The organism is Ruegeria sp. YTSC192 (assembly GCF_059609705.1).
Window position 1 is genome coordinate 56,943 of the sequence record NZ_JBXWMG010000012.1, and the last position, 56,282, is coordinate 113,224.

The following is a 56,282-nucleotide window of genomic DNA, read 5'->3' on the forward strand; positions in this document are numbered from 1 at the left end:
CACGCCGATCGGGCACAAGAACAACACGCTGGTTCTGGGCCCCGGAGGGTACCGGTTCGGTGACTATTGGCGCATGGGTCTGCCGCTTGAAATCCTGATCATAGCGGTCTCAATCCCCTCTATCCTTGTCTTCTGGCCGCTTTGACAGGTAAAGCCCGACTATGAAACGCTTTCTGATCCTTCAATTGCGCCCCGAAGCTGATGCATCGGACGCCGAATATGCCTCGATTTTGGACAAAACCGGCCTGACCCCCGAGCAAACCCACCGCATCCGACTGGATTGCGAGGATCTGCCCGAAGGCTTGAATGTCGCCGACTACGCGGGCGTGATCGTTGGCGGAGGCCCTGGCTGCGTCAGCGACGATCCAGCAACGAAATCCGATTTGGACGCAAAGATCGAAAACGCGGTTATGGGGCTGATGCCTCAGATCACCGCACAGGATCATCCCTTCATGGGTTGCTGCTATGGCCTAGGCGTTCTGGCCGCGCATTTGGGTGGCGACGTCAGCAAAGCCAAGTTCGGCGAACCGGTTGGCCCCTCGGCCTGCCGCCTGACTGAGGACGGCACATCAGACCCTTTGACTGCTGGTCTCACACCCAAGTTCGACGCGTTTGTGGGTCACAAAGAGGCAGTCCAGACCCTGCCCGATGGATGCGTGCATCTTGTCGCCTCGGACCCCTGCCCGTTTCAGATGATCCGCTGGGGACAAAACGTATATGCCACCCAGTTTCATCCGGAAGCCGACGCCAAAGATTTTGAACAGCGCATCAACATCTACAAGCATCACGGCTATTTCCCGCCCGAGGACGCGCAACGCCTGATCGATATCTGCAATGCTGCTGACGTCACACAGCCGGGCGAAATCCTACGCCGGTTCGTCGAACGCTACAAATGACCTAACGACGTGGTTGCCTGTGGGTTTCCCCCTCGCTTAGTCTGCACTCAAACGACTTTGGGAGGAGTTGTTCTTGGATTTTCTAATCAATGTCGGCTTGCCTGTTTCGCTGGCCATCATCATGCTGTCTTTGGGTATCGGGCTTGAGATCGCTGATTTCCGGCGTGTCCTGACCCGCAAATACCCGTTTGCAATCGGCGCGCTTTGTCAGGTCGTTCTGTTGCCAATCGCCGCGTTTGCAACGGTCAAATTCCTTGACCTGCCGCCAGAGATTGCCGTCGGTTTCATGCTGCTCAGCTTTTGTCCGGGTGGTGTTACCAGCAACATCCTAACAAAATTTGCCAAGGGCGATGTGGCGCTTTCGGTTAGCCTGACGGCGGTGATCAGCATCCTGTCGATCCTGACTGTGCCGATCCTGGCCGCCTGGACCATCGCGCATTTCATGGGCGAGGACGCGCCCGAAGTGTCGATCACCGGGCTGGCGGTTGCAATGTTCCTGATCACGACCCTGCCCGTCGCCATCGGCATCACGGTTCGCAGGTTTGCAACGGGATTTGCGAACCGCATCGAGGGCGGGTTGTCCAAACTGGCTGGCGCTCTGTTCCTGTTGATCGTCATCGCCGCCGTGGCCGGGAACTGGCAGCTCTTTGTCGAGAATCTCGGCATCATGGGCACCGGGTTGGTGTCTCTGAATATCGCCCTGCTTCTGATCGGTCTGGGCGTCTCGCGCGCCGCGAACCTGTCCTGGGCCGAGTGCAAAAGCATCTCGATTGACACCGGCATCCAGAACTCGACCCTCGGGCTGACCTTGGCGGCATTGATCACGGGAACCGAGACCGGGTTCAGCACTCTGGCTTTGCCCTCGGCGGTCTATGGGGTCACTATGTATGTCGTTGTATTCCCCTTCCTCATTTGGTTTCGCAACCGCTGAAAGGACCTGACATGGCCAACAACACGGCAGATGCGATCGTCGTCGGAGGCGGACTGGCCGGGCTGGCGGCTGCGGCCGAGCTGGGCGACCGGGGCAAGACGGTGATCGTTGTGGATCAGGAGCCCCAGAGCTTTCTGGGCGGACAAGCGTTCTGGAGCCTCGGCGGCCTGTTCATGGTCGACACGCCCGAGCAGCGCCGGATGGGCATCAAGGACAGCCATGACCTGGCCTTGCGGGATTGGATGGGCAGCGCGCAGTTTGATCGCGACGACGATCTGTGGCCCCGGAAATGGGCCGAAGCCTATGTCGAGTTCGCCGCAGGGGAAATGCGTCCTTGGCTGCATGACATGGGTCTGCGCTGGTTCCCGGTGGTTGGTTGGGCCGAGCGCGGAGGCTCCTACGCGGACGGGCATGGCAACTCGGTCCCGCGGTTTCACATCACTTGGGGCACCGGTCCAGGCGTGCTGGAACATTTCATCCGCCGCGTGAAAGAGCATGTAAGTGCTGGGCTGATCCAGCTGAAATTCCGCCATCAGGTCAGCCACATCATCATGCAAAACGGCTGCGCCAAAGGTGTCTCGGGCGAAGTTTTGGCCGAGGATACGGCCCAACGCGGCGCCAAAACCAACCGCGAAGAGCTGGGCGAGTTTGAATATTATGCCCCTTCGGTCATCGTCACCTCGGGCGGGATCGGCGGGAATTTTGAGATGGTCCGCAAGAACTGGCCCCGCGACCGTCTGGGCGAGCCTCCGCAAGACATGGTTGCGGGTGTTCCGTTTCACGTTGACGGGCGCATGATCCCGATCAGCGAAAAGGCGGGCGGCCATGTGATCAATGGAGACCGCATGTGGCACTACACCGAAGGCGTGCGAAACTGGGATCCGATCTGGCCCTCGCACGGGATTCGTATCCTGCCCGGTCCAAGCTCGATGTGGTTCGATGCCAAGGGTAATCGGCTGCAACCGCCCTGCCTGCCGGGGTTCGACACGCTGGGGACGCTGCACGAAATTCTGAAAACAGGACACGAGTACAGCTGGTTCGTTCTGACCCAGAAGATCATCAAAAAGGAATTCGCCCTTTCGGGGTCGGAACAGAACCCCGATTTCACCTCGGGCAGTTGGAAAGAAGTGATCCGCCAGCGCATCCTTTCGGGCAGCAAGGCCACCGCCCCCGTTGAGGCATTCAAGGAAAAGGGCGAGGATTTCATCGTCGCCAACACTCTGACCGAGCTGGTCAGTGGGATGAACCAGTTGGGCGGGGGTCTGATTGATGAAGCTCATCTGAGGGCGCAGATCGAGGCACGGGATTCTCAGGTCGACAATCCGTTCTCGAAAGACGCCCAGATGATGGCAATTCTGGCGGCACGCAACTATCGCGGAGACAAGCTGATCCGGACGGCCAAGCCGCACAGGTTCCTCGACCCCTCAAACGGCCCGTTGATTGCGGTCAAGCTGCACGTGCTGACCCGCAAGACACTTGGCGGGTTGCAGACCAATCTGGACAGTCAGATGATCGGAGCGGACGGGCAAGTGGTGCCCGGCCTGTTTGCCGCCGGCGAGGTTGCTGGTTTCGGCGGCGGGGGGTATCATGGCTACAACGCGCTTGAGGGCACCTTTCTTGGCGGTTGCATCTTCTCGGGCCGCAACGCAGGGCGATCCCGCGCTGTGGCCTGACGCACTATTGCTTGCGTACCAGTTTGATGACGGGTTCGCCTGCGGCATCCAATAGGGCCAGCGCGTCGCCTTGTATGGCGAAGGTGGTGACGCTTTGCAGTGTTTTCAGGAAGGCGCGTTCGATCTCGTCCAAAGGTGGCGGGCAAGCCATGAGGGTCGCCGCCATATTGTCAGGCAATTCGATCCGATTGCCTGAGATCTCGGCCTGACCAGTAAACCGGTTGCATCCGCCTGTGCCCGAGAACGCACCGCCTTGGCCAAAGATCAGTTCCGGCCGCCTTTCCGTTTCGATCGGCTCACCGTTTAGCGATGCGGCGATCCATTCCGAATTCTCAAGCATGGCCGTCCCCTGTGCCTGAACTTGCACGAGCATCAGATCGACGGAATTCCCGGCCTCATCCGAGATTACCGGATAGGCCGTATCCGTTGTGAACAGCAGCTTTTGCCCCTGAGTAATCGCCGCCCTCACGGAGTAGCGGTGCCCGTCCTTGATCAGGGCGTCATCATAGCCAAGCTTGAAGGGTGCAGGAACGGCTGTCAGAGCGTAGCGCTGCGCCGCCAGCGTCACGGCTGGCGCATCGGCAAGCGAAACATCCTGAAGCTCAACAAACAGGGTTGCATCGGGCGGAACGGCGATCCTTTCGCGATAGCTGGCCGTGCCGTTTACTGTTCCAGCAGTGCCAGTACTCGCCAGCATCGCGCAGGCGATTGTGGCAACTGCGGTTCCTTTTGCAGGCATGATCCAATCCTCTTTTCGCAAAATACATTCATAAAGCTTTGTGTATCGGCCAGGATTTGCAAGAGGCCCCGCGAAATGACGGCGGGTCCGTGCCGATCTTACAGCGGCCAGAACAGCGGAATAAGGAGTGACGCCAACAGCCCAACTGTCAGGTTCAGCGGAATACCCACCTTCATGAAATCCGTGAACCGATAGCCGCCGGGGCCATATACCATCATGTTGGTCTGATACCCGATCGGCGTTGCGAACGAGGCTGAAGCCGCGACCATGACGGCAACCACAAGGGGACGCGGGTCGATCCCCACCGCCTGCGCCAGACCGATCGCAATCGGCGTGACAACCACGGCGACCGCGTTGTTTGAGACCAGCTCGGTCAGAACCGAGGTCAGCAGATACATCGCCCAGATGATCAGGAACGGTGGCAAAACACTCAGCGACGGTGCGACGGCTTCGACAATCAGGGACACTGCACCAGACGCGTCCAAGGCGGCCCCGATGGCCAACATGGCAAAGATCAGAGCCAGCAGCCGGCCCTCGACAAAAGAAAACGCCTCATCCGCGTCGATGCAGCGCGTCAGAAGGACAGCAGCGACGGCTAGGATGGACAGCAGCAGGATCGGTGCAACCCCCAGCGCCGCCAGAACCACGATCCCGACCAGAGAGCCTATCGCAATCGGTGCGTGACTTCGGCGGAAGGCCCGCGCAGACGGTTGCGTGACATCAACCATATCCATATCAGCCGCCAGCTTCTGAATGTCAGCCGGAGACCCTTCGAGCAGCAGAGTATCCCCCACCCGCACGACAAGTTCATCGAGCTGCAAACCGATATTCTGGTTCCGCCGATGCACGGCCAGCACGTAAACGCCATAGCGGCGGCGTAGACGCATCGTGCCCAGCGCCCGCCCCACCATACGACAGCCCGGAGTGATCAGCACCTCGACCGTTTTGGTCTCGACAGCCGAGACCTGATCGACCCGCTTGAGTTCCTTGTTGCTCTGCAAGCTAAGAAGTTCTGCCATTTCGGTGCGCAGAACCACCCGGTCGCCGACATTCAGCGTCACCCCCTTGAGGTTGCGCCGCAAGGAATCGTCGCCGCGCAGAACGTCGATCAGACGCACGCCGGGACGCTTGAACAGCTGCACGCCGGTAACCTCACGCCCGATCAAGTTGCTTTCCGGGGGAATGACGGCCTCAGTAAAGAACTTCATCTTGGACCGGTCGCTCAGCATCGAGGCCATGCTGTCCCGTTCCGGCAACAGGCGCGGCGCGATAAAGCGCAAGTAGACCATGCCATAGATCACCAGCACGATGCCCAGAGGCGTGACTTCGAAAATCGTGAACGCCTGCATGCCCTGCGCCCGCGCCACACCATCCACCAGCAGGTTGGTCGAGGTCCCGATCAGGGTCAGCGTACCGCCCAGAATGGCGGCATAGCTGAGCGGGATCAGCAGCTTCGACGCAGGCACATTCAGCGTGCGGGCGATCTGAACAAAAACCGGGATCATCACAACAACCACCGGCGTGTTCGACACAACGGCCGAGGCCACCACCACAAATCCCATCAGCAAGGCAATCGCTATGCGCGGGTTCACTTGTGCCTGCTTTTGGGCCGTTGAAGTGAACGCATCCAGCGCTCCGGTCCGCACCAAGGCCCCCATGATGATGAACATCGCGGCAATCGTCCAAGGTGCGGGGTTCGACAACACGGCCAGCGCGCTTTGATACGGCAAAATGCCCGTCACCAGCATCAGTGCGACGCCGCCGATGGCCACGACCTCGGTCGGGTAGACCTCACGCAGGAACATCACGAACATGCCTGCGACCACCAAAAGCGCCAGTATCGCGCTACCTGTGTCTGTCAGTGAGAGGAATTGCATTCGTGGTTTTCAGTCCGAACCCCAGGCCCAAGCGCCTGTCACTCAGTGTCCCGCATTGCGCGGGTCAGGGCAAGCATTTACGGCCCGGCCTGCTCCAACCGTCCGCCCACGCGCACCATACGCACTGATTTTGCGCTGCCATCCTGATCATTGGTCTCAACGAACACTCCGCTCAGGGTTGCCTCGCCATTGGCCGGGGTAAAACGCGCCTTCGGCATACCGGTGATAAACCGGCGCATCGGCTCAACCTTGTCCATGCCGATGACCGAGTCATAGTCGCCGCACATCCCCGCATCCGTCAGATAAGCGGTGCCGCCGGGCAGGATCTGAGAATCCGCCGTAGGTACATGCGTATGCGTGCCGACCACAAGGCTGGCGCGCTTGTCGCAATAGTGGCCCATCGCCATTTTCTCGGATGTCGCCTCACAATGCATATCAACGATGATGGCATTGGCCTGTCCGCCACGTGGGTGGGATTTCAGGATCGGTTCAACCGCCGAGAACGGATCATCAAAGGGTCGTTTCATGAAAACCTGGCCCAGGACCTGAACCACCAGAACCTTTCGCCCTCCGGGTGCGTTGAAAAGGCGATGGCCCCGCCCCGGTGCGCCTTTGGCAAAGTTCACCGGGCGCACGATGCGCGACTCCTTCTCGATGTATTGCAGCATGTCTTTCTGGTCGAAAGCGTGGTCGCCCAGCGTCACGCAATCCGCGCCCGAATCCAGAAGCAGCTTGGCATGATCGCCAGAAAGCCCCATCCCGTTCGAGGCGTTCTCGCCATTGACCACAACAAAATCCAACCGCCATTCATCGCGCAGACGCGGCAGATGCTGTTGGATGGCCGTGCGTCCCGCGCGGCCCATGACGTCACCCAGAAAAAGTATCCTCATCCTATTGGTCGTAAGTCTGGTCAACGCCAAGCACAAGTGGTTATGCTGCCGTAGTAAACCGTCAAACCCCTTTAGATCGGAGAAACTTGATGTCGCGTATTCTATTGTCTGCCCTTGGCCTCGCTGCGCTTGCCGCTTGCGATCAGGCAACAACGAGCGATTCCAGCACGCAAATTGCCAACCCTGCGGCCACGTTTTGCGTGGAAAGCGGTGGCAAATATGAAATCCGCGACGGTGCTGACGGGCAGACAGGTATTTGCACATTGCCCAGCGGGCGCGAGGTGGATGCCTGGGAGTATTTCCGCGAGAATCACTCGATCTAGCGAAGCAGCCTTAGAACGTCAGAACACGGCTTTCCGTGACAACCATATCCAGAGGCTGGTCGGTGGGTTCCAAAGGCAGCCCGTCGGCCTCTTGCGCGTCGAACGCAAAGCCAATGGCCAGAGTTGGGCGTTTGGCGCGTAGCCCTTCCAAGGTGCGGTCGTAGAACCCGCCGCCATATCCCAGACGACCGCCCTTGGCGTCAAACGCCACCAGAGGAACAATCAGGATTTCAGGGTCGAAGTAGTTGTCAACTTCGGGCACTTTTGCCCCGAACGGCCCGTCCTTCAAACTGCCCTCAGGCGTCCAGTGCGAGAATTTCAGCGGCTGACCCGCCGCTTGAATCACCGGCACGCCGACGGGGCCATGGGCTGCGGCCTCGGCCATTGCGGGCAGCGGGTCGATCTCGGTCCGGATTGGCATATAGCCTGACATGGGCACGCCACGGTGGCCTGCCAAAATCTCGGACAAACGGCCCGCAGCCCCCGGCACAGTTGCGTCAAACGCCGCTTTGCGACGGGCGAACGCGGCCTTGCGCGCCATCGCTTTGATTTCAGTCAGATCGGTCACAGAAGCACCACGCTGGCAAGTCCCAAGAAGATGAAGAAGCCCATGACATCCGTTGTGGTGGTCACAAACGTCCCCGACGCCAGCGCCGGGTCGATGCCCATTCGGTCCAGCACAACCGGTACTACCGTACCTGCAAAGCCCGCGATGATCATGTTCACGACCAAAGCCGCCCCAATCACGACCCCAAGCAGAGGTGAATCGAACCAAAGCATCCCGACCGCCCCCAGAACGATCGCAAAACAAAACCCGTTCAGCATGCCGACCAACAGCTCTCGTCGGATCACGCGCATGACGTTCGATGCGGTCAGGTCGCGCGTTGCCAATGCCCGCACCGCAACTGTCAGCGATTGCGTCCCCGCATTGCCGCCCATCGAAGCCACAATCGGCATCAGGATCGCAAGCGCCACCAGCTGGTCAATCGCGGCCTCGAATTGCGAAATCACCAGCGAGGCACAGATTGCCGTACACAGGTTCACCGCAAGCCACGGCAAACGGCGGCGACTGGTCGCGGCGACACTGTCCGAGATCGAGCTTTCGTCACTCACCCCCGCCAGACGCAGAATGTCTTCCTCATGTTCTTCGTCCAGCACCACCATGGCGTCGTCGATCGTGATGACACCGACCAGGCGGCCATCCGCGTCGACGACGGGGGCCGAGATCAGGTGGTACTGGTTGAAGGCATAGGCCACATCCTCTTCGTCCTGATCGACGGGGATGATGTGGAATTCCTCTTCCGCCAGATCCTGCAGCGGCACCTCGCGCCGGGCGGCCATCAACTTGCCCAAAGTGACCTGCGTCACCGGCTTCAGACGGGGATCAACCAGCACGACATGATAGAACTGTTCCGGCAGGTCATCATTGGCGCGCATGAAATCAATGGCCTGCCCCACGGTCCAATGCTCGGGCGCCATCACGACCTCACGCTGCATCAAACGACCGGCCGAGTTCTCGGGATACGCGAGGGCCTGCTCTGCCGCGACACGCTCGGAATCCTCGAGCGCGTCCAGAATCGTTTCCTGTTGCGGCTCTTCAAGATCCTCCAGCAGGTCAACGACATCGTCGCTGTCCATGTCCCGTACCGCTTCGGCCAGAACGTCCGGGTTCAGAACGCCGATGATCTCTTCCCGGACGGCCTCATCCAGTTCCGACAGGATGTCGCCGTCGAATTCCTTGTCATAGAGACGGATCAGGCGGGCACGGTCATAGGGATTTATCTGCTCAAGAAGGTCGGCGATGTCGGCTGCGTGCAGCGGCTCCATCAACTCGACCAGCTTGGCGCGATCATCCACGTCAACGGCAAACAGGATTGCCGCAACCATGCGACGGTCCAGCGCGTAAACGTCTTCGTCAGCAGAGTCGGCTACGGGATCATCAATGCCTGTGGTCATGTGCTGCTCCCGTTCTTGTTCATGCCATTGGCCCCTAATTAGAAGAAGCAGCTACCGGAAAACAATGACAATGCGCCGATTTACCCTCATCTTTCGCACGCATATGCTGTTGAACGGGCTCAAACAGCTAGGGAACAGGGCGAATGGCGCAAAAGACGCTTTTGAAAGGGCGCGTTCTGAGTTTTGACGGCTCACCCTTTGAGGGTGAACCAACGGATGCAACCAAGCTCGACGAGGCGGTCGTGATCGAGGATGGGCGCGTTCAGGCCGTCGGCGCGCTGGATCGCTTGCGTGCTGCGCATCCGGATGCCGGGGTTGCAGACTACGGCAAGCACCTGATCATGGCCGGGTTCGTCGACCCGCATGTGCATTTTCCGCAGACCGCCATGATCGCGAGCTGGGGCAAACGGCTGATCGACTGGCTGAACACCTATACCTTCCCCGAAGAGATGAAGTTCAGCGATATCGACTACGCCACCGAAATCGCCAACCGTTACCTTGACCTGACAACCGCGCATGGAACGACGACCATGTGCAGTTTCTGCACGATTCACCCTGAAAGCGTCGATGCCTTTTTCTCGGTCGCCCAACAGCGCGGCCAACGGGTTGTTGCAGGCAAAACCTGCATGGACCGCAACGCACCCGAAGGGCTGCGGGACACGGCGCAAACGGCCTATGATCAGTCTCAGGCCCTGTTGGAGAAATGGCACCGTGTGGATCGTCTGTCATATGCGATCACGCCCCGGTTTTCCCCGACCTCAACACCGGAACAGCTTGAGGCGATGGGCGCGCTCTGGGCCGAGCATCCGCATTGCCTGATGCAAACCCATCTGAGCGAGCAAACCGATGAGATCGAATGGGTCCGGTCCCTGTTCCCGGATGCGCGCGACTATCTGGATACCTATGAAAAATTCGGCCTGCTGGGTCAGAACGGCCTTTATGGTCACGTCATCCATTTGGAAGACCGCGAGCGGGATCGGCTGCGCGAGGTGGACGCCGGCCTGGTACATTGCCCGACCTCGAACACTTTCATTGGATCAGGCCTGTTCGATATGAATGGGTTGATCCGAGACGGCCACCGCGTTGGTCTGGCTACCGATACCGGTGGCGGGTCCAGCTTTTCGATGCTGCGCACCATGGCCGCCGCTTATGAGATCGGCCAGCTTCGCGGTCGCCCGCTGCACCCGGCGCAATTGCTGTGGCTCGGTACAATCGGATCGGCGCAAACGCTGCGGATGGACGACTGTATCGGGAATGTTGCCCCCGGGATGGAGGCCGATCTTGTGGTGATCGACCTCGCCTCGACCCCGGCTATCTCTCAGCGCGAGGCTCATGCGGATGATCTGTGGGAGGCGGTGTTCCCAACCATCATGATGGGAGACGACCGCGCCATTGCCGATGTCTGGATCGGAGGGGCGCAGGTCGCGCGTTGAATACGCCTTCGGCGTATGCCTCCGGCGGAGGTACTTTTAGCCAGATGAAGAGCGGATCCCGCTATTGGGCAAGCGCGTGGGCCAGACGGTTTTGGGTCTCGATGACGCGCGGCAGGTCAATTGTCGTGATTTGCCTGTCGCGCACGATCTGGCGGCCTTCGACGAACAGATGTTTGACCTGCATTGGTCCCGCTAGAAGCAAGGCCGCCGGGTCCCAGCTGCCCGCACTTTCGAGGCTTGTGCTTGTATCCCAGACGGCAATATCGGCCCGTTTACCCGGCATCAGCCGCCCGCAATCGGGCCGTCCAAGCACGTCGGCTCCACCCCGTGTTGCGATCTCAAGCGCTTCGCGGGCGGACATGGCATCTGCGCCATTCACGACGCGTTGCAGCAACATGGCTTGCCGCGCCTCGAGCATCAGGTTGCCGTTGTCATTGCTGGCCGATCCGTCCGCGCCCAGACCGACCTTTACCCCCTGATCCCGCATGGCCCTCACTGGCGCAATGCCAGACCCGAGGCGACAATTTGAGCAAGGACAATGGGCCACGCCGGTTCCTGTTTTGGCGAACAGGTCAATCTCTGCCCCGTCCAGTTTGACGCAATGGGCATGCCAGACATCTGCTCCGGTCCAGCCCAGTTCTTCGGCATATTGGCCAGGGCGACAGCCGAATTGGGCTTCGGAATAGGCGATATCTTCATCATTCTCGGCCAGATGGGTATGCAGCATCACCCCCTTGTCGCGCGCCAAAAGTGCTGCGTCTCGCATCAGGTCACGGCTTACGGAAAAGGGCGAACAGGGGGCCAGACCCACCCGGCACATTGAGCCATCAGAAGGATCGTGAAACGCATCCACCACGCGGATCATATCGTTGAGAATGTCCTGCTCACGCTCAACCAGACTGTCGGGCGGCAGGCCTCCGTCACTTTCGCCGATACTCATCGCGCCGCGTGTGGGGTGAAAGCGCATCCCCAATTCCGAGGCGGCGGCAATCGTGTCTTCAAGCCGCGCTCCGTTCGGGTAGAGGTACAGGTGATCGGAACTGAGTGTGCAGCCCGACAAGGCAAGCTCGGCCAGCCCAATCTGCGCCGAAGTGAACATCTCATCCGGTCCGAACCCTGCCCAGATCGGGTAGAGCGTCTGCAACCAGCCGAACAGCAAAGCGTCCTGCCCGCCCGGAACCGCCCGTGTCAGCGTTTGGTAGAGGTGGTGATGCGTATTCACCAACCCCGGTGTCACAACACAGCCGGAGGCATCGTGGAGTTCTCCGGTTGTCGTCAGACCCTGGCCGACATTGGCGATCTGGCCGTCCCGGATCAGGATATCCGCGCCGTGCAGTTCCTGGCGATCATCATCCATTGTCAGGATGATGTCGGCATTTTTGATCAGTATCTCGGGCATTTCACGCTCCTGCTTCTGCCCGTCTCAAGCAAGGAGTGCACTAGCCAGCGGAAAACGGGCGCAAGAACCGGCTCGGGCCAGTTTACCCATGCGCGGCCAATGCGGCAATGACATTCAATAGTTTCGCAGGATCTCCAAAGCCGCGGCGTGGATTTCCGCGTTGGCGGCGGCCAAGGCCCTTCCGCCGTTGTGGGCCGGGCCACCCTGCCAATCGGTGACGATACCGCCTGCGGCTTCTATCACGGCAATCGGCGCCTGAATGTCATAGGAGTTCAACCCGGCCTCGATCACCAGATCGGCCTGACCTGCCGCAAGTAAAGCGTAGGCATAGCAGTCCATGCCATAGCGCGTCAGTTGTACCTGCTCGGCGACAGCCTGAAAGCCTGCGCGATCCTCAAGTGTGCCGACCTCAGGGAAGGTGGTGAATAGGGTCGCCTGCTCTAGTGCCTGTGTTCCACGTGTTTTCAGCGAAGTCTTACCCAAGGGGCCGGTCAACTGCGCAATACCTGGCCCGCCCACAAAACGTTCACCAATATAGGGCTGATCGACCACGCCCATGATCGGGCCATCTTGAGTGGACAGGGCGATCAGAACACCCCAGGTTGGTGTACCGCTGACGAACCCTCGGGTGCCGTCGATCGGATCAAGCACCCAGGTCCGGCCCGAAGACCCCTCAACCTGACCGTATTCTTCACCAAGAATTCCATCTTCTGGCCGACGCTGCGCCAAAACCGACCGCATAGCTTGTTCCGCCGCGCGATCAGCCACAGTAACGGGATCATACCCGCCTGCCAGCTTGTTATCGGTTTCGAGATCAGTTTGCCTGAAATACGGAAGAATGGCTGCGCGCGCGGCGTCAGCCATTTCTTCGGCAACTTCAAGGTCGGTCAGGTCGGTCTGGCTCATGCAGCACAGGTGCTGCGAACACAGACCGATGTCAAGCCGTGGTGATCAGGCAACGTCGCTAAGAACGCGTGCCAGTTCAAACAGGCGGCGGCGTTGGTTTTCCGGAATCGCGTAGTAAGAGCGGACCAAATCCAAGGCTTCCTTGTCCCCCATCAGATCAGCGGGAACCCCATTCTTTTCGGATTTTTCTTTCTGGCCATCTTCAAGACCTTCAAAGAAAAAGCTGACCGGTACGTCCAGCGCATCAGCGATATCCCATAGGCGGGAAGCACTGATTCGGTTCGCCCCGGTTTCATATTTCTGGATTTGTTGAAACTTGATACCAACTTGCTGCGCCAACTGCTGTTGGGTCATGCCAATCAGCCAGCGGCGATGTCGGACACGCTTGCCCACATGGACATCCACGTGATGAGTCATTGGTATTCTCCTCTACTACACACACTTCTGTCGCGGGATGTCGCGCCGTCCACATAAACGAAAGCTAGAGGACTCCCCCTTAAGAATCCCCTAACCAGACATGTGCGATCCCCCGATACAGCACTAGCGGTCACTATTGCCGCTTTTGAATTCTATTTCAAGCAGGTTGAATTGGGAACTTTGTACGTTGGTTTACGGTTGTGCAGAATCGTGCATCTGGCCAAAGCTCCCCAAAAGGCTGCGACCCATCGCCCAAATACCACAGCAAAGCGATTGACAATTTTGTGGATAGGTCGACCTATTCCCCTCAACAACCAGAGGTCAGGCGAAATGCTCGCATATCGTATCGAGTCGAATGGCTCAAAAGCGCGTCTAGTCGATATTGTCGCGCCGGCCCCCGCCGAGGGACAAATCAGGATCGCGATCAAAGCATGCGGCCTGAACTTCGCCGATTTATTGATGCAAAAGGGCACGTATCAGGATACGCCTAACCCTCCGTTCACATTGGGCATGGAAATCGCCGGGGTTGTCGATGAACTGGGGCCCGCAGTCTCTGGCTTGAAGGTGGGTGATCGTGTCGCTGTCTACTCTGGCAAGGACGGGTTGGCCGAGTTCGGAGTGTTCGACGCGGATCGGGCCATTCCCATCCCGGATGGAACCAGCTTTGAAGAGGCCGCAGCGATCCAGATCGCCTATGGCACCAGCCACCTGGCACTGGATCATCGCGCCCGGTTGCAGCCGGGTGAAACCCTGCTTGTGACCGGAGCCGCCGGTGGCGTCGGATTGACAGCAGTTGAAATCGGCAAACTGATGGGCGCGACGGTGATTGCCCAAGCGCGCGGCGCAGAGAAGCTTGAGGTTGCCCAAACCGCCGGGGCAGATCACCTGATAGACGCCTCCGAAGACCTGCGCACCCGTGTCAAGGATCTAGGGGGCGCTGATGTGGTCTATGACGCGATCGGTGGCGACGTGTTCAAAGCCGCTTTCCGCGCCACCAACCCCGAAGGCCGTCTGTTGCCAATCGGCTTCGCCGGCGGAGAAGTCCCTCAAATCCCGGCCAACCACCTGCTGGTCAAGAACCTGACGGTGATCGGATTCTATATCGGCGGCTACCTGAATTTCCGCCCCGACATCGTGCGCAACAGCTTTCAGACGTTGTTCCGGTGGCATGCCGAAGGGAAGATTGCCCCCCATATCAGCCACTCCCTGCCCTTGAACGAGGTTGAACACGGTCTGCGCCTGTTGAAAGAGCGCAAATCCACCGGCAAGATCGTGATTACGCCCTAGCCTGCCACGGCGCGCAACGGCGCACTGCCCAGCATTCGGAAATTCCTGCGCACCAGTTGCGCCAATGCCTCGATGATCGCATCGCGCCCCGGCTCTCCACCATAAAGGTTGATCATATGTGCGGGCAGATCGGGCAGCGCACCACCCGAGTCAATCTTTTCAAGATGCGCGGCCTCGGTGCCGTCCAGCATCGCGTGAATCGCCAGATCGGCGCTGACGGTGGCTTCGATGGTGCGATCGTTCTCGGTTTCGACTGAAAGCTCCCACGGGATACCTGCGGCATCCAGTGCGGCGATAACCTGCGGGCGGAACATGCAGCGCCGCCCCAATGCAATCGGCACGGGGTTCTTGCGCCATGCCGATCCACCCGGCGCGCCGATCCAGCGCAGCGGCAGTTCGGCAATGGTTTCCGATCCGTCAGCCGACGAAGGCTCGGTCGTCAGGATCAGATCACATTCCCCGCGCTTGAACATATCCTTGAGCTGTAGCGAATAAGACGAGATCAACTGCACCCGCACGCGCGGGAAATCGGCGTTGAACCGTTGTAGAACACGCGGGATCGCCGGATAGACAATATCATGAGGGACACCCAGAACCACCTCACCCTCAAAGGCTTGATCCGTGAGTTTCGAGATCACCTCATCATTCAAAGCGATCATCCGGCGCGCATAGGCCAGCAACTGCTCGCCCGAGGCCGTCAGTGCGATGGTCCGCCCGCTTCTGTCCAGCAATTCAAGGCCCAAAAGCTCTTCCAAACGCTTCAGCTGCATGGAAACCGCCGATTGCGTCAGGTGAAGAAACCCCGCCGCCCGCGTCACGCCGCCCTGATCGGCCACTGCCACAAAGGACCGCAATGTGGTGATATCCAGATTTCTCATGTTCACAAATCCTTATGCATCCAATCAAAAATATTCGTTTTTAAAATGTGCCCTATTCCACCATATAAATCAAGGAAGTTGATGAGACCGATTTAAACCATCTGAAACACGAAAGGATAGACCATGAACTCGATCGCTCTGAACCGCCCCTGCCCCCAACATAAACAATCCCTTTTTCCACGGTTTCTGTCCGCCATGTCCATACGACGCCAACGCCAACAGCTGGCCCGGCTGGACGCCCGCGCCCTGAACGACATCGGTGTCACCCGTTCTGAGGCCGAAGCCGAGGCTCGCCGCCCGATCTGGGATGCCCCTCAATTCTGGAAAAGATGCTCCTGACACTCAGGTTTATTGATCAAGGTGCGATCTGCGGCAGCAGGTCGCCTTTTTTCTTGCGTATTTTGGCCGGTTTTGCAGTAGAAACCCTTGAAACACACGCTGCAGTTGCCGATATTCAGCAGGAAAGTAGGCCTTATCCGTAGGTCGCACACAAATACGTTCAGGGAGACCTTGTATATGGCACAATTCGATACGATTCGGACGGCCGCAGGCGCACGCGCCGCCGAGATTGATGAGGGCCTGCGCGCCCACATGAACAAAGTCTACGGCACGATGTCCGTGGGCATGCTCATCACCTTCCTCGCGGCCTGGGCGATCTCGGGTCTGTCGATCACTACCGATCCTTCGGCCGCTGTCGCGCAGCTGAACGCGAACACCTACCTGACCGCGCTGGGTCACTCGATCTATGTCTCGCCGCTGAAATGGGTGATCATGTTCGCACCGCTGGCCTTTGTGTTTGGCTTCAGCGCCATGATCAACCGCATGTCGGCCGCGACTGCACAACTGGTTTTTTACTCGTTCGCCGCCGTAATGGGCCTGTCGATCAGCTGGATCTTCATCGCTTTCACCGGTCAGTCGATCATTCAGGTCTTCCTGATCACCTCGATCGCTTTCGCAGGCCTGTCGATCTACGGCTACACGACCAAGAAAGACCTGTCGGGCATGGGCACCTTCCTGATCATGGGCGTTATCGGCCTGATCGCGGCATCGGTGATCAACATCTTCCTGGCCTCGTCCGCCATGGCCTTTGCGATCTCGGTCATCGGCGTTCTGATTTTCGCTGGCCTGACCGCCTATGACACACAGCAGATCAAGAACACTTACCTGCAGATGGCACATGCCGGCGATCAGGAGTGGTTGGGCAAAGCCGCAATCATGGGCGCGCTGAGCCTGTATCTGGACTTCATCAACATGTTCATGTTCTTGCTGCAACTGCTGGGGAACCGAGAGTAACCCTCTCACCCACCACAGAAACCATTCAAACCTGCCAGGATCCGATCTTGGCAGGTTTTTTTGTGCCCGGTCGCACCGCAGGCGGTATGGTTCGCAGGCGATGGCGGAGCGTCACCCCTCCAGCTTGCGCGCCACCAGATACGAGGCCGGAAAGGCCGCCACAAACCCCACCACCGCCGCCAGCACGATTGGAAGGGCCGTGGTGTATCCCATCACCAGAACAGCAATCACGGCTGTGCCTGCGAGGGTAGAGCCAAGGAAGATATGAACGATCAACATCAGGGGGAGCATTGCGACCTCATTCAGATATTCAACTGTGCGCAATCACTAGCGCGTTGATCGAATTCGGTCCTTGATCTGGGTCAGAGGTTTGGGGGTCGCAGGCCACTTGCGACGGCCAGTGAGTATCCGTTTGAGGAAACGCGTGGAGCGGCTGAATGGAAGCGGTAAGAACCGCGACCAATCCAAGCGGATGAGCGGCATCCCGGAAGCCGTCCAGTGGACGAACTCAGCCGCAAACGCGGAGCCCCGGAGCGCCAAAGCGTTCGAAACGGTTGATCAGTAGAACGGAGGGCAGCGCCGACCCGAGGGGTGGCGCAAACGCGCCGCCACATGGGGGCGGGTCGGCTCGGCCCGGCGGTGCCGCCGGGCGAGACAAACCCTTGTGAAACCCAGACACTTGTGAAGGTTGAAAGATACAACTTAGTACTACTGCTGTCTCGCTGAGCAAGAGACCTTAACCGTCAAAACACGAGCTAATTTATGAAGAACTCATTTCCAAATAAAGGTACAGCAGTAGAACAACTCATTCGACGAGAGTTTGCATACGAATTGGGGCTCTACCTTCAAACGTGCGCGCACATTGAAATGATGGCCAGCGCCTTAATTGTTTGCTTGAGAGGGCTGGAACCAGAAAGCGAGGATTGGTTTCATGAGTACTGTAAAGTTAGAAAGCTCCGCACTGGTGACTTCCTCAAACAGCTCGGTAAATGCAGTGAGCCAGCAAAAACATTTGGGTTCTCGGATGAGCTATCCAAGCTATCTGACTGGATTAAACGATTTGTACAGAATCGGCATATGGCCGCACACGGCGCATTCTTTGACAGTCCCCAAGGTTTCATGCGTGTCGACTATGTAACCAAAACCGGTACGAAAAAGGAACCCAAGTTTCAGCGCGAAAATACCGCTGTGACGCGGGAGCAAATTGACGTCGTACTAAAAGATGCTGACAGGATCTATCTCACTGTTTTGAGCATGATTGCCCTTATTCACGAAGACCTTCCATCCAGAATACATCAAAGAGTTGTGCCGATAGTAGAGCACCCAACCTAAGAAAACCAAACTTCTTCATCGATCTAATCGCGTGGGCACGTAGTTGGCTGCGCCAACGGCTTTCGCCTACCCACCGAAAAAATGGGCAGACTCAGCTGTCCATTTTTAAGGCGCTAATAAACGCCTCCTGCGGGATATCCACTTTCCCGAACTGGCGCATCTTCTTCTTACCCGCCTTCTGCTTGTCCAGCAGCTTGCGTTTCCGCGTGGCGTCGCCCCCATAACACTTCGCGGTCACGTCCTTGCGCAGCGCTGAGAGGGTCTCGCGGGCGATGACCTTGCCTCCGATGGCGGCCTGGATCGGGATTTTGAACATGTGGCGCGGGATCAGGTCTTTGAGCTTTTCGCACATCGCCCGGCCCCGCATCTCGGCCCGGTCGCGGTGAACCATGGTCGACAGCGCATCAACCGGTTCGTCATTCACCAGCACCGACATCTTGACCAGATTATCCTCGGTATAGCCGGTCATCTGGTAGTCAAAGCTGGCGTAACCTTTTGTTACCGATTTCAGGCGATCATAGAAATCAAACACAACTTCGTTGAGGGGAAGGTCATAGACAACCATCGCACGTGAACCGGCATAGGTCAGGTCCAGCTGGATGCCGCGGCGGTCCTGACACAGTTTCAGCACGTCGCCGAGGTATTCATCCGGCACCAGAATGGTCGCCTTGATACGCGGTTCCTCGATATGGTCGACCTTCGACGGATCGGGCATGTCGGCGGGGTTGTGCAGCTCGATCATCTCACCGTCTTTCATGTAGACGTGATAGATCACCGACGGCGCAGTGGTGATAAGCTCGATATCATATTCGCGCTCAATCCGGTCGCGGATGACCTCAAGGTGCAGCAGCCCAAGGAAGCCGCAGCGGAAGCCAAAGCCCAGCGCGGCCGAGGTTTCCATTTCAAAGCTGAACGAGGCGTCGTTCAGCGCCAGTTTGTCGATCGCGTCGCGCAGGTCTTCGAATTCGGAGCTGTCAACGGGGAAGAGACCACAGAACACCACCGGCTGCGCGGGTTTGAAGCCATCCAGAGCGACCTCGGTGCCGTTGCGGTCGTTGGTGATGGTATCCCCAACGCGAGTGTCGCGGACCTGTTTGATCGATGCGGTGAGAAAGCCGATCTCACCGGGGCCGAGGCTGTCGACCATCTCCATCTCGGGCCGGAAGACACCGACGCGGTCGACATGGTGCAGGGTGTTGTTCGACATGAACTTGACCCGCATGCCTTTTTTCAACGTGCCGTCCATGATGCGGACCAGAACGATAACGCCGAGATAGGCGTCGTACCACGAATCCACCAGCATCGCCTTGAGCGGCGCGTCCAGATTGCCCTGCGGTGCGGGCAGTTGCTGCACGATGGCCTCAAGCGTTTCGTGGATGCCCTGCCCCGTCTTGGCGCTGACCTGAATGGCGTCGGTCGCGTCAATGCCGATCACATCCTCGATCTGTTCCGCCACGCGGTCGCAGTCGGACGCGGGCAGGTCAATCTTGTTCAGCACCGGCACGATCTCATGATCAGCGTCGATGGCTTGGTACACGTTCGCCAGCGTCTGCGCCTCGACCCCTTGGGTCGAGTCCACGACCAGCAGAGAGCCTTCGACCGCGCGCATTGAGCGGCTGACCTCATAGGCAAAGTCCACGTGGCCGGGGGTGTCGATCAGGTTCAGCACATAATGCTCGCCATTGTCGGCGGTATAGTCGATGCGAACCGTGTTGGCCTTGATGGTGATCCCGCGCTCGCGCTCGATATCCATGCTGTCGAGCAGCTGTTCCTTCATGTCGCGATCCTTGACTGTCCCGGTCTCTTGGATGAGCCGGTCAGCAAGGGTGGATTTGCCATGGTCGATATGCGCGACGATGGAGAAATTGCGGATATGAGCGAGGTCTGTCATGGGTTGGGATATGTCCGGAGTTTGTGGTCTCGTCAAGCGCTGAAGCGTTGCAAAAAAGGCCATTCCCGCAGCTTTCTGACCAGTAGCATTTACCGGATTCTAGCCAATGGGTAGAATACCTACAGCGACTGATCCGAATAAGAACCAGAAAGCAGCTGTCAGGTGGCCGACTATTCTATCTTCGTTTTGGGCGAAAGCCAGCTAACGATTTCGGTCGCGCAAGGGCTGGACGGCCTAACTCAGGGCACTGGCATCCATCTGATTGGCGAAACAATCACAATCGACTCGCGTGCTGCTACAGAAGTCTTCATCACGGACGCAGGTTCAGACACGAGCTTTGCGGACAATGATGGCAATCAGCGTTTGGATGGTGACCAAACAATCGATGGAACCCTGTTTTCCAGTGGTACGCGGGTTGAGGCCGAATATGGAATTACCCTGACGGATGGAACCAATACCTACCAGGCGGTTGCCTTCAATGTGAATAACTCCTCCCCCGCCTTTGGTACCGTTGAAGGGATAGCTTTCATCGGCGGCCCGGGCGGGTTTCCTCCGTCAGGTATCCCGCTAACCGTCGTCAGCACACAAGAGGGTCCGAGCTTTGAATCCTCAGATTATGTGAGCCCCATCTGCTATTGCCGCGGAACACTTATAGAGACCCCGAAGGGTGATATCCCGATTGAGAAGCTTCAGGTGGGCGACTTGGTCTGGACGAAAGATGACGGGCACCTGTCAATCACTTGGGTCGGATGCCAAGATGTCATCGCGAGCGGCAGATTTAGACCTGTCGAAATTCCCCCCGGCCCATTGCAAAACCCAATTGCACTCAGCATTTCGCAGCAACATCGGCTGCTGATCACGCACCCTGCGGCTGAGTTAATGTTTGGGGCCCCGGACGTGTATGTTCCAGCAATCAGCCTTGTTGATGTTGGCCTTGCCCACTTCTCCGATGCACGCGCCGCTTGTTATCATCACATCTTGCTTGATCGACATAGCATCCTAAAAGCCAACGGGATTGAGTCAGAAAGCATGTTTGTTGCGAAAGCACCTCGAGACACAGAGCCAGACGCTTTGTTTTTTCGGAATATCGGCCCCTTAGCGGCCGGGCCAATGCAGATCGCGCGAATGCCACTAAGGCGTCGTGAAGCCACGGTCTTGCTTTGGGAAGTCCTACGTATTGATCCCAAGCCCCGTTTGATTCATACTCCGCCGCAGACCGAGAGGGGCGTAAGACCCGTCCGGGCAGGCAAAAACGAGGCATGAGCATGAAACAGTTCCTCCTAATCGCATTTTGTGCGGCATCGCTGACAGCGGTGGCTCCGGTTGCGGATGCGGCCAAGATCAAGCGGGCGTGTCTGGCGTCGGATCGTGACGCGGCGACGCGGGCGCGGTGTTCTTGCATTCAACGCGTGGCGGATCAGGCATTGACGCGCGGTGATCAGAATACAGTGGCAAAGTGGTTCGAAGACCCCCATCAGGCGCAGGAATTGAAGATGTCGCAGACCGCACGCGATGATGCGCTGTGGGATCGGTATCAGAACTTTGGCCAAATGGCGCAGGCGATCTGCAGCTAAGCCCTTCTGAAACCTTGACCTGATGCCCGCTGCGCCCCAGAAATGGCGCAGCGAAAGGTGTATCTTATGGTATTGAAAGGGCTGACCCTCCGGGGCCTTGAGGTGTTTGAGGCGCTGGCCCGGACAGGATCGGTAGCGCAGGCGGCCGAGATCACGGGTCTCAGCCAGCCCTCAATCAGCCAACAGTTGCGCAATCTGGAAAAGGCCCTCGGCACTGATCTGGTCGATCACGGGCGGCGGCCCATGCGGCTGACGCAGGCCGGGCGCAGCTTTCTGACCCGCGCGCAGGCGGTTCTGTCCGAGCTTCAGATGGCCCAAAGCGAACTGACCGTGATGGATCTGGGGCACCTGACGACGCTGTCCATCGGGTTGATCGACGATTTTGACAACGACCTGACGCCGCGGCTTGCGACCCTGCTGGCCGACAGCCTAACGCGCTCGAAATTCAAACTGATCACCCTGCCCAGTCTGGATCTGTTTACCGAGCTGGAGGCACAGCGCCTGCACATGGCCGTCTCGGCCCATAGTGGCGAGGTGCTGGCAGGGGTGGTCGAATACCCTCTGGTTCAGGACCCGTTCATTCTGGTTGCGCCAAGCAGCGTTCGCGACGGGGCCGAGGCCGTCGAGAATCTGCCCTTCCTGCGATATGCGCGCGAGCAGTTGATCAGCCGCCAGATCGAGTCCCATATCGCCCGGCAACAGATCGAGTTCGAAGAACGCTTCGAGATCGGCTCGCATCTGGCCCTTATGGCGATGGTGGCGCGGGGGTTGGGCTGGGCAATCACAACGCCGCTAGGATACATGCGCGCGGCCCGGTTCCACGAGGACCTGCACGCGCATCCCTGCCCGCTTGGGGCATTTTCGCGTACGATTTCGTTGTTCACCCGCACCGACTGGTCCGATCAGGTCCCGCAAGAGGTTTCAGGCATGATGCGACGTCTGATGCAAAGCCAGATGATCGACCCGGCCATTGCCAAGCTGCCCTGGCTCAGCGGGCAGTTGAGGGTGATAGACGGCTAGCCCTCAAGATGCATGGCAAGCCCGTCGACGGCGGTTTCGATCAGATCCAGCGCTCCGTCAAAATCCCGCGTGTAGTAGGGATCGGGCACGTGATCTGCCCCGGTCTGAGGCGCGAAATCAGTCAGCAAGCGCACGGGCGTTTCATTCCCGATTGGGCGCAGGGCTTCGATATTCGCGATGTTCTCAGCGTCCATCCCCAGAATCAAATCGAACCGTTCGAAATCCTTGGTCACGAATTGCCGGGCCCGCAGATCGCTCAGTTCGATATCCCGCGCTTTGGCTGCGGATTGCATCGGGCCATAAGGCGGCTTGCCAACATGCCAGCCCGCCGTCCCGGCGCTATCGGTTGTGTGATGGGGCGCACGAGCGCGAAAGGCGCCCTCGGCTGCAGGAGACCGACAGATATTGCCCAGGCAAACAAAGAGGATACGATGTGTCATGGGCCAATCTGTAACGCGTGAGGGGCATATGGAAAAGATCGTCATTTTGACCGGGGCTGGTATTTCCGCCGAAAGCGGCCTCAGCACTTTTCGCGACGAGGGCGGCCTATGGGCGCAACACCGGATCGAGGATGTGGCAACGCCTGAGGGTTTCGCCCGTGATCCCGCGCTGGTTCAGGGGTTCTACAATGCCCGCCGCGTGCAAGCCGCGAAAGTGCACCCCAACGCAGCGCACGAAGCGCTGGCCCGGCTGCAAAAGGACTTTCCCGGCGAAGTTGTGATCGTCACGCAGAATGTAGATGGGTTGCACGAAGCCGGCGGCGCGCAGGATGTGATCCATATGCACGGTATATTGTCCGGCGCGCTGTGCGCATCCTGCGATCACCGCTGGACCGCTCCGCCCGAGATGGCCGTGGACGAGCCCTGCCCGGCCTGCAATGCCCCAACCGCGCGGCCCGATGTGGTCTGGTTCGGGGAAATGCCCTATCATATGGAGGAGATCTTCGATCACCTCGCCTCAGCCACGATCTTTGCGGCCATTGGCACTTCGGGTCAGGTCTATCCAGCGGCGGCTTTCGTCCACGAAGCGCGGGCCGCCGGAGCGCACACGATTGAGATCAACCTCGAACCGACAGGCGGTGGCTTTGACGACCAAATCCTGGGCAAGGCAACTGAAACCGTAGAACAATGGGTCAACCGCTTGCTTGGCGCATGAATCTGAGACTACAGACAGGGTAAGGGCGTCCTACCCACCTTAAGAACAACAGAAACGAGGCCGCGACATGGCAGACCAAAACCCGAAAACCGGTGAAATTCTGGACAATGACAGTATGGCAGAACGCGACCGGCTAAGCGCGCAACTCTCAAGCCTGTGGTGGACGTTTCTGATACGTGGGATTTTGGCAGGTTTGGTCGGTATCGCCGCGCTGTTCTGGCCCTCGGGCAGCATCGCGCTGTTGCTACGGTTGGTTGGGGCGCTGTTGATCATCGACGGCGGGTTGACCCTGCTGGGGGTTGGCCGTCGCGGGCTGTTGGGCGGGGCGGCCATCGGCGCTGTCCTGATTGGCCTGATTCTGCTGATCTGGCCCGAAGGCACCGTCAAGCTGGCCTTCTTCCTGTTGGGTGCCTGGGCATTGATCATCGGCATCGGCTCACTGGCCGCTTCGCAACAAATGAATGAGCGCGATCCTCAACGCGGCTCGATGCGTGGATCAGGGATTGCCGCTTTGATCATCGGACTGGTGCTGCTGATCTGGCCAGCCGTTGCGCTGATCGCACTTGGATGGGCCATTGCCTTTTCAGCACTTGCGATTGCGGGTGTGATGTTCTGGCTGGCCAATCGTCTGCGCAACGCCAACGACCGGGTCGGCATGAAAAATATCAATCGCTAAAGTGCCTACATCAACCGATAGGTGCAAAAGGCCGGGCGTTCTGCCCGGCCTGACGCATGGATGACGGCCGCAGCGCGGCCCGAAGACAGGCGTTCGCCTAAAGCGTCCCGAAACGCTTTGGTTCGAATGCGACCCGTGGCCGTCATGGCCGTGCTTGTCCTAGCGTTCCAGATCTACCGGAATCTCAACCGCGACCTCACCTGCGTTTTCAAAAACCAGGGTAACCGGCACCGTCTCGCCTTGATCAAACGGGGTCTTCAGGCCCATGAACATCACATGGGCACCTCCGCGCTTGAGCGCAAAGCTCTCACCCGCCGGGATCACAAAACCTTCCTCGACATGCACCATCTTGGCCACGCCTGCATCGTCGATCATATGAGTGTGCAGCTCGACCCGGGCCGATACGTCCGAAATCACACTGATCAGGCGATCATCGGTTTCACTGGTGTTTTGTATCACCATGAAGGCCGCGCCCGCCTTGGCCGCCTTACCAGATGATCGCGCATAGGCGTCGTCTACCACGATGATATCAGCAGCAACGGCCGGAACGGCCAAAATGCAGCTGGTCAGAGTTGCGAACAGAGTGGATTTGAGGGACATCGCGCCTCTCCTTCTTTCAATTGGTCTGATTTGTATCCGAAGCGAAATCAGGCCAATGCAGGAGGCGCCCGCGCCGGTTTCCGGGGCAACGGCAGCGCGATCAGGCTTACATCCCGGCACGGCGGCTGAACGACAGCCAACAACGGTGCATCAGGCAATACCGGAGGATTGGGATCAACCGCCCCCAGCAGTGACAAAGCATAGTCAGGACAAAAGTGCGGAGGCGCAGTCGGCTGCCCCTCGTCGTCCATGTAAACGACAACGGGCCCGGAGCCGGTGCACAGCACCATCTGCCCCACGGCGCGGTCAACTCCGCGCGAAACAGCCAATCCCTGGCCTGTCAGCACAACCAACAGGCACATCACAACGGGCAGAATACGTGGCGCAAAACGTGTCATTCGGCCTCGATATAGGCCGCTGTGCAACCGGGCTTCAAGCGCCAAACCGTCGCGCCCGAAATCGCTTTAGTATTCCAGGCCGCGACGTTTTACGGTTCCCTTTGTGAGGCTGGTATGAGTCCGGTTCACCCGGCGCTGCATGCGCGAACATGCAGAAATCGCCTTACCCACCAGCGTACTCAGCAAAAGAAAGAAATAAAAACTTCTAAATGACATTGGACAACACTCGTCATGGATAAATCAATAATGTCAAAAATAGGGCAGCTTGGTCTGTGAACAAGATCACTCAAGCGAATTTTGTTTCCAGACCGGCCACAGTTGTCATCAGTCGTTTCCAACAAAAAAGCCCCGAACCACGCAGGTTCAGGGCTTGAAAATTGTATAGGTGTAAAAGTTTAGGCCGCGGCTTGTGCCTTGGCGATTTCCTTTTTCACTTTCAGAGCGTTTGCCGACAGCTCTTCGTCCTTGGCTTTCGCCAGGAACGCGTCCAGACCACCACGGTGGTCGACCGAGCGCAGAGCGGCGGCCGAGATGCGCAGCTTGACGCCGCGACCCAGGGTCTCGGACTGCAAGGTAACGTCGTTCAGGTTCGGCAGAAAACGACGACGAGTTCTGTTTTTGGCGTGGCTGACATTGTTGCCAGTCATCGGGCCTTTTCCGGTCAGTTCGCAACGGCGCGACATGGTTTCTTCCTTTGTTTCTGGAGGCCCGGCAAAAAGCCTGCGGCCAAATCACAAGGGGCACAACCCGAAGTCGCGCCCGAAAACTGGTTGGATGCGTGTAGTGGGAATCACTAGAAGGGTCAAGACACGGCAGAGGAATTCTTTTCCGAAATCGTTAGCCAGAGAACGGCCCGCCGGGCTGTGCCTGCGGCATGAGTATTTTTGAAAAGATGAAAGTGTCATCAGACCAGGCTCGCGAGCATTTTCTCGGCAGCGGCGGCAGGGCTTAGGCGACCTTGAGACACTTCGGCATCAAGCTGTGCCAATTGCGCCTTGGCCTGGGCGGTTTCAAGGCGCGCAAGCAGCGCATGCCGGACCTCCTGATCGAACCAATAGCGGGCTTGGGCCGCACGGTTGGACTGCCAATGCCCTGCCTCGCGCCGCCAATCGGTCAGCGTCTGGATTTCTGTCCATGCTGTGTCCAGCCCGTGTTCCTCGACCGCTGAAACCGCCATGGCCTTTGGGAAACCGTCAGGATCCTGAGGCCGCTTGCGCAAAAGGCGCAGGGCACCGGCGTAGTCGGCGCAGGTTCGGGTTGCGGTCGACTTCAGGTCGCCATCGGCCTTGTTGATCAGGATGATGTCGGCCATCTCCATGATACCGCGCTTTACGCCTTGCAACTCATCCCCGCCAGCCGGGGCCAGCAGCAGCAAGAACAGATCCGACAGCTCTGAGACCACGGTTTCGGACTGACCGACGCCCACGGTTTCGATCAGGACGACGTCGTAGCCGGCTGCTTCGCACAGGGCGATAGCCTCGCGGGTGCGGCGGGCGACGCCGCCAAGGTGGCTCTGACTGGGCGACGGGCGGATAAAGGCGTTTTTCTCGCGGCTCAGGCGCTCCATCCGGGTTTTGTCGCCCAGAATCGAGCCGCCCGAACGGGCCGAACTGGGATCGACGGCCAGAACGGCAACGCGCAGCCCCTGCCCGATCAGCATCATGCCAAAGCTTTCGATGAAGGTAGACTTGCCGACGCCCGGCGTGCCCGACAGTCCGATCCGCAGGGATTGTCGCCCGGATTGCGCCAGATGGGACAGCAACTCGGTCGCTTGCGCCCGATGATCTTCGCGCTGGCTTTCGACCAAGGTGATTGCACGTGCCAAAGCCCGGCGCTCACCCTGCAATATCCTGTCGCCCAAGTCAGCTATGTCCATCCATCCGGTCCCTCTAGATTCCGCCCTAAATGAATGCGCGGCACGTGGTTTGTCCAGAGGCCCCGCGGGAATAACTGCGCTGCTTCTGGACGTCGGGTCCCGCTTTGGCGATAAGGCCGCATGAGCCGTTTGCCGATAGATGACGCCATTCCAGACTTGCTGGAAGCCCTGAAAGCCCATGGTCGCGCCGTGCTGCAGGCCCCGCCGGGTGCAGGCAAGACGACGCGGGTGCCTCTGGCAATACTAAAGGCCGGGATATGCGCCGGTCGAATCGTGATGCTGGAGCCCCGGCGGCTGGCGGCCCGCGCAGCAGCCGAACGGATGGCCGAGACTCTGGGCGAACGCGCCGGGCAAACGGTCGGCTACCGTGTCCGGGGCGATGCGAAAGTGTCGAAGTCCACCCGGATCGAGGTGGTCACCGAAGGCATCCTGACCCGCATGTTGCAATCCGAGCCGGACCTGCCCGGCGTTGGCGCGGTAATTTTCGATGAGTTCCACGAACGCTCGCTGAATGCCGATCTGGGGCTGGCCTTGTGTCTTGAGGTTACCGGAGCCCTGCGGGATGACCTGATCTTGCTGGCCATGTCGGCAACGCTGGATGCAGGCCCTGTGGGGAGGTTGATGGACGCCCCGCTGGTGACTTCGGAAGGGCGCAGCTATCCGGTTGAAACGCGATGGTTGGAGAAACCGCTGGGTGCGCAGGCCCGGCGGCTGGATGCGCTGATGGATCTGGTCATAAAGGCTGAGCGGGAAAGCCGCGCCGTCGGCGGCGGTATACTCGTGTTTCTGCCGGGTGAGGGTGAAATTCGCCGCGCCGAAACCGCGCTGTCCGGGCGATTGCCGAAGGATTGCGTTGTGCGTCCACTTTTTGGCGCCATGCCTTTTGCCGCCCAGCGCGCGGCGATTGCGCCGGTTGAAAGCGGGCGGAAGGTGGTGCTGGCGACCTCGATTGCCGAAACCTCGCTGACGATCCCCGATATCCGCGTCGTGGTTGATATGGGACAGGCACGGCGGGCGCGGTTCGATCCTGGCTCGGGCATGTCGCGGCTGGTGACGGAACGGGTGACGCGGGCCGAAGCAACCCAGCGCGCCGGGCGGGCGGGCCGGGTTTCCGACGGGCTGTGCTATCGGCTGTGGTCGAAAGGCGAAGAGGGCGCGTTGGCCGCCTACCCGCCTGCCGAGATCGAGGCCGCCGATCTGACCGGGCTTGTGCTGGAACTGGCGCTATGGGGGGCTGAAGCCGGTGATCTGGCATTTCTGACAGCACCGCCCGAGGGCGCTCTGGCCGAAGCGCAGGCGTTGCTGACCCTACTGGGCGCTCTGGATAGCAAGGGGCGGATCACGGATCATGGGCGCGCACTGGCCGCCCTGCCCCTGCATCCCCGACTGGGTCATATGCTGGTCACGGCGGGGGCGCAGGCAGCCCCTCTGGCCGCGCTGATGGCGGAACGTGACCCGTTGAAGGGCGCTCCGGTCGATTTGTCCTTGCGGCTTGAGGCGCTGCGCGACGCCCGTGCGTTTCAGCGCAACCGGGTTTGGCAGGTCAATATGGGCGTGTTGGACCGGGTCAAGACCGAGGCCAAACGGTTGCGGGCGCAGGCCGGACCTGAGGCCAAAAACCTCAGCCCGGCCTCAATGGCCGCGCTGGCCTACCCAGACCGCATTGGCCAGAGGCGCAAGGGCGACGCCCCGCGTTATGTGCTGTCTGGCGGCAAGGGTGTTGTGATGGACAATGGCGACACGCTGGCAGGCGCGCCCTATTTGGTGGTCATAGATACGGACGGGAACCCGCGCGAGGCCAAGGCGCGCATGGCCGTACAGATCAGCGACAGCGAAATCCGCGCCCTGTTTGCAGACCAGATCGGATGGGAGACCAGCTGCGACTGGTCGAAACGCGACCGGAGGGTCATTGCGCGGCGGCAGGAACGCCTCGGCGCTATCACGTTGGAGGATCGGATCTGGAAAGACGTCCCTGAAGACGCGATTGCCCGTGCCATGCTGGACGGCGTGCGCGATCTGGGGCTGCGGCTGGTGGGTGCCGCCGCCCGGTTGGCCGCGCGTGTTAAATTGGTGCGCGCCGATGGAATCGATCTGCCCGACTTCTCGGGCCAAGGGCTGATCGACACAGTGGAAGACTGGCTGCTGCCCATGCTCTCGGGCGTGCGCAGCGCAGAGGACTGGAAGCGCTTTGACCTGCTGCCCGCGCTGCGGGCCCGTCTGGACTGGGCGCAGACTCAAGAGCTGGACCGCCGCGCACCGGGATCCTTCATCACCCCGCTGGGCCGCAAAGTCCCGATTGACTACAGCGGCGACGCGCCCGAAATCTCGGTGCGCCTGCAAGAGATGTTCGGTGTAACGCGCCATCCGGTGGTCGGTAGCACGCCGCTGAAGATCACCCTTCTGTCGCCCGCGCAGCGCCCGATCCAGATCACTCGCGATCTGCCGGGGTTCTGGGCTGGCTCTTACGCGGATGTGCGCAAGGACATGCGCGCACAATACCCCAAACACCCCTGGCCCGAAGATCCAACGCAGGCCGATCCGACGCTGCGGGCCAAACGCAGGCCCGGCTGAGGCGCTCGCGAGCGCAGGATTTTGTCAAATCACCCCCCAAATTGCGATAAAATTGCCGCCAAACCCCTAAGAAAGGCCGTTTTTCCGCGGTTACGTTGCATTCATCGATTTCGACGACTATCTGAACATGCATTGAGGTAAGGTGTTTTCCGAGCGGCAGAATAATGAAAGCGCAGTTGCAGAAAATCTGGGATGAGGTCGGACGACCCATGATACAGCGACCCAAGCGCGTGCAGGTGGCCGCCCTTTGCACGCGTCAGACCAAATCGGGCCCCGAGGTTCTACTGGTGACCAGCCGCGACACCGGGCGCTGGATCATTCCCAAAGGCTGGCCGATCGACGGGCTGGACGGTGCCGGAACCGCCCTGCAAGAGGCCTGGGAAGAGGCCGGCGTGCATGAGGCCAATGTCGAAAAAGAGCCGGTGGGTCATTTCACCTATGACAAGGTCCTCAAGGACGGTGCGGTCGAGCCCGTGTTGACAAGCGTATATCATCTGCGCGTGACCAAACTGCTGGATGACTTTCCCGAGGCAGATCAGCGTAAACGGAGTTGGGTGACACCGAAAATTGCCGCTGAGCGTGTCGGTGAGCCTGAACTCAAAGCCCTGCTGCGGCATCTATAAGGGTCAAGCTGCGTCGTAGTTGTCCTCAGGCTGTGAAACCTGTAGGAACCGGCGTCAACCTTTTGGACCGCAACAAACCCATGTCGAACGCGAATTCAGAACCGCGCTGGAAGGCGCTGGATAACGACTTGCATCGGATTTCGCGGGTCGAGGCGGCAAATGCGCATGTCGCCCGCCCCTTGCTGGCACCGGGCGTCGCGTTGGCTTTCATGGCGCTGGCAGGACTGACAGCAGCGGTTCTTTTCGGACAGGCAGATGGCAGCGTGATCGTCGTCGCGGCGGCGGCGTTCGGGGCCTATATGGCGATCAATATCGGCGCCAATGACGTGGCCAACAACATGGGCCCAGCCGTGGGTGCGAACGCCCTGACCATGGGCGGTGCGATTGCCATCGCAGCCATTGCCGAAAGCGCGGGCGCCTTGCTGGCGGGTGGGGATGTGGTCTCAACCATCTCCAAGGGGATCATTGAACCGGCCTCGGTCCAGAACAGCAATGTGTTCATCTGGGCGATGATGGCGGCGCTGATCTCATCGGCCATGTGGGTCAACTTTGCGACCTGGCTGGGCGCACCTGTTTCGACCACCCATTCTGTTGTGGGCGGCGTCATGGGCGCAGGCATAGCTGCTGCAGGGCTGAGCGCGGTCAGCTGGGGCACCATGGGAGTCATTGCTGCCAGCTGGGTGGTCTCTCCGGTTCTGGGCGGAGCGATTGCCGCCCTGTTTCTGGCGCTTGTAAAAGCCAAAATCCAGTATCAGGAGGACAAGATTGCAGCCGCACAGCGCTGGGTCCCGATCCTCGTCGGACTGATGGCCGGTGCATTCGCTACTTATCTTTTGGTGAAGGGTCTCAAGAAGATCGTTGCGGTTGACCTGAACATGGCCGTGCTGATCGGTCTGGGCGCCGGTCTTCTGGCATGGGCCGTGACAGTGCCTTGGGTGCGCCGCCGCTCGCAAGGGCTAGAGAACCGCACGCGGTCGCTGAAAACCCTGTTCGGATTGCCACTGGTAATTTCTGCGACCTTTCTCAGCTTTGCGCATGGAGCCAATGACGTGGCGAATGCGGTCGGCCCTCTGGCCGGTATTGTGCATGCCGCCGAGTTCGGAGATTTTGCCGCAAAGGTCCCTATCCCCACATGGGTCATGGTGATCGGAGCCTTCGGGATTTCATTTGGTCTGTTCCTGTTCGGGCCGAAGCTGATCCGAATGGTGGGCAGTCAGATCACCAAGCTGAACCCGATGCGTGCCTTCTGCGTCGCGCTGTCTGCGGCCATCACCGTGATCCTGGCCAGTTGGTTGGGGCTGCCGGTCAGCTCGACCCACATCACCGTGGGTGCCGTTTTTGGCGTGGGTTTCTACCGTGAGTGGCATTCCGATCGACGTCGGGCAAAGTCCAATCGCCAGCGCCCGCCCGAGCAGCGTATGGCGCGGGAAGAACGTCAAAGACGCAAACTTGTTCGCCGATCGCATTTCATGACCATCGTGGCCGCTTGGGTTGTGACCGTTCCGGCAGCAGCTGTTTTGTCCGCCGTGATTTTCTGGATGCTGACCGTGTTTGGATAGGCTGGGGATTTGCGAGGCTCTGCCTCGCGCTCCGGGATATTTTTAGCCAGATGAAGAACGGATCAGGGTCTGATCTGGGCCGGGCGCATGGGTTCTGTGGGGGTTGCGCGGATCAATTCAGCGACCCGGATGTTGATTGGGGTTGGTCTGTTTAGAGACTGGCCAAGACGGATGATTTCGCCTTGCAAACTGTCGATTTCCGTTGGCCGGCCGGCGCTGAAGTCATAGGCCATCGAGGTTCGGGCGCTGGGGTCGATGGTCAGCATTTTAGAGGCGATGCGCTTGAACAGGGGTGTCGGCAGGCGCAGGACATGCGGCGTCATCCACACGGGCAGCGGAGTGGTCGAGGCGACCGGGTGACCGGCAGCTTTCAGAACCGAAAGTGCTTCGGCCATCTGATCTGCCATCAGGCGACGCCAATTGCGGTCCGTCAGTTGTTCGACCAGAGTGACGCCCGATAGCGCATTCAGTGCGTTGTTGAGGTTGATGACAAGCTTGCCCCATTGAACAGCTTCGATCTGGTCGCTCTCGGTGATTGGAAGCCGGGCGCTGGTCAGCTGCCCGGCCAAGGACCCGGGGCCCGCTTGGATGACGATATCCCCGGACGTGGCGCGGTGGTAGGTGGCCGGGCCGTTTGGAACCACGTTGAAAGGAACCATCCCCGCGCGGACATCGTGGTTGGTCAATGCGGCGCGCAGGGTTCGGGCGTTCTCCATCCCGTTTTGCCAGGAAAGGACGGGGGTCGATTGCGACGCCTGCGAAGCAATCATTGCCGCCATGTCTTCGGTCGCGCCCGACTTCACGGTGACGATGATCAGATCGGCTTTGACCAGACAATCGGGATCTGTGCTGAGCGTCAGCGATGTGGCCGGAACTGTGCGATTGAAACCCGAGAAATCGGTGACCGTCAGCCCCTGCCCTCGGATCGGGTCCAAGACGCGGGCGCGGCCCAGCAGAGTGACCGTATGGCCGGCATCGACCAGCAACGCGCCACAATAGCAGCCGATACTGCCCGCACCTGCAATGACGATCTTCATGGCGCTCCCTCCGTAACGGGAAGGATCACCGGGTTGGCGTGTCGGGGCAAGCCCGGCGCGAGATAACGTGGCGTTCAGCGGGCCAGCCGGGGTTTGGTACGCTCCTGTTCCGGTGAAATCGGTATGAACTCCTGATCATCGCCGGGCGGCAAGTGGAAGGCTCCGTTCGCCCAGTCGGCGTTTTTCCATTCCCGCGTGGCGTGTTCGATCTTTTCCTTCGGCGAAGACACGAAGCTCCACCACATATAGCGTTTTTCGTTGAGGGTCGCGCCGCCCGGCAACATAAGCTTCGCTCTCATTGGCCCGGCTGCGACCGAGAGCTTGTCGCCCGGACGGAAAACCATCATGCGACCGGCCTCGAATTTATCACCTTCAATCTCGACCGAGCCTTCGGTGACATAACGCACACGACGCTGGTTTCCCTGACGATCGTCGGAAGAGTTGTGCATGCCATGCTGATCGAGGGCACGATGGAGATCATGACCAAGACAGCCCTGTGCGTGTTGGTGCTATTGGCGAGCGGGCGGGCGCTCGCCAAACTTCGCGTTTGGGAGGTCAGAAGACGGGCTTAGACGCCCAGACACCACCGCATCACTGCTTTCTGGGCGTGAAGGCGGTTCTCTGCCTCATCAAAGATAACCGAGTTCGGGCCGTCCATGACCTCGGAGGTCGCTTCTTCCTCGCGGTGAGCGGGCAGGCAGTGCATGAACAGCGCATCCGGTTTGGCATGGGACATCAGCTCGGTATTGACCTGATAGGGGCGCAGCATGTTGTGGCGACGCTCTTTCGCGGATTGGCTGTCATGCATCGAGACCCAGGTGTCGGCAACCACCAGATCTGCGCCCTCGACGGCCTTGTAGGGATCACGCTCAACAACGACTTGCGAGCCTTTCTGGCGGGCAAACCCCATGAATTCTTCCTCGGGGTCGAACTGTGCCGGGCCGGTGAAGGTCAGGTCAAAGCCGAATTGCCCTGCCGCGTGCAGGAACGAAGCGCATACATTGTTGCCGTCGCCGGTCCAGACCACCTTCTTGCCCGCAATCGGGCCCCGGTGTTCTTCGTAGGTCAGGATATCGGCCATGATCTGGCAAGGATGCGTGCGGTCGGTCAGGCCGTTGATCACGGGCACGTCCGAGTATTCGGCCATCTCAGTCAAGACGGTCTCATCAAAGGTGCGGATCATGATCATATCCACATAGCGTGACAGGACACGGGCGGTGTCGGCGATGGTTTCGCCATGGCCAAGTTGCATGTCCTTGCCGGACAGGACCATGGTCTGGCCGCCCATCTGGCGCACACCGACATCAAAGGACACGCGCGTCCGGGTCGAGGGCTTTTCGAAGATCAGTGCAACCATGTGGTCTTTGAGCGGCTGTTCCTCATCCAGCGCGGCTTTTGGAAGCCCAAGGCGGGCCTGTTTCATTGCGCCTGCCTGATCAATCATGCCGCGCAAGTCGGCCGCGTCGGTTTTGTGGATATCAAGAAAGTGGTTCATATCATTTCGCTTTTGGCTGGGCGGTGAGTGGGGGCCAGCCCCCACACCCCCGAGGTATTTTCAAACAGAAGAAGGATCAGGCAGTTGCCAGATTGGCTTCGATTTGCGTTGCGGCCTTGTCGAGGTGGATCACCGCCTGGGCAATATCATCCTCGGTCAAGGTGAGCGGTGGCAGCAGACGGATGACGTTGTCGGCGGCCGGAACCGTGATGACCTGGTTGTCGTAGCCCGCGTTGACCACGTCGATATTGGTCGCTTTGCATTTCAGACCCAGCATCAGGCCAGCGCCGCGCACCTCTTCGAAGACCTCGGGGTGGTCGGCGACCAAACCTTCGAGTTTCTGCCGCAGCAAGCCTGCCTTGCGGTTGACGCCTTCCAGGAAGGCGGGCGTGGCGACCTGATCGATCACGGCGCAGCCAACAGCGCAACCCAGCGGGTTCCCTCCATAGGTCGAGCCATGGGTGCCTGCGGTCATGCCGCTGGCGGCCTCTTCTGTGGCCAGAACAGCACCCAGAGGGAAGCCTCCGCCGATGCCTTTGGCGACCATCATGATATCCGGCGTGATACCCGCCCATTCGTGGGCGAACAGCTTGCCGGTGCGGCCCACGCCGCATTGAACCTCGTCGAGGATCAGCAGAAGGCCGTTTTCGTCGCAGATCTGACGCAAGGCTTTGAGTTCGGCGTCGGGAACCGGGCGGATACCGCCTTCGCCCTGCACCGGCTCGATCATGATTGCTGCGGTGCTTTCGCTGATGGCGTTGGTGACGCCGTCGAGGTCTCCGAACGTGAGATGCACGAAGCCGGGCAGCAGAGGGCCAAAGCCCTTGGTCATCTTTTCGGACCCGGCGGCGGCGATACCAGCCGAGGACCGGCCATGGAACGAGCCGTCGAAGGTGATGATCTCGACCTTTTCGGGCTGGCCTTTGTCATGGAAATACTTGCGGGCCATTTTCACCGCAAGTTCACAGGACTCGGTGCCCGAGTTGGTGAAGAATACTGTGTCGGCAAAGGTGTGCTCGACCAGCTTGTCGGCCAGCGCCTGCTGCTGCGGAATGTGGTAGAGGTTCGAGACATGCCACAGCGCGTGCGCCTGCTCGGTCAGCGCGTTCACAAGTGCCGGATGCGCGTGGCCCAGCGCGTTCACCGCGATGCCCGCTCCGAGGTCCAGAAAACGTCGGCCATCCGCCTCGGTCAGCCAGGCGCCTTCGCCCTTCACGAAAGTCAGGGGCGCACGGTTATAGGTCGGCAGAACGGACGGGATCATCGGATCATCCTTTTAAGATAGCTTAAGCCCTGTGAGTGATACACCGGGGCCATGGTCGTCAACTGATTTGGTGAAGAATGCGCGGATTTGGTCAGCGCAAATAGATCAAACGGGCCGGTTACGCGGTCAGGCGTCGGCGTCGGAGGCGCAGGATATGTGCGGTTTTGATCATGGCCGCTGATATAGCGGGGTTCGATCTGTCTGGGAAGACCAATAATTGGAAAGCCCTGAAATTTCACAATGAGATGAGAAGCCGCCGTTTCACGCTTGCTATTTCATTTCTTGTGGCGCACCGCTTGACCATGACACCTGCACCCCAGAACCCACCTCTCGCGGCCCTCTTGATTTTTGCCGCCAGCGCCCTGCTGGCGGGTACAACCTTGCTGGCCAAAGCGTTGGGAACAGACACGCTTGGCCCGGCGTTGCATCCGATGCAGATCAGCCACGGGCGGTTTCTGTTTGCCTTTGCAGTGATCGTGACTGCCACGGCTGTTCTACGCCCGGCGCTGAGGCGCCCGCATTGGGGGCTGCATATTGGCCGCACAAGTTTCGGATGGCTGGGGATCACGCTGATGTTTGCATCCGTTGCTTATATCCCGATCGCAGACGCCACGGCGCTTTCCTTCCTGAACCCGGTTTTTGCGATGGTTCTGGCCATCCCGCTTCTGAAAGAAGGTGTCGGCCCGTGGCGTTGGCTGGCCGCAGCAGTGGCTTTGGCCGGGGCGCTGATTCTGTTGCGCCCGACACCCGCCAGTTTCCAACCAGCCGCTCTGTTGGCCCTGACGGCGGCCGCAGTGATCGGGATGGAGTTGATTTTCATCAAAAAGCTCTCGGGCCGCGAAATTCCGATCCAGATTCTGCTGGTGAACAACGGAATGGGCCTGACCATCGCCTCGGTCGCGGTGATCGCCGTATGGCAGGCGCCGACCACCGCGCAATGGGCGGCGCTGGCCGGAATCGGAGGGCTGATGGCCTGCGCGCAGGCCTGTTTCGTCAACGGAATGGCCCGCGCCGACGCCTCATTCGTTGCGCCCATCAGCTATGCCACATTGATCTTCGCGGCGCTCTACGACTTTGCGATCTTTAGCGTGATCCCGGATCGGATCAGCATCATCGGCTCGTCTATCATCCTGACAGGCGCGCTGATTCTGGTCTGGCGCGAGACCTTGCACCGTCAGGCCTTGAGCCGATAGCCCGTCCGCAACATCTGCCAGGTCACCGCACCAACGAACAGCGTCGCCCCGGTGCAAACCGCCATACCCAGCCAAGGTGAGCTGTCGGACACTCCGATCATCCCATAGCGCAGACCGTCAATCAGATAGAAGACCGGGTTCAGATGGCTGAGCTTGTTCAGCACCGGCGGCAGCGCCTCGACCGAATAGAAGGTACCCGACAGGAAGGCCAACGGCGTGACGATGAAGTTGGTGATCGCCGCCATCTGGTCGAATTTATTGGCAAAAATCCCGGCAAAAAGGCCCAGCGCGCCCATAAATGCCCCGCCCAGAATGACAAAGACCAGGGTAATGAACAGGTTCTGCGGCGCAATCGACAGAAACACCAGAAACGCGAGGGCCACGACACAGGCAATCAGAATGCCGCGCGCGATGCCGCCTGCAAGATAGCCCAGCAAGATCTCTAGCGGGGACAATGGCGGCATCAGAGTATCCACGATGTTCCCCTGCACTTTCGAGATCACCATTGAGGACGAGGTATTGGCAAAGGCATTCTGGATCACCGTCATCATCATGATGCCGGGCGCCAGAAAGATCAGGAACGGAACACCCATCACGTCAGGCCGACTTGGGCCGATGGCAATGGTGAAGATCAGCAGGAACAATCCAGCCGTCACCAACGGGGCCAGCAAGGTCTGCGTCCACACCGCCATAAAGCGCAGGGTTTCGCGTTTGGCCAGCGTGTAGAGGCCCATCCAATTGACCGCACCAAACCGGCGCGCGTCCTGATCCATAAGATTCTGCATGAGTGCCTCTTAGCTGATTCGAAGACCGCTTGTAACTCGGCCCGCAGTGATTAGAATAGGGCGCTGAGATGAATTCCCAAGGCGGCCCGAATCCGGGGCCGCTTTCCGCTTTTGAAAGGCAACCGATGTCCTGGACTGACGAGCGCGTAGAACTGCTGAAGAAAATGTGGGGCGAGGGCCAGTCGGCCAGCCAGATCGCCAAGGAACTGGGCGGCGTGACCCGCAACGCGGTGATCGGCAAGGTCCACCGTCTGGGCCTGTCCAACCGCGCAACCGGTGCAACCCCCGCCAAGGCCGAGCCCAAGGAAAAGCCGGCACCCGCGCCCAAGGCCGAGGCGAAACCAAAGCCCGCACCCAAGACCGAGCCCGCACGTCCCGCCCCTGCCCCTGCGGCCGAGGCGAAACCTGCCGTTCCCGCCCGTCGTCAGATCATCCCGGCCGGTCAACCTCTGCCGCCGCAGCCCTCGGCCAATGAGATCAGCCCCGAGGCACTGGCCAAGGTCAACGAGATCGAGAAAAAAGCCAAGAAGCTGACGCTGATGGAGCTGACCGAAAAGACCTGCAAATGGCCCGTCGGCGACCCCGCGACCGAGGATTTCTGGTTCTGCGGCCTGCCGGTTGAAGCGGGCAAACCGTATTGCGAGGCGCATGTCGGCGTGGCCTTCCAACCCATGAGCTCTCGCCGCGACCGTCGTCGGTGATTTGGAAAGCCAGAACCATATTTCTATTCTGGAATGTGGGAAGGGTGCGGGGTTTCTCAGAGCCTCTTATCGGAAGCGTTGCGAAGTCAAAACAACGCTAGGCGTAGCGGACGCTTACGAGAAAAACACCCTCGCAGCTTTCTGCAAGGGTGTTTTAGATGGGGGCATCGGGTGTGCGGACAAAGCTGCCGTTGCAACTGATCATATGATTGACCGTTTCCGCTTCCAGGCTCACTCCGTGCCACTGACTAGGCAATTGGATTGCAAATGCAGCCCTCAATAAGCATGGTCTTTGAACGCTCGGTCGAGAACTTGTACCAATGGTGCTTTTGGGAGGAATTGATTTATGTCGGAAGGATCATTGTTTGTGAGTTTGGACCCACCAAACTGGGAGAACACACGCGAGCAAGCACATCAGATCGTGGATGTCGCTATTGATCATACGCGGGACGTTCGAGATCGTCCTGTTTGGTCTGACATCCCAGAAGAGGTGCGCACGAGATTTCTGACAACTGCTCCGGAAGAACCGACACCATTGGGTGAGGTATTGGATGAGGTCAAAGAAACGGTTCTTAAGTATCCGATGGGCAATATCCATCCCCGCTTCTGGGCATGGTACATGGGCAGTAGCAATTTCACAGGAGCGCTCGCCGATTTCATTGCAGCGGTTCAGGGGTCAAATCTGGGTGCTGGCAACCACGTTGCTTCTCTGATCGACAAGCAGGTAGTCTCTTGGTTCCGGGACATGATCGGGCTGCCCAGTGGGTCTAGCGGTACTTTGGTATCTGGTGGTTCCGTTGCAAATCTCATCGGGTTGACTGTCGCTCGAAATGCACAGGCTGGCATCGATATCCGCGAGGAAGGCGTTGCCGCGATGCCAAAGCCTTTGCGGTACTATTGCTCCGATCAAGCACATAGCTGTCACCAGCAGGCTATGGAAACGCTTGGATTGGGGAACAAGTCCTTGGTCCGCATTCCTTCGAAGGCTGATCTGACAATGGATGTGTCCGCCCTGAAAGAAGCGGTCAGGACCGATATTGCAAACGGTCTGAAGCCAGCATGTGTTATCGCAACAGCTGGCACGGTAAACACGGGCGCAATCGACGACCTTGTCGCAATCGCTGAGTTTTGTGAGGCAGAAGGTCTTTGGTTCCACGTTGACGGATGTATCGGTGCGTTGCTTGCAATCGCGCCGGAGAACCGCTGGCGCGTTGCGGGAATCGAACGCGCTGACTCGGTCGCGCTTGATCCGCATAAATGGATGCACGCGCCGTTTGAGGTTGGCTGTGCACTCGTGCGGGACGAGTCAGAACATCTAAAAACTTTTTCCTTAACTCCAGAATATCTTGAGCGTGCAACACGCGGTCTCGCCGCTGCCGACTTCCTACACGAATATGGCATACAAACCTCTCGCGGCTTCAGGGCGCTCAAAGTCTGGATGTCATTGAAAGAACAGGGCCTGAAGAAATTCGGAAGGTTGATTGATCAGGATATCGACAAAGCCCGGTATCTGACCAAGCTGATCGAACGGACACCCGAAATTGATCTTCTGTTTCCAACGAACTTGAACATCGTGTGCTTCCGCTATGACACAGGAAACCAAAGCGAAGCGGAGTTAAAGGCAATCAACACCGAAATCATGCTGCGCCTTCAGGAAGAAGGTATTGCTGTTGTGTCCGACACGACCGTCAAACACAGGCACTGTTTGCGGGCGGCAATGAACAATCACCGGACTCAGCGCACTGACATTGAACTATTCGTGTCTTCAATCTTGAGGATTGGAGCGCAAATCACAGCAGAGGAATAGCGAACTGAAAGCCGGCGTTCGGCCTTACCGCAGCATCAGCCAAATTGGGTTCGAACCTGACATTGAGGTGTCGGTGATCTTGGAGCCGCGGGCATATGATCGGCATTCTACCGCGCCGGGTGTGATGGCAGATCCGGTTCAGGCTCCCACCCCGGCACATCTTCGGGCGCGACCGAGGCGTGCAAGTGTTCGGATTGGTCCCGACCAACCGTCCGTCTTTTGCGCAAAAGAAAAATCTTGCCCCATCCACGCCAGGTCCCAACCGAAGCACCCTGCGCGTTGGTTGGAAAACGCGCGCGCCATCCCTCCGGCAGCGGCAGACCGTGCCGCTCGGCCTTGTCCAGCATCCAGATGAGAGAGAGATTGCTGAGAGGGCGCGCCTCTTCATAGCCGTTCAACTGACCACCCACATCGCCATGGGTGCCCCGAAACCAGACCTGTTCGACATGGCCTTTGAACTCGGGCGTGCATTTCCACAAGATCGGCTCATAGACCTCGCGGGTCTCGTTCAGGGCCATCGCGTGGTAGCCATGGCGGATCGCGCGGCCCAGTTGATGATTGTGGAAGGCGTGCTTTTCCTCGGCCCAGCGCCATAGCAGCGGCAGGCGCAGGCCCAGTGCCTTGACCGTGTCCCAAACTCCGACCATCTCAATCGCTACATCCTCATGGCAGAATTTGCGGCGGAAATCGCGGGCGGCCGTGCCGCTCGGGTTGCATTCATAATGGCGGTAGGCCTGCTTGATGTTCCGCTCGGTCGCGTGTTCCGCCTGCAGCAGGCCGATCATGTCGATCACACCCGCAAGACTGCGAACACCGTAGGCCCCGCGCGAATATCCAATGAAGTAAATCCGGTCCCCCGGCTTGTAGCGTGAGGCCAAGTAGCCATAGGCCCGACGTATCTGTCGGTTGATGCCCCGCCCCATCATCACGTCGAGCGAGGATTTCCAGCTTTCCCACTGCACGCCGGCCTCATAAAATACAGAAATCTGAGACCCCATCTCACGACACAAGTGCAACGTCTGCCCAGCATGGGTTTCGAAGCCGGGTTCCAGTGTCGACATGGTCCCGTCCAGAATGACGACATGGCTGATCGGTTCGCGGTGCAGCACCTCGGCTGAATGCTCGGAGCGTAAGGGCCGCCCGAGCCATCCAAGTACCTTTCTGCTTAACCGTGACAGAATCATGCGTCAGCCACTCCTCCAACCTGCGAAGCGCATATGGGATGCTCCATTTGCGCGGCGTGTATCTGCGGCCAAGGCCGCATGCACCGAGTTCCGCCACCGGCGCCCCATTCGACCCCTTTATGGTGCGCTGCCAAAAACTGCAGCGAGGTATATTCAATGATGGGCATCCTGCGCCCGAAGGGCAAGACACCCCCACCCAACGAAACCGTGAGCCACAGGGCGATCCCATCAAGGCTAGCCAAGCTATCGGGCATCATCATGACCAGGGGCCGCCGGCCAATCCAGCTTGTCACTGTGACCATGATATGTCTGAAAAGGTTACGAATGTTCAAAGGCATTCTACAAATCCCGACAGAGAACGAGATGCAGCCCTCATTCTGGTCGGACCGCCTCGTGACCGTCTAACAACTATATCGGATCGCTCCGGCTTATGTCTGTGTCCTGTTTCACGGTCGCATCTCGGGGCGCTTGATGCGGAAATCAGCGCAAAGCCTTCCCCTTTGGCGATCCTTTCGCTATTGCACGCACTGACCCGAGATTGATGACGCAGGACGCACCCATGGCGATGGAAAAGACATTCAACGCGGCCGAGGCCGAGGCCCGCATTTACGAGGCCTGGGAACAGGCCGGAGCCTTCAAGGCAGGCGCGAACCGTTCGCGCGATGAAAGCTTTACCATCATGATCCCGCCACCCAACGTGACGGGCGCTTTGCATGTGGGCCACGCCTTCAACAACACTCTGCAGGACATCCTGATCCGCTGGCACCGGATGCGTGGGTTCGACACGCTGTGGCAGCCCGGTCAGGACCATGCGGGCATCGCCACGCAGATGCAGGTGGAAAAGATGCTGGCCGCCACCGGACAACCCGGTCGGCGCGAACTGGGGCGCGAGGCGTTTCTGGACAAGGTCTGGGAATGGAAGGGTGAATACGGCGGCACGATCATCGAGCAGCTGAAGCGTCTCGGCTCCTCCTGCGACTGGTCGCGCAATGCCTTCACCATGGCTGGCGCGGCGGGTGATCCGCGTACGGGGCACGAAAACTCGGCCAATTTCCATGACGCGGTGATCAAGGTCTTCGTCGACATGTACGAAAAGGGCCTGATCTATCGCGGCAAGCGTCTGGTCAACTGGGACCCTCATTTTGAAACCGCGATCTCGGACCTCGAGGTCGAAAATATCGAAGTTGCGGGCCACATGTGGCACTTCAAGTACCCGCTGGCCGGGGGTGAAACCTATACCTACGTCGAGAAGGACGAGGACGGGAACATCGTGCTGGAGGAAGAGCGCGACTATATCTCGATTGCCACAACCCGTCCTGAAACCATGCTGGGCGATGGCGCGGTTGCGGTTCACCCCTCGGATGAACGCTACGCCCCCATCGTCGGCAAGCTCTGCGAAATCCCGGTTGGTCCGAAAGAGCATCGCCGCCAGATCCCGATCATCACTGATGAGTATCCCGATCCCGATTTCGGCTCGGGCGCGGTGAAGATCACCGGCGCGCATGATTTCAACGACAACATGGTCGCCAAGCGCGGCGGCATTCCGATGTACCGCCTGATGGACACCAAAGGCGCAATGCGGGCCGATGGTGCGCCTTACGCGGAAGAAGCGGACAAGGCGCAGGAATACGCGCGCGGACGTGAGTTCACCGAGAACGAAATCGACGCGATCAACCTGATCCCCGACCACCTGCGCGGCCTCGACCGGTTCGAGGCGCGGGCGAAGGTGGTGGAAGAGATCACGGCGGACGGTCTGGCCGTGATGACCCGCGCCGACAATCCGGTTCTGGGCGCCAAGCTGGGTGAGGATGACGACCCGGAGGCACTGGTCCCACTGGTCGAGAGCAAACCGATCATGCAGCCCTTTGGCGACCGCTCAAAAGTGGTGATCGAGCCGATGTTCACCGACCAATGGTTCGTGGACGCCGAAAAGGTTGTTGGCCCCGCGCTGGATGCGGTCAAGGACGGCACGGTCAAGATCATCCCCGAGTCGGGCGAGAAGACCTATTACCACTGGCTGGAAAACATCGAGCCCTGGTGCATCTCGCGCCAGCTGTGGTGGGGGCATCAGATTCCGGTTTGGTATGGCCTCGATCTCTCGGCTGAGAACTTCAAGGACGACGAAAACGACGGCGACCTTGATCTGGTCGAATTGGGCCGTTTGCTGAACGAAGGCGGCATGCTGCACCGTGGCAATGTCATGGAATGTGCGGCGAGCCTTGAAGCCGTCACCGAGAAATTCCTCGACGACAACGCAAACATCCCCAGCCCGTTGAGCCACGCGACGGTTATCGAAGTCGCCGACAAGCAGGAAGCGATCCATCAGTTCGCTGAAAGCCTTGCTCAGTACGCAGTCGAACAGGACCCGACCAAGCTGGTCTACCCGGTTTGGCGCGACCCCGACGTCCTCGACACGTGGTTCTCCTCCGGCCTCTGGCCCATCGGCACGCTGGGCTGGCCCGAACAGACCGAGGAACTGGAACGCTACTTCCCCACGGACGTTCTGATCACCGGCTTCGACATCCTGTTCTTCTGGGTCGCCCGGATGATGATGATGCAACTGGCCGTGGTCGATCAGATCCCGTTCCACACCGTCTACCTGCACCAGCTCGTCCGTGACGAGAAGGGCAAGAAGATGTCCAAGACCACCGGTAACGTCATCGACCCGCTTGAGATCGTGGACGAATTCGGCGCCGACGCGCTGCGCTTTACCAACGCTTCGATGGCGGCGATTGGCGGTGTGCTGAAACTGTCCCGCGAGCGCATCACAGGTTACCGAAACTTCGGCACCAAACTTTGGAACGCCGTCCGCTTTGCCGAAATGAACGAGGTGTTCACCGACGCCGTCCCGCAACTGGACGTGGCCGACCTCAAGCCCAAGGCGGCCGTGAACCGCTGGATCATCGGCGAAACTGCCCGCGTGCGGGCCGAGGTCGACGCGGCGTTGGAAAGCTATCGTTTCAACGATGCCGCGAACGGGCTATATGCTTTCGTCTGGGGCAAGGTCTGCGACTGGTACGTGGAACTGTCGAAACCGCTGCTGCAAGGCGACGATGCCGAGGCACAGGCGGAAACCCGCGCCACCATGCGCTGGGTTCTGGATCAGTGCTTGGTCCTGCTGCACCCGATTATGCCTTTCATCACCGAAGAGCTGTGGGGCCTGACCGGCAACCGCGTGAAAATGGTCGTCCATGCCGACTGGCCTGCCTACGGCACCGAGCTTGTCGATGCGGAGGCGGATCGTGAGATGAACTGGGTGATCTCGGTGATCGAAAACACCCGTTCGGCGCGCGCGCAGATGCGGGTTCCGGCTGGCCTTTACGTGCCGATGCTGGTGACCGAAATCGATACCCACGGACAAACTGCATGGGACCGGAACGAGACGCTGATCAAACGTCTCGCCCGCATCGACAGCCTGACCAAGGCAGATGAGTTGCCCAAAGGCACCATCTCGATCGCCGCCCCCGGCGCGTCCTTTGGCCTGCCGCTGGCGGATATCATCGACATCGGCGCTGAAAAGGAACGGCTTGAAAAAGCCAAGGGCAAACTGGCCAAGGAACTCGGCGGTCTGCGCGGACGCCTGAACAACCCCAAATTCGTGGCCTCGGCCCCGGAAGAAGTGGTTGCCGAGGCCAAAGCCAACCTCGCCGCCCGCGAAGAAGAAGAGGCGAAGCTGAATGAAGCCCTCGCCCGTCTGGCCGAAATCGCCTGATCTTCATCTTTTCACAAATACTCAAATACAAACCCCTCCGTCAAAGCCGACGGAGGGGTTTTTTGTACCCGCATCGCTTTCTTCTTGTTCGCAGCACCAGCTGATTGATAGCAATCACTTACAACAATGCCTGAGGACCCGATGGCCCGTTCCCTTCCCCCAATGCAAACCGTCTCAACCGGGCTGGTTGTTGCGGTTGTCGGGTTCTTCAGCTCCTTCCCGATCGTCCTGCAGGGGCTGACCGCGATGGGCGCTTCAAGGGCCGAGGCCGCCTCGGGCCTGATGAGTGCAGCAATCGCCATGGGACTTGCTGCAATCGTCCTCAGCCTGCGATACCGGCAACCAATCAGCGTTGCGTGGTCTACGCCGGGCGCCGCGCTGCTGGCCGTATCCGCCGCCCCGGCCGAGGGGTTCTCCGGGGCGATTGGCGCTTTTCTTTGCGCCGGAGCGCTGACCGTTCTCGCCGGGCTTTGGAAACCCCTTGGACGCTTCGCCGCCGCGATCCCGACCACTCTGGCGCAGGCGATGTTGGGCGGAGTGCTCTTGCCACTGTGCATTGTCCCGTTCAAAGCAGCTGTTGAGCTACCCATGCAGGCCTTGCCCGTGATCCTGACATGGTTCATCGCAGGACGCTTCAACAGGCTGCTTGCCGTTCCCGCAGCCGTCGTCGCCGCTGCTTTGGCCGTTGTCTTCAGCGCAGATGGCGCTTCCGTACGGCCCGAGGCCTATCTGGCCGCGCCCATTTGGACGATGCCCTCGTTCTCGCTTGCGTCAGCCATCGGCATCGGCCTGCCGCTATTCGTCGTCACAATGGCGACCCAAAACATCCCCGGCATCGCCGTGATGCGCAGCTTTGGCTACACCCCCGCCCCTGGCAAGCTATTCTCGTCAGTCGGAGGGGCAAGCATGTTGTCGGCCCCATTTGGAGCCCCCGCCACTTGTCTGGCGGCCATCACCGCCGCGATGTGTTCGAACGAAGACAGCCACCCAGACCGTAGTTTGCGCTACTGGTCGGCAGTCATGGCGGGCGTGTTCTACTGCGTCTTCGGTATCTTTGCTGTGGCGATCACAGGCTTTGCCGCCCATGCCGACCCGCTGCTGATGGGTACGCTGACCGGCGTGGCCCTGATTGGCGTTATGGCCAACGCCACCTTCGCAGCGCTGGAAATACCCGCCGAGCGCGAAGCCGCGATCCTGACCTTCGCCATCACCGCCTCAGGGATCACGGTGTTTGGTCTGGGCGCTGCGGTCTGGGGCTTGTTGGCTGGAGGCGTCGCCTACCTCTTGACCACCAAACTGCGATGATCCCTTTCTCCCCGCGCCTGAAAAAGCTATCCTGAGTTCATGTTCGGATCGCTTGGAAAACTGGTGGAACGCCAGATCAAGAAGGCTCAGGCCGAAGGTCAATTGCAGGGTCTTGAGGGCGAAGGTGCGCCTCTGCCCGATCGCTCGGGCGAAGCGCAAAGCGACCCCGCCATTGCGGCCGGTCATCGGATCATGGCGCAGGCCGGGGTACTGCCCGAGGAGTTCGACATTAAAAAACAGTTGGACGAGGCCCGCAAGGAATATGCCGGGCTGACCGATCCCGAGGCCCGCAAAGCCACGATGTCTAAGATCGCCGATCTCGAAATGCGCTACAACATGGCCCGAGACGCGCGGCGCGCATTCATGCGGTGATCACTTGAACTCGGGCTTTCGGCCTTGCATCTGCGCCATCACGACCTCCATCTGATCAGGTTTTCCAATCAGATCCACCTGTTCCGAAGACTCGGCCAGCAACACATCAGCGCGCGGATTGGTTTCGGCAAAGTCAATGAGGCGCTTAGCGGCGCGGATGGCTGAGGGGCTTTGCGAGGCGATGTTTTCAGCCAAGGCAAGTGCTTCGGTCTGTGGATCATCGGACAACTTGGTGACCAAGCCCCACTCGGCCGCCTGTGCAGCCCCAATGGGACGCGCGGTATAAGTCAGCAGCCGCAAAACGTCTGAGCGGACCAATTTCGGAAGCAGAACCATGCCGCCCATATCGGGGATGATGCCCCATTTCATCTCCATCACTGCCAGCTTCGCCTCGGGGTGGGCGATGCGGACATCCGCACCCAGAGCGATCTGCAGGCCGCCCCCATAGGCCGCGCCTTGGATTGCGCAGATGACAGGAACGGGGATGCGCCGCCAGATCAGGGCCAGTTCCTGCATCTCGTTGGCGTCCTCGTGGCTGCGGGTCATCAGCCATTCGGTCGGGTCCATATGGGCCATTTTCGCAAAACTCGCCATGTCGAGACCGGCGCAAAAACTTTTGCCCTCACCCGACAGGACGACGGCGCGGGCGTCCGAGGCCGCAACCTCTTGCCCAGCGGCCAGCAGCGCCTTGATCATCGCCTCGTCCAGAGCATTCATCTTGTCGCCGCGCGTCAACGTGACATGAGCGATGTGATCCTTGTACTCGACAGATACGCGCGCCATTTCGGACCTCCTTGTTTTGCAGTCTTGGTAAGACTGCCCCGAATGTGAGTGTAGTTCCACCGCGACGTTGAGGCATGTCGAGGCTCAGGCTTGCAGCAACCCGCATGGTGGGCTTATCTGCGCCTATGACCAGACCTCGCTACACATCGCTCGCCCAATCTTTGCCCGCAACCGTCCCGTTTGTGGGGCCGGAAACGCAGGAGCGCCAACGCGGTGCCCCCTTCAAGGCGCGGCTTGGCGCGAATGAAAGCGTGTTTGGCCCCTCGCCTCGTGCCATCGAAGCGATGCAACGGGCCGCCAATGAGATCTGGATGTATGGCGACCCCGAGAATCACGATCTGCGCCATGCGTTGGCGGCACATCATGGGGTTACTCCCGAGAATATCGTGGTGGGCGAAGGCATTGATGGGCTGTTGGGCTACCTGGTGCGGCTATTGATCGGACCGGGCGACGCGGTTGTGACCTCTGACGGGGCTTATCCCACCTTCAACTACCATGTGGCAGGTTTCGGAGGGATCTTGCACAAGGTCCCCTATCGCGACGACCACGAAGACCCTGACGCCTTGTTTGCCAAGGCCGCAGAGGTAGATGCAAAGCTGGTCTATCTGGCCAACCCCGACAACCCGATGGGAAGCTGGCATTCGGGCGCTGATATCGTGGCCGCGATGGAGGCTCTGCCAGAAGGGTGCCTGCTGGTATTGGACGAGGCCTATGTCGAATGCGCGCCGGACGGCACTGCTGCGCCTGTTGCCGCCGATGATCCCCGTGTGATCCGGATGCGGACGTTTTCAAAGGTGTACGGGATGGCAGGCGCGCGGGTGGGCTATGCTATCGGTGCACCCGAATTGATTGCGGCGTTCAACAAGGTGCGCAACCATTTCGGCATGAACCGCGCTGCGCAAGCCGGAGCGCTGGCAGCGCTTGAGGATGACGAGTGGCTGTCAGAGGTGCAGGCCCGGATCACTGAAGCGCGAGATCGTATTGGGCGCATTGCGCAGGCCAACGGTTTGACCCCATTGCCTTCGGCCACGAATTTCGTTGCGATTGACTGCGGGCGTGACGGGGCATTTGCCAAGACCGTGTTGGACGCGCTTGTCGGACAAGGTGTTTTCGTGCGAATGCCATTTGCGGCCCCGCAGAACCGCTGTATCCGGGTGAGTTGTGGTGGAGAGGCAGAGATGGCGGCTTTTGAAGCGGCCTTGCCTTTGGCCTTGGCGAAAGCTCAGGCGGTATAGGGGGGCTGTCTGCCCCCCATCGCGCCAAGACGCGATTCCCCCCGAGGATATTTTCAGCCAGATGAAGAGGCGGATCGGCGCTATGTGGCCAATGTGGCGGCGGCGGCTTCGAGCGCGCCCTGACCGCGGGGGATATCGAGTGCGGCCATGGCGGTTTCCATGCCGCCCAGCATCGCCATGATCATCTGCGCGTTGACATACCCCATATGGCCGAGGCGGAAACAGCCATCCCAATCCTCCATCCCCAAGCCGATGCCCAGCGTCAGGCCAAGCTGGTTTTCGGTGTAGTTGCGCAGCGGCGTACCGCGTCCCTCGGTCAGGCGCAGGGCGGTGACCGCGTGGCTGCGGTGGTCCGGCTCGGTGACGTTGAAGTGAAGCGCGCCACCTTGCGCCCAGACATCGCAGGCGGCCCAGATGGCTTTGGCGAGGCGTTCATGGCGAGCCCAGACATTTTCGAGACCCTCACCATGGATCAGGTCAAGCGCGGCGCGCAGGCCATAGAGGTGATGGGTAGGCGCGGTGCCGTTGAAATACTGATAGAACAGCTCTGGGTTGGCGCGCGGTTGCCAATCCCAATACTGCGAAACGCGGGGCATTGCAGCGCGTTTCGCCTGCGCTTTGTCGTTGAAAAAGACAAAGCCGGTGCCCGCCGGGGTCATCAGGCCCTTTTGGCAGGCTGTGACTGTAACATCGACACCCCAGGCATCCATCTCGAACCGGTCGCAGCCAAGCGAGGCGATACAATCCGCCATCAGCAACGCGGGATGGTCGAGATCGTCAAGCAGAGCACGCAGGGCCGGGATGTTGTTGCGGATCGACGTGGACGTATCGACATGGACCGCGAGTACCGCCTTGATTTTATGGCTGGTATCGGCGCGCAGGGCCTCAGCGATGCGGTCGAGATCCCAGGGTGAGGATATGCCGAAATCGATCATTTCGACCTTGGCGCCGATCCCTTCGGCCATTTCGGCCCAACCATGGGTAAAGCGGCCCGAGGCGGGGGCCAGCACGATTTCGCCGGGGGCGATCACGTTGGAAAGGGCCGCCTCCCACGTGCCGTGCCCGTTGGCGATGTAGATGGCGACGTTGTGGTCGGTGCGGGCGACACGTTTCAGGTCGTGTGTCAGCGCGGGCATCATCTCGATCAACTCGCCATCATAGATGTTGGGCGATGGGCGGTGCATAGCCTGCAGCACCGCGTCGGGCATGACCGAGGGGCCCGGGATGGCCAGATACGCGCGCCCATGCGCGAGAGAGAAATGGTGTGTCATGAGGGCAACCTGTTTGAATTGAGGCCTACCCTAGCGTCTTGCCTTGTGGGGTCAATCCATCAGGTTGGCGGCCTCGCGGGCAAGTGTTTCGATCCCGGACCAATCGCCGCCTTGAACCATCTGTTTCGGCGCAACCCAGCTGCCACCGGCGCAGACAACATTCGACAGAGACAGGTAGTCGAGGGCGTTGGACGGCGACACGCCCCCCGTCGGGCAGAAGGTGACTTGCGGCAGCGGGGCGCCGATGGCTTTCAGCGCGGGCGCACCGCCCGAGGCTTCGGCAGGGAAGAATTTCAGCATGTCATAACCCTTTTCCAGCAGGGCCATCGCCTCGCTGGCGGTGGCAGCGCCGGGTAGGAGCGGCAGACCTTCAGCCTCGCAGGCAGCAATGAGCGCGTCAGTTGCGCCGGGTGAGACGCCGAATTGTGCGCCCGCTTGTTTGGCGGCGCGAACGTCTTCGGGGGTGATCAGAGTGCCTGCGCCAACAACGCCGCCGGGCACATCGGCCATCGCGCGGATGGCGTCGAGTGCGGCGGGGGTGCGTAATGTGACTTCGAGCGCGGGAAGGCCACCGGCGACCAGAGCTTCGGCCAGCGGGCGCGCGTGGGTTGCGTCATCGACCACCAATACCGGAACGATCGGGGCCAGTTCGCAGATCTCGCGGGTGCGTTGGGTTTTGGACATGAGGTTACACTCCGAAAATGCTGGCGCCCGTGTCGGCTGAACCGACATTCCGGCGGAAAGCTCCGAAAAGATCACGACCGACGCCGTGCTGGTTTGCCGTCAGGTCTGCGGTGGCCGGATTGCGGTCGAGAACGCCGGGGGTCAGAATTTCCAACTCGCCCTTCACCGCGTCGACACGCAGGCGGTCTCCGTCCTGCAGGTAGGCGATTGGGCCGCCGTCCAGCGCCTCGGGGCAGACATGGATGGCGGCGGGGACCTTGCCGGACGCGCCGGACATGCGGCCGTCGGTGACCAGCGCGACCTTCTGGCCCCGGCCCTGCAGGATCGACAGGATCGGGGTCAAGGAATGCAATTCGGGCATCCCGTTGGCTTTTGGCCCCTGAAAGCGGACGACAATAATGACATCGTCGGTAAACTCTCCGGCCTTGAAGGCGTCTTTGACGGCGTTTTGGTCGTGGAACACGCGCACGGGGGCTTCGACCACCTGATGCTCGGATGCCACGGCCGAGACTTTCATGACCCCGGTGCCCAGATTGCCGGTCAGGCGCGACAGGCCACCTGTGGGCTGGAACGGGTCACTGGCGGGGCGGACGATCTTGTCGTTCAGGCTGTGGCCTGCGCCCTCTTCCCAGACCAGTTCGCCGTCTTTCAGCTTGGGCTCTTTGGTGTAGTTGTGCAGGCCCTGCCCCGCGACGGTCAGCGTGTCGGGATGCAGCAACCCATCGTCAAGCAATGTGCTGATCGTGTAACCTAAACCTCCAGCGGCGTGGAAATGGTTCACGTCGGCCAGACCGTTCGGATAAACCCGCGCGACCAAGGGGACCACGGCGGAGATGTCGGAAAAATCCTCCCAATCCAGCACGATACCGCCCGCGCGCGCCATAGCGATTAGATGGATCAGCAGGTTGGTCGAGCCTCCGGTCGCCATCAGGCCGACGATGCCGTTCACAAAGGCGCGCTCGTCCAGAATCTGGCAGACCGGCGTATAGTGATTGCCCAGCGCGCTAAGCGACAGGGCGCGGCGGGCACCTTCTTCGGTCAAGGCATCGCGCAGCGGGGTGTTCGGGTTGATGAAGCTGGAGCCCGGCAGGTGCAAGCCCATAAACTCCATCAGCATCTGGTTGGTGTTGGCGGTGCCGTAGAAGGTGCAAGTGCCAGGGCCGTGATAGGCGGCCATTTCGGCGGCCATCAACTCTTCGCGACCCACTTCTCCGGCGGCGAATTGCTGGCGGACCTTGGCCTTTTCGTCGTTCGGCAGTCCGCTGGTCATCGGGCCGGCGGGCAGGAAGACGGCGGGCAGATGGCCGAAGGCCTGCGCACCAATGATCAGGCCGGGCACGATCTTGTCGCAAACGCCAAGAAACACGGCGGCGTCATAGGTGTTGTGGCTAAGCGCCACGCCGGTCGCCAGCGCAATCACATCGCGGGAAAACAGCGACAGTTCCATCCCCGCCTCGCCCTGCGTGACGCCATCGCACATCGCCGGAACGCCGCCCGCGACCTGCGCGGTGCCGCCTGCGGCACGGATCGCGTCACGGATCAGGGTGGGATAACGTTCGAACGGCTGGTGCGCCGAGAGCATGTCGTTATAGGCCGTGACGATGCCCAGATTGCCCGCCGTGCCGGTGGCCATCGAGTTCTGATCTTCACCCGCGCCCGCATAGGCATGGGCCTGACCGCTGCAGGACAGATGCGCGCGGGCCGGGCCTTTGGCTCTGGCCTGTTCCATCCGTTCCAGATGCGGGCCACGCAGGTTGGCGCTGCGGTCGATGATGCGCTTGGTAACGTCGGATATGACTGTGTTGACCATGATTACCCTCCGATCTGGCGCCAGCGGCGTCCGTCGCGATGCATCAGCATCAAGGCTTCCTCGGGGCCGGAACTGCCCTGATCATAGCGCGCGGGGCGGTCGCCGCGCTGCTCCCAACCCTGAATGATCGGGTCGACCCAGGCCCAGGCGGCTTCGGCCTCGTCGCCGCGCATGAACAGGGTCTGATCGCCACGGATCACATCCATGATCAGGCGTTCATAAGCGTCGGGGGATTGCCCGTCGTCGCCCAGCGCGTCGGCAAAGCTCATGTCCAGCGCGACATCGGACAGGCGGAAGCCGCCCTGCCCCGGTTCCTTGATCGTGGTGCGCAGGGTGATGCCTTCGTCCGGTTGCAGGCGGATCACCAGCACGTTGCCGTGCAGCGGCCCCACATTCGGGAAGATCGTATGCGGCGGGTCGCGGAAGAACACCGCAATCTCGGATTCGCGGGCGCGCAGGCGTTTGCCGGTTCGCAGGTAGAACGGCACCCCGGCCCAGCGCCAATTGCCGATATGGGCTTTCAGTGCAATGAAGCTTTCGGTTCGGCTGGCGGGGTCGCCGACATGATCGAGATACCCGTCCCCTCCTTTGTCGGTGCGATATTGACCGCGCGCAATATCTTTGGGCTCGACCGGTTCCAGCGCCTCGATCACCTTGACCTTTTCATCACGTACCGCGTTGGGGGCGAATTTCGAGGGCGGCTCCATCGCCGTCAGACATAGCAGCTGAACCAGATGGTTCTGGATCATGTCCCGCATCGCGCCGGACTGGTCGTAATAGGCGCCGCGCCCTTCAACACCCACAGTCTCGGCCACGGTGATCTGCACATGATCCACGTGGGTCGCGTTCCACAGCGGTTCGAACAGCGAATTGGCAAAGCGCAGGGCCATCAGGTTCTGCACGGTTTCCTTGCCCAGATAATGGTCAATGCGATAAATCTGATGCTCTTCGAAACAGGCCCGCAGGCCTTCATTCAAAGCTTTGGCCGACGCAAGATCATGGCCAAACGGCTTTTCGACCACGATCCGGCTATCAGGCGTGGCAAGCCCGTGATCGTTCAGACGCTGCGCAATACCTGAGAACAGGCTCGGTCCGACCGACAGATAGAAAGCCCGCACCACAGCCGACCGCAATGCCTTGGCCAGATCAGACCAGCCCGCATCGCCCAGCGCATCCACCGGCACATAATCAACATGGGTCAGAAAGCGATCCAGAGTGTCCCTGTCGTAGCCCGGTGCAAATTCGTCCATCGACGCCTGCAGCTGATCGCGAAACCCGTTGCTATCCATATCAGACCGCGCGGTCCCGATGATCCGTGCGTCTTCCGGCATCTGGCCCATTTCAAACCGGTGATACAGCCCCGGCAGGATCTTGCGCTGCGCCAAATCACCCGTCGCGCCAAACAGCACGAGGTCGAACGGATCTACTGGGATGACGCGTGAAACCATGATCAGCTTCCTTTTATGCTTCCTGCCTCAAGAAGCAGAATCTCAGTCGCGATGCGGGTCGCAGGCGTGACCCTAAATGTTATCGCTAACATTTCATCGGTTGGATACGGAAGCTTGAAGCAAAAATCAAGCCCGGAATCCCCATCTGACCGACTGAAACGTCACGATTGCGACCGCAACCACTCCATGACTGCCGGACGCACGGATTGCTCACCGCGATGACGAGCATCCGCGATGATCTTGCGAACGTCCTGCAGGTTCGACCTCAGCAACAGACTTTTGACCGGCCCGATCGACGCCGGGCGCATGGACAAGGTGCGGATACCCATTGCGGCCAGACACAGCGCTTCGACCGGGCGGCCGGCATCTTCGCCACAGAAACTGAGCGGCGTATCCGAAATGTTGCAGCGTTCCACGATGCGTTCGATGAAGCTGAGGAAACTGACATTCAACGTGTCATATCGGCGGCGCACCAGCTCGTTTTCGCGGTCGGCGGCAAAGAAGAACTGTTTCAGGTCGTTGCCCCCGATCGAGATGAAATCCACCTCATCAAAGAACTTTTGCGGTGAGAACGCCAGCGAGGGCGTCTCCAGCATCGCGCCGACCTCAAATGTTTCCGGCAGAGCATGGCCCAGACGCTTTTCACGCTCGATGGTTTTGTTGACCTCCCATCGGGCCTCTCGGAATTCCTCGGCCTGCGCGACGAAGGGGAACATGACGGTCAACGGGCGACCATTGGCTGCGCGCATCAAGGCCTGCAACTGCATTCGCATCACACCGCGCTTGTCCAAGCCTACGCGGATCGCACGCCAGCCCAGCGCCGGGTTTGGTTCGGCCACATGTTTCATATAGGGCAGAACCTTGTCCGACCCGATATCGAGGGTCCGAAACACAACGCGTTTGTCACCGGCAGCGTCCAGAACCCGCTGGTATTGCGTCACCAGTTCAGACCGTTTCGGCATCTGATTGCGGATCAGGAATTGCAGCTCGGTCCGGAACAACCCAACCCCTTCCGCACCCGAGGTTTCAAGCGAGGGCAGATCGGCCATCAGGCCCGCATTCATCACCATGTTGATGCGCGCACCATCCTGCGTGACCGTTGGTGTTTCCCGGATCGAGGCATACCGCTCCTGCGCCTTGGCCTGCATCGCGATCTTGTCGCGAAACGCGCTGACCACGGTATCTTCGGGGCGCAGATGGACAACGCCGTTATCCCCATCGACCAGAATATGGTCGCCGTTCAGAGCCTCGGTCGTGATCCGCCCGACATGCACGACCAAAGGGATCGCCAGTGCGCGGGCAACAATCGTCGCGTGGCTGCCGACCGAGCCTTCCTCGAGCACGATCCCTTTCAGAGACCGTCCGTATTCCAGCAGGTCTCCGGGGCCGATATTGCGGGCGACAAGGATCGGATCGGGGGGCAGATCGGCACTGTCGGTCTTGCCCTGACCCGTCAGGATACGCAGCAAGCGATTGCTGAGGTCATCGAGATCCGCCAACCGTTCCCGCAGATAAGGGTCGGTCACCTGCCCCATACGGGCGCGGGCCTGTGATTGTTCTTTCTCGACCGCAGCCTCGGCGCTGAGGCCCAGGGCGATGTCTTCCTCCATCCGCCGCATCCAGCCCTTGGAATTGGCGAACATACGGTAGGCTTCCAGAACTTTCAGCTGCTCTTTGTCGCCGTTCTGCGAGATTTCGAGCATCTTGTCGACGCCAACGCGCAGCTCTTCAACCGCCTCATTCAACCGCTCGCTTTCGCGGTGCGGGTCTTCGGCAATCGGGTTGGTCACAACAACGCGCGGCTCGTGCAGCCAGACGTGTCCTTCGGCAGACCCTTCCTGCGCCGGACCACCGGTCAATTGCACCGATTGCTGGTGCAAGGGGGACAGGGCCGCCCCTTCGCCAACGAACGCGCCCAGTTCGGCCATCTCGGCCAGAACCATTGCCACCACTTCCAGCGCATAGATCTCATCGGCAGAGAATTCACGCGCGTCGCGCGACTGCACCACCAGAACACCCAGCT

Annotated in this window: 54 protein-coding genes (2 of these 54 cut by a window edge); 25 read left to right on the forward strand and 29 right to left on the reverse strand. The window is 59.9% G+C overall.

Translation table 11 applies throughout. The annotated features are described in order from the left end of the window. The 4 genes from AC2FD8_RS16335 to AC2FD8_RS16350 all read left to right on the forward strand — a co-directional run. On the forward strand, positions 1-145 hold the final stretch of the coding sequence (locus AC2FD8_RS16335) for an SLC13 family permease (protein WP_496857852.1). 1,628 nt of this gene lie to the left of the window's left edge; only the last 145 of its 1,773 coding nucleotides appear in the window; its start codon lies beyond the left edge, outside the window; the stop codon is at positions 143-145. A 16-nt stretch (positions 146-161) separates the two neighbouring features. Further along, positions 162-896 (forward strand): glutamine amidotransferase, encoded by a 735-nt coding sequence (locus AC2FD8_RS16340; RefSeq protein ID WP_496857854.1) that lies wholly within the window; start codon positions 162-164, stop codon positions 894-896. Positions 897-969: 73 nt separating this feature from the next. Then, positions 970-1,827: a bile acid:sodium symporter family protein gene (locus tag AC2FD8_RS16345; protein ID WP_496857856.1), complete on the forward strand. Its 858-nt coding sequence runs from the start codon at positions 970-972 to the stop codon at positions 1,825-1,827. Between the two features lie 11 nt (positions 1,828-1,838). Beyond that, a complete protein-coding gene (locus tag AC2FD8_RS16350) occupies positions 1,839-3,500 on the forward strand; it encodes an FAD-binding dehydrogenase (protein WP_496857858.1) in 1,662 nt (553 codons plus the stop codon). A 4-nt stretch (positions 3,501-3,504) separates the two neighbouring features. Here AC2FD8_RS16350 and AC2FD8_RS16355 read toward each other — a convergent pair whose 3' ends face one another. The 3 genes from AC2FD8_RS16355 to AC2FD8_RS16365 all read right to left on the reverse strand — a co-directional run bounded on the left by AC2FD8_RS16355 (position 3,505) and on the right by AC2FD8_RS16365 (position 7,006). After that, positions 3,505-4,239, reverse strand: a complete 735-nt coding sequence (locus AC2FD8_RS16355; RefSeq protein ID WP_496857860.1) for a YbaY family lipoprotein — start codon at positions 4,237-4,239, stop codon at positions 3,505-3,507. A gap of 98 nt (positions 4,240-4,337) precedes the next feature. After that, positions 4,338-6,116: an SLC13 family permease gene (locus AC2FD8_RS16360; protein ID WP_496857861.1), complete on the reverse strand. Its 1,779-nt coding sequence runs from the start codon at positions 6,114-6,116 to the stop codon at positions 4,338-4,340. A gap of 77 nt (positions 6,117-6,193) precedes the next feature. Further along, positions 6,194-7,006: a TIGR00282 family metallophosphoesterase gene (locus AC2FD8_RS16365; protein ID WP_496857863.1), complete on the reverse strand. Its 813-nt coding sequence runs from the start codon at positions 7,004-7,006 to the stop codon at positions 6,194-6,196. A gap of 89 nt (positions 7,007-7,095) precedes the next feature. Between AC2FD8_RS16365 and AC2FD8_RS16370 the strand changes: the two genes are divergently transcribed. Further along, positions 7,096-7,329, forward strand: coding sequence for a putative hemolysin (locus AC2FD8_RS16370; RefSeq protein ID WP_496857865.1), 234 nt, complete (start codon positions 7,096-7,098; stop codon positions 7,327-7,329). Positions 7,330-7,339: 10 nt separating this feature from the next. Here AC2FD8_RS16370 and AC2FD8_RS16375 read toward each other — a convergent pair whose 3' ends face one another. Together AC2FD8_RS16375 and mgtE are read right to left on the reverse strand one after the other, a co-directional pair. Then, a complete protein-coding gene (locus AC2FD8_RS16375) occupies positions 7,340-7,897 on the reverse strand; it encodes a 5-formyltetrahydrofolate cyclo-ligase (RefSeq protein ID WP_496857867.1) in 558 nt (185 codons plus the stop codon). Further along, positions 7,894-9,285, reverse strand: coding sequence for a magnesium transporter (mgtE, locus tag AC2FD8_RS16380; RefSeq protein WP_496857869.1), 1,392 nt, complete (start codon positions 9,283-9,285; stop codon positions 7,894-7,896). Before mgtE ends, AC2FD8_RS16375 begins: the two co-directional genes overlap by 4 nt. 143 nt (positions 9,286-9,428) lie before the next feature. On the opposite strand from mgtE, the gene guaD reads away from it, so the two are divergent. Further along, positions 9,429-10,718 (forward strand): guanine deaminase, encoded by a 1,290-nt coding sequence (gene guaD, locus AC2FD8_RS16385; protein WP_496857871.1) that lies wholly within the window; start codon positions 9,429-9,431, stop codon positions 10,716-10,718. 61 nt (positions 10,719-10,779) lie between these two features. Here guaD and AC2FD8_RS16390 read toward each other — a convergent pair whose 3' ends face one another. The 3 genes from AC2FD8_RS16390 to AC2FD8_RS16400 form a co-directional block, all read right to left on the reverse strand. Beyond that, positions 10,780-12,117 carry an 8-oxoguanine deaminase gene (locus AC2FD8_RS16390; protein WP_496857873.1) on the reverse strand — a complete coding sequence of 446 codons (1,338 nt, stop codon included), beginning with the start codon at positions 12,115-12,117 and terminating at the stop codon, positions 10,780-10,782. Positions 12,118-12,231: 114 nt separating this feature from the next. Further along, positions 12,232-13,023 carry a histidinol-phosphatase gene (hisN, locus tag AC2FD8_RS16395; RefSeq protein ID WP_496857875.1) on the reverse strand — a complete coding sequence of 264 codons (792 nt, stop codon included), beginning with the start codon at positions 13,021-13,023 and terminating at the stop codon, positions 12,232-12,234. 45 nt (positions 13,024-13,068) lie between these two features. After that, positions 13,069-13,440, reverse strand: coding sequence for a helix-turn-helix domain-containing protein (locus AC2FD8_RS16400; RefSeq protein ID WP_496857876.1), 372 nt, complete (start codon positions 13,438-13,440; stop codon positions 13,069-13,071). Positions 13,441-13,770: 330 nt separating this feature from the next. Between AC2FD8_RS16400 and AC2FD8_RS16405 the strand changes: the two genes are divergently transcribed. Next, complete coding sequence (locus tag AC2FD8_RS16405; protein ID WP_496857878.1) at positions 13,771-14,727, forward strand: NADPH:quinone oxidoreductase family protein; 957 nt, start codon at positions 13,771-13,773, stop codon at positions 14,725-14,727. Here the strand turns inward: AC2FD8_RS16405 and AC2FD8_RS16410 are convergent. After that, positions 14,724-15,605 (reverse strand): LysR family transcriptional regulator, encoded by an 882-nt coding sequence (locus AC2FD8_RS16410; protein ID WP_496857879.1) that lies wholly within the window; start codon positions 15,603-15,605, stop codon positions 14,724-14,726. The two genes, AC2FD8_RS16405 and AC2FD8_RS16410, sit on opposite strands and share 4 nt — an antisense overlap. 123 nt (positions 15,606-15,728) lie before the next feature. On the opposite strand from AC2FD8_RS16410, the gene AC2FD8_RS16415 reads away from it, so the two are divergent. Both AC2FD8_RS16415 and AC2FD8_RS16420 read left to right on the forward strand, forming a co-directional pair. Next, on the forward strand, positions 15,729-15,944 hold the full coding sequence (locus tag AC2FD8_RS16415) for a DUF1127 domain-containing protein (protein ID WP_496857881.1): 216 nt from the start codon (positions 15,729-15,731) through the stop codon (positions 15,942-15,944). Between the two features lie 177 nt (positions 15,945-16,121). Beyond that, positions 16,122-16,898, forward strand: a complete 777-nt coding sequence (locus tag AC2FD8_RS16420) for a Bax inhibitor-1/YccA family protein (RefSeq protein WP_496857883.1) — start codon at positions 16,122-16,124, stop codon at positions 16,896-16,898. A gap of 111 nt (positions 16,899-17,009) precedes the next feature. Here the strand turns inward: AC2FD8_RS16420 and AC2FD8_RS16425 are convergent, their stop codons facing one another. Continuing rightward, on the reverse strand, positions 17,010-17,189 hold the full coding sequence (locus AC2FD8_RS16425) for a CTP synthetase (RefSeq protein WP_496857885.1): 180 nt from the start codon (positions 17,187-17,189) through the stop codon (positions 17,010-17,012). Between the two features lie 471 nt (positions 17,190-17,660). Here AC2FD8_RS16425 and AC2FD8_RS16430 point away from each other — a divergent pair, with 471 nt between their 5' ends. Continuing rightward, complete coding sequence (locus AC2FD8_RS16430) at positions 17,661-18,230, forward strand: hypothetical protein (protein ID WP_496857886.1); 570 nt, start codon at positions 17,661-17,663, stop codon at positions 18,228-18,230. Positions 18,231-18,321: 91 nt separating this feature from the next. On the opposite strand, the gene lepA is transcribed toward AC2FD8_RS16430, so the two are convergent. Beyond that, a complete protein-coding gene (gene lepA, locus AC2FD8_RS16435) occupies positions 18,322-20,121 on the reverse strand; it encodes a translation elongation factor 4 (RefSeq protein WP_496857888.1) in 1,800 nt (599 codons plus the stop codon). A 162-nt stretch (positions 20,122-20,283) separates the two neighbouring features. Between lepA and AC2FD8_RS16440 the strand changes: the two genes are divergently transcribed. From AC2FD8_RS16440 to AC2FD8_RS16450, 3 genes are all read left to right on the forward strand, one after another. Continuing rightward, entirely contained in the window at positions 20,284-21,384 is a 1,101-nt protein-coding gene (locus tag AC2FD8_RS16440) for a Hint domain-containing protein (protein ID WP_496857890.1), read from the forward strand. Between the two features lie 2 nt (positions 21,385-21,386). Then, entirely contained in the window at positions 21,387-21,695 is a 309-nt protein-coding gene (locus tag AC2FD8_RS16445; RefSeq protein WP_496857892.1) for a hypothetical protein, read from the forward strand. Positions 21,696-21,761: 66 nt separating this feature from the next. Then, a complete protein-coding gene (locus AC2FD8_RS16450; protein ID WP_496857894.1) occupies positions 21,762-22,715 on the forward strand; it encodes a LysR family transcriptional regulator in 954 nt (317 codons plus the stop codon). On the opposite strand, the gene AC2FD8_RS16455 is transcribed toward AC2FD8_RS16450, so the two are convergent. Beyond that, positions 22,712-23,155 carry a low molecular weight protein-tyrosine-phosphatase gene (locus tag AC2FD8_RS16455; protein WP_496857895.1) on the reverse strand — a complete coding sequence of 148 codons (444 nt, stop codon included), beginning with the start codon at positions 23,153-23,155 and terminating at the stop codon, positions 22,712-22,714. The two genes, AC2FD8_RS16450 and AC2FD8_RS16455, sit on opposite strands and share 4 nt — an antisense overlap. Positions 23,156-23,183: 28 nt before the next feature. Here AC2FD8_RS16455 and AC2FD8_RS16460 point away from each other — a divergent pair, with 28 nt between their 5' ends. Both AC2FD8_RS16460 and AC2FD8_RS16465 read left to right on the forward strand, forming a co-directional pair. Next, positions 23,184-23,870 carry an NAD-dependent deacylase gene (locus AC2FD8_RS16460; protein ID WP_496858022.1) on the forward strand — a complete coding sequence of 229 codons (687 nt, stop codon included), beginning with the start codon at positions 23,184-23,186 and terminating at the stop codon, positions 23,868-23,870. Positions 23,871-23,937: 67 nt separating this feature from the next. Further along, positions 23,938-24,546: an HdeD family acid-resistance protein gene (locus tag AC2FD8_RS16465; protein WP_496857897.1), complete on the forward strand. Its 609-nt coding sequence runs from the start codon at positions 23,938-23,940 to the stop codon at positions 24,544-24,546. A 5-nt stretch (positions 24,547-24,551) separates the two neighbouring features. Here the strand turns inward: AC2FD8_RS16465 and AC2FD8_RS16470 are convergent, their stop codons facing one another. From AC2FD8_RS16470 to meaB, 5 genes are all read right to left on the reverse strand, one after another. Then, positions 24,552-24,692, reverse strand: a complete 141-nt coding sequence (locus AC2FD8_RS16470) for a hypothetical protein (RefSeq protein WP_496857898.1) — start codon at positions 24,690-24,692, stop codon at positions 24,552-24,554. A 13-nt stretch (positions 24,693-24,705) separates the two neighbouring features. Then, positions 24,706-25,146 carry a copper chaperone PCu(A)C gene (locus AC2FD8_RS16475; protein WP_496857900.1) on the reverse strand — a complete coding sequence of 147 codons (441 nt, stop codon included), beginning with the start codon at positions 25,144-25,146 and terminating at the stop codon, positions 24,706-24,708. Between the two features lie 47 nt (positions 25,147-25,193). After that, positions 25,194-25,544, reverse strand: coding sequence for a hypothetical protein (locus AC2FD8_RS16480; RefSeq protein WP_496857902.1), 351 nt, complete (start codon positions 25,542-25,544; stop codon positions 25,194-25,196). Positions 25,545-25,939: 395 nt separating this feature from the next. Continuing rightward, a complete protein-coding gene (gene rpmB / locus AC2FD8_RS16485; RefSeq protein WP_085794823.1) occupies positions 25,940-26,227 on the reverse strand; it encodes a 50S ribosomal protein L28 in 288 nt (95 codons plus the stop codon). Positions 26,228-26,448: 221 nt separating this feature from the next. After that, complete coding sequence (meaB, locus tag AC2FD8_RS16490; RefSeq protein WP_496857904.1) at positions 26,449-27,420, reverse strand: methylmalonyl Co-A mutase-associated GTPase MeaB; 972 nt, start codon at positions 27,418-27,420, stop codon at positions 26,449-26,451. Positions 27,421-27,540: 120 nt separating this feature from the next. Here meaB and hrpB point away from each other — a divergent pair, with 120 nt between their 5' ends. From hrpB to AC2FD8_RS16505, 3 genes are all read left to right on the forward strand, one after another. After that, a complete protein-coding gene (hrpB, locus tag AC2FD8_RS16495; RefSeq protein WP_496857906.1) occupies positions 27,541-29,991 on the forward strand; it encodes an ATP-dependent helicase HrpB in 2,451 nt (816 codons plus the stop codon). Positions 29,992-30,155: 164 nt separating this feature from the next. Next, on the forward strand, positions 30,156-30,614 hold the full coding sequence (locus AC2FD8_RS16500; protein WP_496857908.1) for an NUDIX hydrolase: 459 nt from the start codon (positions 30,156-30,158) through the stop codon (positions 30,612-30,614). 80 nt (positions 30,615-30,694) lie between these two features. Next, positions 30,695-32,173: an inorganic phosphate transporter gene (locus tag AC2FD8_RS16505; protein ID WP_496857909.1), complete on the forward strand. Its 1,479-nt coding sequence runs from the start codon at positions 30,695-30,697 to the stop codon at positions 32,171-32,173. Between the two features lie 62 nt (positions 32,174-32,235). Here the strand turns inward: AC2FD8_RS16505 and AC2FD8_RS16510 are convergent, their stop codons facing one another. From AC2FD8_RS16510 to AC2FD8_RS16525, 4 genes are all read right to left on the reverse strand, one after another. Continuing rightward, positions 32,236-33,210: a 2-dehydropantoate 2-reductase gene (locus tag AC2FD8_RS16510; RefSeq protein WP_496857910.1), complete on the reverse strand. Its 975-nt coding sequence runs from the start codon at positions 33,208-33,210 to the stop codon at positions 32,236-32,238. 74 nt (positions 33,211-33,284) lie between these two features. Beyond that, positions 33,285-33,659: a pirin-like C-terminal cupin domain-containing protein gene (locus AC2FD8_RS16515; RefSeq protein WP_496857912.1), complete on the reverse strand. Its 375-nt coding sequence runs from the start codon at positions 33,657-33,659 to the stop codon at positions 33,285-33,287. A gap of 119 nt (positions 33,660-33,778) precedes the next feature. Then, positions 33,779-34,705, reverse strand: coding sequence for an ornithine carbamoyltransferase (gene argF / locus AC2FD8_RS16520; RefSeq protein WP_496857914.1), 927 nt, complete (start codon positions 34,703-34,705; stop codon positions 33,779-33,781). 76 nt (positions 34,706-34,781) lie between these two features. After that, complete coding sequence (locus AC2FD8_RS16525; RefSeq protein ID WP_496857916.1) at positions 34,782-35,969, reverse strand: aspartate aminotransferase family protein; 1,188 nt, start codon at positions 35,967-35,969, stop codon at positions 34,782-34,784. A 302-nt stretch (positions 35,970-36,271) separates the two neighbouring features. Here AC2FD8_RS16525 and AC2FD8_RS16530 point away from each other — a divergent pair, with 302 nt between their 5' ends. Next, a complete protein-coding gene (locus AC2FD8_RS16530; RefSeq protein WP_496857918.1) occupies positions 36,272-37,162 on the forward strand; it encodes a DMT family transporter in 891 nt (296 codons plus the stop codon). Here the strand turns inward: AC2FD8_RS16530 and AC2FD8_RS16535 are convergent. Beyond that, positions 37,144-37,947, reverse strand: coding sequence for an ABC transporter permease (locus tag AC2FD8_RS16535; protein WP_496857919.1), 804 nt, complete (start codon positions 37,945-37,947; stop codon positions 37,144-37,146). The two genes, AC2FD8_RS16530 and AC2FD8_RS16535, sit on opposite strands and share 19 nt — an antisense overlap. 125 nt (positions 37,948-38,072) lie before the next feature. On the opposite strand from AC2FD8_RS16535, the gene AC2FD8_RS16540 reads away from it, so the two are divergent. Beyond that, positions 38,073-38,648, forward strand: coding sequence for a GcrA family cell cycle regulator (locus AC2FD8_RS16540; protein WP_170445228.1), 576 nt, complete (start codon positions 38,073-38,075; stop codon positions 38,646-38,648). Between the two features lie 346 nt (positions 38,649-38,994). Then, the gene (locus tag AC2FD8_RS16545; RefSeq protein WP_496857921.1) at positions 38,995-40,455 is read left to right on the forward strand and encodes a pyridoxal phosphate-dependent decarboxylase family protein; all 1,461 of its coding nucleotides are present in this window, start codon (positions 38,995-38,997) and stop codon (positions 40,453-40,455) included. A 107-nt stretch (positions 40,456-40,562) separates the two neighbouring features. Here AC2FD8_RS16545 and AC2FD8_RS16550 read toward each other — a convergent pair whose 3' ends face one another. After that, positions 40,563-41,639 (reverse strand): T6SS phospholipase effector Tle1-like catalytic domain-containing protein, encoded by a 1,077-nt coding sequence (locus AC2FD8_RS16550; protein ID WP_496857923.1) that lies wholly within the window; start codon positions 41,637-41,639, stop codon positions 40,563-40,565. Positions 41,640-42,198: 559 nt separating this feature from the next. Here AC2FD8_RS16550 and AC2FD8_RS16555 point away from each other — a divergent pair. The 3 genes from AC2FD8_RS16555 (at position 42,199) to AC2FD8_RS16565 (ending at position 47,028) form a co-directional block, all read left to right on the forward strand. Then, positions 42,199-45,351, forward strand: coding sequence for a valine--tRNA ligase (locus tag AC2FD8_RS16555; protein WP_496858024.1), 3,153 nt, complete (start codon positions 42,199-42,201; stop codon positions 45,349-45,351). Positions 45,352-45,492: 141 nt separating this feature from the next. After that, positions 45,493-46,656: a benzoate/H(+) symporter BenE family transporter gene (locus tag AC2FD8_RS16560; protein ID WP_496857925.1), complete on the forward strand. Its 1,164-nt coding sequence runs from the start codon at positions 45,493-45,495 to the stop codon at positions 46,654-46,656. Between the two features lie 39 nt (positions 46,657-46,695). After that, positions 46,696-47,028: a DnaJ family domain-containing protein gene (locus AC2FD8_RS16565; RefSeq protein ID WP_170471894.1), complete on the forward strand. Its 333-nt coding sequence runs from the start codon at positions 46,696-46,698 to the stop codon at positions 47,026-47,028. On the opposite strand, the gene AC2FD8_RS16570 is transcribed toward AC2FD8_RS16565, so the two are convergent. Then, positions 47,029-47,811 (reverse strand): crotonase/enoyl-CoA hydratase family protein, encoded by a 783-nt coding sequence (locus AC2FD8_RS16570; protein ID WP_496857928.1) that lies wholly within the window; start codon positions 47,809-47,811, stop codon positions 47,029-47,031. A 125-nt stretch (positions 47,812-47,936) separates the two neighbouring features. Here AC2FD8_RS16570 and AC2FD8_RS16575 point away from each other — a divergent pair, with 125 nt between their 5' ends. After that, the gene (locus tag AC2FD8_RS16575; RefSeq protein ID WP_496857929.1) at positions 47,937-49,046 is read left to right on the forward strand and encodes a pyridoxal phosphate-dependent aminotransferase; all 1,110 of its coding nucleotides are present in this window, start codon (positions 47,937-47,939) and stop codon (positions 49,044-49,046) included. A gap of 80 nt (positions 49,047-49,126) precedes the next feature. On the opposite strand, the gene AC2FD8_RS16580 is transcribed toward AC2FD8_RS16575, so the two are convergent. The 5 genes from AC2FD8_RS16580 to ptsP form a co-directional block, all read right to left on the reverse strand. Further along, complete coding sequence (locus tag AC2FD8_RS16580) at positions 49,127-50,317, reverse strand: pyridoxal-phosphate-dependent aminotransferase family protein (protein WP_496857931.1); 1,191 nt, start codon at positions 50,315-50,317, stop codon at positions 49,127-49,129. 51 nt (positions 50,318-50,368) lie between these two features. Then, a complete protein-coding gene (locus tag AC2FD8_RS16585) occupies positions 50,369-51,001 on the reverse strand; it encodes a bifunctional 4-hydroxy-2-oxoglutarate aldolase/2-dehydro-3-deoxy-phosphogluconate aldolase (protein ID WP_496857933.1) in 633 nt (210 codons plus the stop codon). 4 nt (positions 51,002-51,005) lie between these two features. After that, positions 51,006-52,811, reverse strand: coding sequence for a phosphogluconate dehydratase (edd, locus tag AC2FD8_RS16590; RefSeq protein ID WP_496857935.1), 1,806 nt, complete (start codon positions 52,809-52,811; stop codon positions 51,006-51,008). 2 nt (positions 52,812-52,813) lie between these two features. Further along, a complete protein-coding gene (gene zwf / locus AC2FD8_RS16595) occupies positions 52,814-54,259 on the reverse strand; it encodes a glucose-6-phosphate dehydrogenase (protein WP_496857937.1) in 1,446 nt (481 codons plus the stop codon). A 161-nt stretch (positions 54,260-54,420) separates the two neighbouring features. Continuing rightward, a protein-coding gene (ptsP, locus tag AC2FD8_RS16600; protein WP_496857939.1) for a phosphoenolpyruvate--protein phosphotransferase crosses the window boundary here: on the reverse strand, positions 54,421-56,282 show its 3' portion. Its footprint extends 382 nt past the window's final position; 1,862 of the gene's 2,244 nt are visible here — the last part of the coding sequence; its start codon lies beyond the right edge, outside the window; it ends in the stop codon at positions 54,421-54,423.

Coding starts and splice junctions, on each gene's coding strand:
- AC2FD8_RS16480 (WP_496857902.1), bottom strand. CDS start 25,544: ATGACACGTTTTGCGCCACGTATTCTGCCCGTTGTGATGTGCCTGTTG.
- edd (WP_496857935.1), bottom strand. CDS start 52,811: ATGGTCAACACAGTCATATCCGACGTTACCAAGCGCATCATCGACCGC.
- AC2FD8_RS16500 (WP_496857908.1), top strand. CDS start 30,156: ATGAAAGCGCAGTTGCAGAAAATCTGGGATGAGGTCGGACGACCCATG.
- AC2FD8_RS16550 (WP_496857923.1), bottom strand. CDS start 41,639: ATGATTCTGTCACGGTTAAGCAGAAAGGTACTTGGATGGCTCGGGCGG.
- AC2FD8_RS16580 (WP_496857931.1), bottom strand. CDS start 50,317: ATGACACACCATTTCTCTCTCGCGCATGGGCGCGCGTATCTGGCCATC.
- AC2FD8_RS16535 (WP_496857919.1), bottom strand. CDS start 37,947: ATGCAGAATCTTATGGATCAGGACGCGCGCCGGTTTGGTGCGGTCAAT.
- AC2FD8_RS16415 (WP_496857881.1), top strand. CDS start 15,729: ATGAACTCGATCGCTCTGAACCGCCCCTGCCCCCAACATAAACAATCC.
- AC2FD8_RS16585 (WP_496857933.1), bottom strand. CDS start 51,001: ATGTCCAAAACCCAACGCACCCGCGAGATCTGCGAACTGGCCCCGATC.
- AC2FD8_RS16350 (WP_496857858.1), top strand. CDS start 1,839: ATGGCCAACAACACGGCAGATGCGATCGTCGTCGGAGGCGGACTGGCC.
- AC2FD8_RS16405 (WP_496857878.1), top strand. CDS start 13,771: ATGCTCGCATATCGTATCGAGTCGAATGGCTCAAAAGCGCGTCTAGTC.
- argF (WP_496857914.1), bottom strand. CDS start 34,705: ATGAACCACTTTCTTGATATCCACAAAACCGACGCGGCCGACTTGCGC.
- AC2FD8_RS16570 (WP_496857928.1), bottom strand. CDS start 47,811: ATGGCGCGCGTATCTGTCGAGTACAAGGATCACATCGCTCATGTCACG.
- AC2FD8_RS16410 (WP_496857879.1), bottom strand. CDS start 15,605: ATGAGAAATCTGGATATCACCACATTGCGGTCCTTTGTGGCAGTGGCC.
- AC2FD8_RS16505 (WP_496857909.1), top strand. CDS start 30,695: ATGTCGAACGCGAATTCAGAACCGCGCTGGAAGGCGCTGGATAACGAC.
- AC2FD8_RS16560 (WP_496857925.1), top strand. CDS start 45,493: ATGGCCCGTTCCCTTCCCCCAATGCAAACCGTCTCAACCGGGCTGGTT.
- AC2FD8_RS16575 (WP_496857929.1), top strand. CDS start 47,937: ATGACCAGACCTCGCTACACATCGCTCGCCCAATCTTTGCCCGCAACC.
- AC2FD8_RS16475 (WP_496857900.1), bottom strand. CDS start 25,146: ATGTCCCTCAAATCCACTCTGTTCGCAACTCTGACCAGCTGCATTTTG.
- AC2FD8_RS16390 (WP_496857873.1), bottom strand. CDS start 12,117: ATGCCCGAGATACTGATCAAAAATGCCGACATCATCCTGACAATGGAT.
- AC2FD8_RS16445 (WP_496857892.1), top strand. CDS start 21,387: ATGAAACAGTTCCTCCTAATCGCATTTTGTGCGGCATCGCTGACAGCG.
- AC2FD8_RS16515 (WP_496857912.1), bottom strand. CDS start 33,659: ATGCACAACTCTTCCGACGATCGTCAGGGAAACCAGCGTCGTGTGCGT.
- AC2FD8_RS16545 (WP_496857921.1), top strand. CDS start 38,995: ATGTCGGAAGGATCATTGTTTGTGAGTTTGGACCCACCAAACTGGGAG.
- AC2FD8_RS16565 (WP_170471894.1), top strand. CDS start 46,696: ATGTTCGGATCGCTTGGAAAACTGGTGGAACGCCAGATCAAGAAGGCT.
- AC2FD8_RS16460 (WP_496858022.1), top strand. CDS start 23,184: ATGGAAAAGATCGTCATTTTGACCGGGGCTGGTATTTCCGCCGAAAGC.
- AC2FD8_RS16400 (WP_496857876.1), bottom strand. CDS start 13,440: ATGACTCATCACGTGGATGTCCATGTGGGCAAGCGTGTCCGACATCGC.
- lepA (WP_496857888.1), bottom strand. CDS start 20,121: ATGACAGACCTCGCTCATATCCGCAATTTCTCCATCGTCGCGCATATC.
- zwf (WP_496857937.1), bottom strand. CDS start 54,259: ATGGTTTCACGCGTCATCCCAGTAGATCCGTTCGACCTCGTGCTGTTT.
- AC2FD8_RS16430 (WP_496857886.1), top strand. CDS start 17,661: ATGAAGAACTCATTTCCAAATAAAGGTACAGCAGTAGAACAACTCATT.
- AC2FD8_RS16540 (WP_170445228.1), top strand. CDS start 38,073: ATGTCCTGGACTGACGAGCGCGTAGAACTGCTGAAGAAAATGTGGGGC.
- AC2FD8_RS16455 (WP_496857895.1), bottom strand. CDS start 23,155: ATGACACATCGTATCCTCTTTGTTTGCCTGGGCAATATCTGTCGGTCT.
- AC2FD8_RS16470 (WP_496857898.1), bottom strand. CDS start 24,692: ATGACGGCCACGGGTCGCATTCGAACCAAAGCGTTTCGGGACGCTTTA.
- AC2FD8_RS16525 (WP_496857916.1), bottom strand. CDS start 35,969: ATGATCCCGTCCGTTCTGCCGACCTATAACCGTGCGCCCCTGACTTTC.
- AC2FD8_RS16510 (WP_496857910.1), bottom strand. CDS start 33,210: ATGAAGATCGTCATTGCAGGTGCGGGCAGTATCGGCTGCTATTGTGGC.
- AC2FD8_RS16360 (WP_496857861.1), bottom strand. CDS start 6,116: ATGCAATTCCTCTCACTGACAGACACAGGTAGCGCGATACTGGCGCTT.
- AC2FD8_RS16465 (WP_496857897.1), top strand. CDS start 23,938: ATGGCAGACCAAAACCCGAAAACCGGTGAAATTCTGGACAATGACAGT.
- rpmB (WP_085794823.1), bottom strand. CDS start 26,227: ATGTCGCGCCGTTGCGAACTGACCGGAAAAGGCCCGATGACTGGCAAC.
- AC2FD8_RS16425 (WP_496857885.1), bottom strand. CDS start 17,189: ATGCTCCCCCTGATGTTGATCGTTCATATCTTCCTTGGCTCTACCCTC.
- AC2FD8_RS16450 (WP_496857894.1), top strand. CDS start 21,762: ATGGTATTGAAAGGGCTGACCCTCCGGGGCCTTGAGGTGTTTGAGGCG.
- AC2FD8_RS16365 (WP_496857863.1), bottom strand. CDS start 7,006: ATGAGGATACTTTTTCTGGGTGACGTCATGGGCCGCGCGGGACGCACG.
- guaD (WP_496857871.1), top strand. CDS start 9,429: ATGGCGCAAAAGACGCTTTTGAAAGGGCGCGTTCTGAGTTTTGACGGC.
- AC2FD8_RS16340 (WP_496857854.1), top strand. CDS start 162: ATGAAACGCTTTCTGATCCTTCAATTGCGCCCCGAAGCTGATGCATCG.
- AC2FD8_RS16530 (WP_496857918.1), top strand. CDS start 36,272: ATGACACCTGCACCCCAGAACCCACCTCTCGCGGCCCTCTTGATTTTT.
- AC2FD8_RS16355 (WP_496857860.1), bottom strand. CDS start 4,239: ATGCCTGCAAAAGGAACCGCAGTTGCCACAATCGCCTGCGCGATGCTG.
- mgtE (WP_496857869.1), bottom strand. CDS start 9,285: ATGACCACAGGCATTGATGATCCCGTAGCCGACTCTGCTGACGAAGAC.
- AC2FD8_RS16555 (WP_496858024.1), top strand. CDS start 42,199: ATGGCGATGGAAAAGACATTCAACGCGGCCGAGGCCGAGGCCCGCATT.
- hrpB (WP_496857906.1), top strand. CDS start 27,541: ATGAGCCGTTTGCCGATAGATGACGCCATTCCAGACTTGCTGGAAGCC.
- meaB (WP_496857904.1), bottom strand. CDS start 27,420: ATGGACATAGCTGACTTGGGCGACAGGATATTGCAGGGTGAGCGCCGG.
- AC2FD8_RS16370 (WP_496857865.1), top strand. CDS start 7,096: ATGTCGCGTATTCTATTGTCTGCCCTTGGCCTCGCTGCGCTTGCCGCT.
- AC2FD8_RS16420 (WP_496857883.1), top strand. CDS start 16,122: ATGGCACAATTCGATACGATTCGGACGGCCGCAGGCGCACGCGCCGCC.
- hisN (WP_496857875.1), bottom strand. CDS start 13,023: ATGAGCCAGACCGACCTGACCGACCTTGAAGTTGCCGAAGAAATGGCT.